Annotated in this window: 50 protein-coding genes and 5 tRNA genes (2 of these 55 cut by a window edge); 34 read left to right on the top strand and 21 right to left on the bottom strand. The window is 32.3% G+C overall.

Features of this window, described 5'->3' with window-relative positions; all coding sequences use genetic code 11:
• The 6 genes from IU405_RS05745 to IU405_RS05770 form a co-directional block, all read left to right on the top strand.
• Positions 1 to 843, top strand: the 3' portion of a protein-coding gene (locus IU405_RS05745; RefSeq protein WP_197437658.1) for an ABC transporter permease. Its footprint begins 483 nt before the window's first position; only the last 843 of its 1326 coding nucleotides appear in the window; its start codon lies beyond the left edge, outside the window; its stop codon occupies positions 841 to 843.
• A 45-nt stretch (positions 844 to 888) separates the two neighbouring features.
• On the top strand, positions 889 to 2052 hold the full coding sequence (locus IU405_RS05750) for a sigma-54-dependent transcriptional regulator (RefSeq protein WP_197437659.1): 1164 nt from the start codon (positions 889 to 891) through the stop codon (positions 2050 to 2052).
• A 20-nt stretch (positions 2053 to 2072) separates the two neighbouring features.
• Positions 2073 to 2927: a PPK2 family polyphosphate kinase gene (locus tag IU405_RS05755; RefSeq protein WP_197437660.1), complete on the top strand. Its 855-nt coding sequence runs from the start codon at positions 2073 to 2075 to the stop codon at positions 2925 to 2927.
• Positions 2928 to 3010: 83 nt separating this feature from the next.
• Positions 3011 to 3838, top strand: a complete 828-nt coding sequence (locus IU405_RS05760) for an exonuclease domain-containing protein (RefSeq protein WP_197437661.1) — start codon at positions 3011 to 3013, stop codon at positions 3836 to 3838.
• Positions 3839 to 3856: 18 nt separating this feature from the next.
• The gene (locus IU405_RS05765) at positions 3857 to 4342 is read left to right on the top strand and encodes an ABC transporter ATPase (RefSeq protein WP_197437662.1); all 486 of its coding nucleotides are present in this window, start codon (positions 3857 to 3859) and stop codon (positions 4340 to 4342) included.
• Positions 4343 to 4407: 65 nt separating this feature from the next.
• The gene (locus IU405_RS05770) at positions 4408 to 7326 is read left to right on the top strand and encodes a glycoside hydrolase family 3 N-terminal domain-containing protein (protein WP_197437663.1); all 2919 of its coding nucleotides are present in this window, start codon (positions 4408 to 4410) and stop codon (positions 7324 to 7326) included.
• 171 nt (positions 7327 to 7497) lie between these two features.
• Here IU405_RS05770 and IU405_RS05775 read toward each other — a convergent pair whose 3' ends face one another.
• From IU405_RS05775 to IU405_RS05800, 6 genes are all read right to left on the bottom strand, one after another.
• Positions 7498 to 8547, bottom strand: coding sequence for a 1-acyl-sn-glycerol-3-phosphate acyltransferase (locus IU405_RS05775; RefSeq protein WP_197437664.1), 1050 nt, complete (start codon positions 8545 to 8547; stop codon positions 7498 to 7500).
• Between the two features lie 175 nt (positions 8548 to 8722).
• Positions 8723 to 9628: a bile acid:sodium symporter family protein gene (locus IU405_RS05780; RefSeq protein ID WP_197437665.1), complete on the bottom strand. Its 906-nt coding sequence runs from the start codon at positions 9626 to 9628 to the stop codon at positions 8723 to 8725.
• A 77-nt stretch (positions 9629 to 9705) separates the two neighbouring features.
• Entirely contained in the window at positions 9706 to 10341 is a 636-nt protein-coding gene (locus IU405_RS05785; protein WP_197437666.1) for a DUF4159 domain-containing protein, read from the bottom strand.
• Between the two features lie 106 nt (positions 10342 to 10447).
• Positions 10448 to 11155, bottom strand: coding sequence for a 16S rRNA (uracil(1498)-N(3))-methyltransferase (locus IU405_RS05790; protein ID WP_197437667.1), 708 nt, complete (start codon positions 11153 to 11155; stop codon positions 10448 to 10450).
• Positions 11156 to 11270: 115 nt separating this feature from the next.
• Positions 11271 to 12401: a GTP cyclohydrolase gene (locus IU405_RS05795; RefSeq protein ID WP_197437668.1), complete on the bottom strand. Its 1131-nt coding sequence runs from the start codon at positions 12399 to 12401 to the stop codon at positions 11271 to 11273.
• A gap of 6 nt (positions 12402 to 12407) precedes the next feature.
• Entirely contained in the window at positions 12408 to 13418 is a 1011-nt protein-coding gene (locus IU405_RS05800; protein WP_197437669.1) for a transporter, read from the bottom strand.
• A 175-nt stretch (positions 13419 to 13593) separates the two neighbouring features.
• Between IU405_RS05800 and IU405_RS05805 the strand changes: the two genes are divergently transcribed.
• From IU405_RS05805 to IU405_RS05825, 5 genes are read left to right on the top strand one after another with little or no spacing between them, the layout of a single operon-like run.
• Positions 13594 to 13857: a DUF4834 family protein gene (locus IU405_RS05805; RefSeq protein ID WP_197437670.1), complete on the top strand. Its 264-nt coding sequence runs from the start codon at positions 13594 to 13596 to the stop codon at positions 13855 to 13857.
• A complete protein-coding gene (locus IU405_RS05810) occupies positions 13854 to 16271 on the top strand; it encodes a YfhO family protein (protein WP_197437671.1) in 2418 nt (805 codons plus the stop codon). The genes IU405_RS05805 and IU405_RS05810 overlap by 4 nt, the downstream gene beginning before the upstream one ends.
• A gap of 9 nt (positions 16272 to 16280) precedes the next feature.
• Positions 16281 to 17468, top strand: a complete 1188-nt coding sequence (locus tag IU405_RS05815; RefSeq protein WP_197437672.1) for a glycosyltransferase family 4 protein — start codon at positions 16281 to 16283, stop codon at positions 17466 to 17468.
• On the top strand, positions 17465 to 18724 hold the full coding sequence (locus IU405_RS05820) for a glycosyltransferase family 4 protein (RefSeq protein ID WP_197437673.1): 1260 nt from the start codon (positions 17465 to 17467) through the stop codon (positions 18722 to 18724). Before IU405_RS05815 ends, IU405_RS05820 begins: the two co-directional genes overlap by 4 nt.
• 7 nt (positions 18725 to 18731) lie before the next feature.
• The gene (locus IU405_RS05825) at positions 18732 to 20219 is read left to right on the top strand and encodes a lipopolysaccharide biosynthesis protein (RefSeq protein WP_197437674.1); all 1488 of its coding nucleotides are present in this window, start codon (positions 18732 to 18734) and stop codon (positions 20217 to 20219) included.
• Here the strand turns inward: IU405_RS05825 and IU405_RS05830 are convergent.
• From IU405_RS05830 to IU405_RS05870, 9 genes are all read right to left on the bottom strand, one after another.
• Positions 20210 to 20521: a DUF6122 family protein gene (locus IU405_RS05830; protein ID WP_197437675.1), complete on the bottom strand. Its 312-nt coding sequence runs from the start codon at positions 20519 to 20521 to the stop codon at positions 20210 to 20212. The two genes, IU405_RS05825 and IU405_RS05830, sit on opposite strands and share 10 nt — an antisense overlap.
• Positions 20521 to 21117 (bottom strand): WbqC family protein, encoded by a 597-nt coding sequence (locus IU405_RS05835; RefSeq protein WP_197437676.1) that lies wholly within the window; start codon positions 21115 to 21117, stop codon positions 20521 to 20523. The genes IU405_RS05830 and IU405_RS05835 overlap by 1 nt, the downstream gene beginning before the upstream one ends.
• 86 nt (positions 21118 to 21203) lie before the next feature.
• Entirely contained in the window at positions 21204 to 22904 is a 1701-nt protein-coding gene (lepB, locus tag IU405_RS05840) for a signal peptidase I (protein WP_197437677.1), read from the bottom strand.
• A 75-nt stretch (positions 22905 to 22979) separates the two neighbouring features.
• Complete coding sequence (gene dapB / locus IU405_RS05845) at positions 22980 to 23681, bottom strand: 4-hydroxy-tetrahydrodipicolinate reductase (protein ID WP_197437678.1); 702 nt, start codon at positions 23679 to 23681, stop codon at positions 22980 to 22982.
• 66 nt (positions 23682 to 23747) lie between these two features.
• Positions 23748 to 24254 carry a DUF5683 domain-containing protein gene (locus IU405_RS05850; protein ID WP_231749568.1) on the bottom strand — a complete coding sequence of 169 codons (507 nt, stop codon included), beginning with the start codon at positions 24252 to 24254 and terminating at the stop codon, positions 23748 to 23750.
• A gap of 90 nt (positions 24255 to 24344) precedes the next feature.
• Positions 24345 to 25229, bottom strand: coding sequence for a ParB/RepB/Spo0J family partition protein (locus IU405_RS05855; protein WP_197437680.1), 885 nt, complete (start codon positions 25227 to 25229; stop codon positions 24345 to 24347).
• Position 25230: 1 nt separating this feature from the next.
• Positions 25231 to 25995, bottom strand: coding sequence for a ParA family protein (locus tag IU405_RS05860; protein ID WP_197437681.1), 765 nt, complete (start codon positions 25993 to 25995; stop codon positions 25231 to 25233).
• A 182-nt stretch (positions 25996 to 26177) separates the two neighbouring features.
• The gene (locus IU405_RS05865) at positions 26178 to 27644 is read right to left on the bottom strand and encodes an aminoacyl-histidine dipeptidase (protein WP_197437682.1); all 1467 of its coding nucleotides are present in this window, start codon (positions 27642 to 27644) and stop codon (positions 26178 to 26180) included.
• Between the two features lie 93 nt (positions 27645 to 27737).
• On the bottom strand, positions 27738 to 28370 hold the full coding sequence (locus IU405_RS05870) for an NAD(P)H-dependent oxidoreductase (protein WP_197437683.1): 633 nt from the start codon (positions 28368 to 28370) through the stop codon (positions 27738 to 27740).
• Between the two features lie 109 nt (positions 28371 to 28479).
• Here IU405_RS05870 and IU405_RS05875 point away from each other — a divergent pair, with 109 nt between their 5' ends.
• A complete protein-coding gene (locus IU405_RS05875; protein ID WP_197437684.1) occupies positions 28480 to 29751 on the top strand; it encodes a DUF2851 family protein in 1272 nt (423 codons plus the stop codon).
• A gap of 204 nt (positions 29752 to 29955) precedes the next feature.
• On the opposite strand, the gene IU405_RS05880 is transcribed toward IU405_RS05875, so the two are convergent.
• The 6 genes from IU405_RS05880 to uvrA form a co-directional block, all read right to left on the bottom strand.
• The gene (locus IU405_RS05880; protein ID WP_197437685.1) at positions 29956 to 32376 is read right to left on the bottom strand and encodes a zinc-dependent metalloprotease; all 2421 of its coding nucleotides are present in this window, start codon (positions 32374 to 32376) and stop codon (positions 29956 to 29958) included.
• 126 nt (positions 32377 to 32502) lie between these two features.
• Complete coding sequence (locus IU405_RS05885; protein ID WP_197437686.1) at positions 32503 to 34956, bottom strand: thiamine pyrophosphate-dependent enzyme; 2454 nt, start codon at positions 34954 to 34956, stop codon at positions 32503 to 32505.
• Between the two features lie 143 nt (positions 34957 to 35099).
• Complete coding sequence (locus IU405_RS05890; RefSeq protein WP_231749570.1) at positions 35100 to 37889, bottom strand: aminopeptidase; 2790 nt, start codon at positions 37887 to 37889, stop codon at positions 35100 to 35102.
• 22 nt (positions 37890 to 37911) lie between these two features.
• Entirely contained in the window at positions 37912 to 39195 is a 1284-nt protein-coding gene (locus IU405_RS05895) for a T9SS type A sorting domain-containing protein (protein WP_197437687.1), read from the bottom strand.
• Positions 39195 to 39902, bottom strand: a complete 708-nt coding sequence (locus IU405_RS05900) for a TIGR00730 family Rossman fold protein (protein ID WP_197437688.1) — start codon at positions 39900 to 39902, stop codon at positions 39195 to 39197. The genes IU405_RS05895 and IU405_RS05900 overlap by 1 nt, the downstream gene beginning before the upstream one ends.
• Positions 39903 to 39922: 20 nt before the next feature.
• Complete coding sequence (gene uvrA / locus IU405_RS05905; protein ID WP_197437689.1) at positions 39923 to 42745, bottom strand: excinuclease ABC subunit UvrA; 2823 nt, start codon at positions 42743 to 42745, stop codon at positions 39923 to 39925.
• Between the two features lie 112 nt (positions 42746 to 42857).
• Here uvrA and IU405_RS05910 point away from each other — a divergent pair, with 112 nt between their 5' ends.
• The 22 genes from IU405_RS05910 to rpoB all read left to right on the top strand — a co-directional run.
• Positions 42858 to 43085, top strand: a complete 228-nt coding sequence (locus IU405_RS05910) for a PspC domain-containing protein (protein ID WP_410896743.1) — start codon at positions 42858 to 42860, stop codon at positions 43083 to 43085.
• 3 nt (positions 43086 to 43088) lie between these two features.
• Positions 43089 to 44087 (top strand): potassium channel family protein, encoded by a 999-nt coding sequence (locus tag IU405_RS05915; protein WP_197437691.1) that lies wholly within the window; start codon positions 43089 to 43091, stop codon positions 44085 to 44087.
• Between the two features lie 2 nt (positions 44088 to 44089).
• Positions 44090 to 44995 carry an SDR family oxidoreductase gene (locus IU405_RS05920; protein WP_197437692.1) on the top strand — a complete coding sequence of 302 codons (906 nt, stop codon included), beginning with the start codon at positions 44090 to 44092 and terminating at the stop codon, positions 44993 to 44995.
• A gap of 91 nt (positions 44996 to 45086) precedes the next feature.
• Positions 45087 to 46787, top strand: a complete 1701-nt coding sequence (locus IU405_RS05925; protein ID WP_197437693.1) for an alanine/glycine:cation symporter family protein — start codon at positions 45087 to 45089, stop codon at positions 46785 to 46787.
• A 13-nt stretch (positions 46788 to 46800) separates the two neighbouring features.
• Positions 46801 to 47703, top strand: a complete 903-nt coding sequence (locus IU405_RS05930; protein WP_197437694.1) for a helix-hairpin-helix domain-containing protein — start codon at positions 46801 to 46803, stop codon at positions 47701 to 47703.
• A gap of 17 nt (positions 47704 to 47720) precedes the next feature.
• Positions 47721 to 48887 (top strand): acyl-CoA dehydrogenase family protein, encoded by a 1167-nt coding sequence (locus IU405_RS05935; RefSeq protein WP_197437695.1) that lies wholly within the window; start codon positions 47721 to 47723, stop codon positions 48885 to 48887.
• 237 nt (positions 48888 to 49124) lie between these two features.
• The gene (gene rpsU, locus IU405_RS05940; protein ID WP_197437696.1) at positions 49125 to 49322 is read left to right on the top strand and encodes a 30S ribosomal protein S21; all 198 of its coding nucleotides are present in this window, start codon (positions 49125 to 49127) and stop codon (positions 49320 to 49322) included.
• Between the two features lie 103 nt (positions 49323 to 49425).
• Positions 49426 to 50310, top strand: a complete 885-nt coding sequence (locus IU405_RS05945; RefSeq protein ID WP_197437697.1) for a tyrosine-type recombinase/integrase — start codon at positions 49426 to 49428, stop codon at positions 50308 to 50310.
• A gap of 6 nt (positions 50311 to 50316) precedes the next feature.
• Complete coding sequence (gene hpf / locus IU405_RS05950; protein WP_197437698.1) at positions 50317 to 50625, top strand: ribosome hibernation-promoting factor, HPF/YfiA family; 309 nt, start codon at positions 50317 to 50319, stop codon at positions 50623 to 50625.
• Positions 50626 to 50718: 93 nt separating this feature from the next.
• Positions 50719 to 50792, top strand: a tRNA-Thr gene (locus tag IU405_RS05955).
• A gap of 44 nt (positions 50793 to 50836) precedes the next feature.
• Positions 50837 to 50919, top strand: a tRNA-Tyr gene (locus tag IU405_RS05960).
• Positions 50920 to 50995: 76 nt separating this feature from the next.
• Positions 50996 to 51068, top strand: a tRNA-Gly gene (locus IU405_RS05965).
• Positions 51069 to 51088: 20 nt separating this feature from the next.
• A tRNA-Thr gene (locus tag IU405_RS05970) sits at positions 51089 to 51161 on the top strand.
• A 64-nt stretch (positions 51162 to 51225) separates the two neighbouring features.
• Complete coding sequence (gene tuf / locus IU405_RS05975) at positions 51226 to 52413, top strand: elongation factor Tu (protein ID WP_197437699.1); 1188 nt, start codon at positions 51226 to 51228, stop codon at positions 52411 to 52413.
• Between the two features lie 76 nt (positions 52414 to 52489).
• A tRNA-Trp gene (locus IU405_RS05980) sits at positions 52490 to 52562 on the top strand.
• A 15-nt stretch (positions 52563 to 52577) separates the two neighbouring features.
• Entirely contained in the window at positions 52578 to 52766 is a 189-nt protein-coding gene (gene secE / locus IU405_RS05985) for a preprotein translocase subunit SecE (protein ID WP_114425156.1), read from the top strand.
• An 11-nt stretch (positions 52767 to 52777) separates the two neighbouring features.
• Positions 52778 to 53326, top strand: coding sequence for a transcription termination/antitermination protein NusG (nusG, locus tag IU405_RS05990; RefSeq protein ID WP_197437700.1), 549 nt, complete (start codon positions 52778 to 52780; stop codon positions 53324 to 53326).
• Between the two features lie 70 nt (positions 53327 to 53396).
• Positions 53397 to 53834, top strand: a complete 438-nt coding sequence (gene rplK / locus IU405_RS05995; RefSeq protein ID WP_197437701.1) for a 50S ribosomal protein L11 — start codon at positions 53397 to 53399, stop codon at positions 53832 to 53834.
• 20 nt (positions 53835 to 53854) lie between these two features.
• Positions 53855 to 54544, top strand: coding sequence for a 50S ribosomal protein L1 (rplA, locus tag IU405_RS06000; protein ID WP_197437702.1), 690 nt, complete (start codon positions 53855 to 53857; stop codon positions 54542 to 54544).
• A gap of 19 nt (positions 54545 to 54563) precedes the next feature.
• Positions 54564 to 55082, top strand: a complete 519-nt coding sequence (gene rplJ / locus IU405_RS06005; RefSeq protein ID WP_197437703.1) for a 50S ribosomal protein L10 — start codon at positions 54564 to 54566, stop codon at positions 55080 to 55082.
• Positions 55083 to 55134: 52 nt separating this feature from the next.
• Positions 55135 to 55518 carry a 50S ribosomal protein L7/L12 gene (gene rplL / locus IU405_RS06010; RefSeq protein WP_197437704.1) on the top strand — a complete coding sequence of 128 codons (384 nt, stop codon included), beginning with the start codon at positions 55135 to 55137 and terminating at the stop codon, positions 55516 to 55518.
• A 142-nt stretch (positions 55519 to 55660) separates the two neighbouring features.
• A protein-coding gene (gene rpoB, locus IU405_RS06015) for a DNA-directed RNA polymerase subunit beta (protein WP_197437705.1) crosses the window boundary here: on the top strand, positions 55661 to 57671 show its 5' portion. The gene runs 1799 nt beyond the window's last position; 2011 of the gene's 3810 nt are visible here — the first part of the coding sequence; it begins with the start codon at positions 55661 to 55663; its stop codon lies off the right edge, out of view.

Genomic DNA, 57671 nt, shown 5'->3' on the forward strand with positions numbered 1-57671 from the left:
ATCAAAATGTTTAATTTCTCTGGAGAAGAATCCTCGAAATTAATCAATGGGTTAAAAATTGGTTTTGGCGCACTTTCAGGATATTTATTGATGATGTTTGTCATTATTTATGGAAGTTCTGTCATGCGAAGTGTGATTGAAGAAAAAACGAGTAGAATTATAGAAATCATTGTTTCATCCGTAAAACCATTTCAATTGATGATGGGAAAAATCATTGGAAATGCTTCTGCAGGTTTGTTGCAATTTTTAATTTGGGGAATACTCATTTTTATTATTGGAACGATTACATCTTCCGTTTTTGGATTTACTATGACAGAAATGCAAACATCAGGAATTTCTGCTGAGCAATTAGAAGCTGCCAAACAAGCAGCTGGAGCTGATAAAATGCAATTGGTGCTACAAGAAATTATGCGTTTGCCATTGCTAAAAATGTTTGTGCTGTTCATCTTTTATTTTTTAGGTGGATACATGCTTTACAGTTCACTTTTTGCGGCAGTTGGAGCTGCTGTTGACAACGAAACTGATACGCAGCAATTCATGTTGCCCATCATGTTACCACTTATTTTGGGAGTTTATGTAGGTTTTGCTACGGTCATCAATGATCCTCATGGGCCCATTTCTGTGGCATTTTCTTACATTCCATTGACGAGTCCAATTGTGATGTTGATGCGTGTTCCTTTTGGAGTTTCTTGGATGGAATTGGCCATTTCCATGACGCTTTTAGTGGTTACTTTTGTGTTTATGGTTTGGTTTGCGGCTAAAATTTACAGAGTTGGAATTTTGATGTATGGAAAAAAACCAACCTACAAAGATTTGTATAAATGGTTGAAATACAAAGGATAAGCAACTAAATATAATTAATTACATATAAAATATATTTTAAAAATCATGTCAAAAATATTAATTATTGAAGATGAAGCTGCCATTCGTAGAGTGTTGAAAAAAATCATTTCCGAAGAAAATGAAACGTACATTGTAGAAGAAGCAGAAGATGGATTGGAAGGCTTAGAAATGCTTAAAAACAATGATTTTGATTTGATTTTGTGTGATATCAAAATGCCGAAAATGGATGGTGTTGAGGTGTTGGAAAAAGCAAAAAAATTAAAACCAGAAATTCCAATTGTGATGATTTCTGGACATGGAGATTTGGATACTGCTGTGAATACCATGCGTTTAGGAGCGTTTGATTACATTTCAAAACCACCAGATTTGAATAGATTGCTGAATACGGTACGAAATGCTTTAGAGCAAAAAGTATTGGTGGTTGAGAATAAATTATTGAAGAAAAAAATCAGTAAAAATTTTGAAATGGTTGGTGAAAGTGAGCCTATCAATCATATCAAAGAAATTATTGAAAAAGTAGCCAATACAGAAGCTAGAGTATTGATAACTGGCCCCAATGGAACTGGAAAAGAGTTGGTTGCACATTGGCTGCACGAAAAATCAAGCAGAGCTCAAGCGCCTTTAATTGAAGTAAATTGCGCTGCAATTCCATCAGAATTGATTGAAAGTGAGTTGTTTGGTCATGTAAAAGGATCTTTTACTGGAGCCAATAAAGACAGAGCAGGAAAATTTGAATCTGCAAACGGAGGAACCATTTTTTTAGATGAAATAGGAGACATGAGTTTATCTGCTCAAGCCAAAGTATTGCGTGCTTTGCAAGAAAATAAAGTAGCAAGAGTTGGTTCTGACAAAGATATCAATGTAAACGTAAGAGTAGTTGCTGCCACCAATAAAGATTTGCAAAAGGAGATTGCTGAAGGAAATTTCAGAGAAGATTTATATCACAGATTGGCTGTAATTTTAATAAAAGTTCCTGCTTTGAACGATCGTAGAGAAGATATTCCTTTATTGGTTAATTTTTTTGCTGATAAAATTTCGGAAGAACAAGGAACTGTTAAAAAACAGTTTTCAAAAGACGCCATTCAATTATTAAAAGAATATAATTGGACAGGAAATATCCGTGAATTGCGCAATGTTGTAGAGCGATTGATCATTTTAGGAGAAAAAGAAGTTTCTGCAAAAGATGTTCAACTATTTGCTCAGAAATAATTTAAAATAAATTTTGGAGTATGAATTTAGATAAATACAAAGTTTTTGCTGATATTCAATTGAAAGATTTGCCTACAAAAGAGGAGGTAAAAAACGCAAAAAAAGACATTGAGAAAATCAGAAAAAAACTGAGTGAACTCCAAGATGCTATGTATGCTGAAGGAAAATACAGTGTTTTAATTTGCCTTCAAGGAATGGATACTTCAGGAAAAGACAGTTTGATTCGTGAGGTTTTTAAAGATATCAACGCTCGTGGAGTGATGGTGTATAGTTTTAAAGTGCCAACGGAATTAGAGCTAAAACACGATTTTTTGTGGCGTCATTACATTGCGTTACCAGCCAAAGGAAAAATGGCCATTTTCAACAGGTCTCATTATGAAAATGTGTTGGTTACCAGAGTAAACCCTTCTTATATTTTTAGCGAAAATATTCCATCAATCAAAAGTGTAGAGGATGTAACTGATGCTTTTTTTCATGATAGAATGAACAGAATTAACGATTTTGAATATCATTTAGCAAAAAACGGAACCATTATTTTAAAGTTCTTTTTAAATATGTCAAAAGAAGAACAAAAAAATAGATTATTAAGAAGATTGGAATTGCCTCACAAAAATTGGAAGTTTTCAAAAGGAGACTTGAAAGAGCGAAAATTGTGGGATAAATATATGATTTGTTATGAAGATTTATTGCAAAAAACCTCTAAAGAAAACGCCCCTTGGTTTGTGATTCCTGCTGATGACAAAGAATCTGCACGAATTATTTTAGCCAAAATTTTGTTGAAAGAATTGCAAAAATATAATTTTACAGAACCCAAATTACCACCAGAAATTCATGCTCAAATTGGTGATTTTAAAGCAGCATTGAATAACGAATAACTAAAAAATGTTCAAAATTTTGAATTTGAAATTCAAAGTTGAACAAATATAAACACGATACATAGAATCTAAAATTTTAAATTTTGAACTTAAACCTTACAAAACCAATTATATTTTTCGATTTAGAAACCACAGGAGTCAATATTGCCAGTGACAGAATTGTAGAAATTTCCATTCTAAAAGTTTTTCCAAACGGAAACAAAGAAAGTAAAACCTGGCTGGTAAATCCGGAAATTGAAATTCCTGTAGAAGCATCTGCAATTCACGGAATTACCAACGAAAAAGTGGTGATGGAACCTACTTTTAAAGAATTGGCTCCAAAAATCAACGAATTGATTGCAGATTGTGATTTGGCGGGTTTTAATTCCAATCGTTTTGACATTCCTTTGTTGGCTGAAGAATTGATGCGCTCAGGAATTGACTTTGACATGAACAACCGAAAAGCGATAGATGTTCAGGTAATTTTTCATAAAAAAGAACAACGCACTTTAAGCGCAGGCTATCAATTTTACTGTGGTAAAAACTTGGAGGACGCTCATAGCGCAGAAGCTGATACCAATGCAACCTATGAAATTTTGTTAGCTCAACTGGAAAAATATGAAGATATTGGAAACACTGTTGATAGTCTGAGTGAATTTTCATCTCACAGAGATAGAGCAGATTTTGCAGGATTTGTATTGTATAATGAACAAGGAAATGAAATATTTTCATTCGGAAAATACAAAGGAAGGACTGTAGAAGAAGTGTTGATTGAAAACCCTGGCTATTTTGCTTGGATGCAAAATGCTGATTTTCCTTTATATACCAAAAAAGTGTTAAAAGATATCAAAGAACGCATGAATACTGCAAAAAATGAATTGTCTGATGCAGAAAAATTAAGAGCTTTGCAGTTAAAGTTTAACAATAAATAATTCCTCCTACAACCAATTATGTTCACAGCATACAACAATTTACCCAACAATTCCAGAGTTTGGATTTATCAATCTGATAGAGAATTTAGCCAAAATGAAGTGGATTTCATCACTGAAAAAGCAATCGAATTTATCAATAATTGGACACGTCATGGAGATGATTTGAAAGGGTCATTCACCATTAAATACCATCAGTTTTTGGTATTGGCAGTTGATGAAAACTTCAACAATGTTTCTGGCTGTTCTATTGATGCTTCTGTCAGATTTATCAAACAATTAGAAGCGGTTTTAAAAGTTGATTTGATGAACAAAATGAACGTCACTTTTAAACATGGTGAACATATCAATATGGTAAAATTAGCCGATTTTCAGCAGTTTGCTAAGGATAAAAAAATTACGGATGAAACCATTGTTTTTAACAATTTAGTGAGCACCAAAGAAGATTTTGAAACTAACTGGGAAATCCCTGCAAAGCAGAGTTGGCATCAAAGGTTTCTCATATAAAATTTTTCTAGTTTTCAATTTATAAAATCCATAATCCTACAAATTCTTTGAATACAATTTATCCAATGAAAAACTTACTAACGTTTATTTTTCTATTTTTTTTCCTTACTAATTTTCGTGCTCAAACAGTGGATCCTTTAAAAACAAAAGATGTTGAAGCACAAGAAATTTGGGTAGATAGTATTCTGAAAACCATGACCATTGATGAAAAAATTGGTCAATTATTCATGATGCAAGCCTATTCAAATTCCGATAAAAAACACGAGGATTTTATAAGCGAATTGATTGCAAAGTACCACATTGGAAATTTGATTTTCATGCAAGGAACTCCTGAAAAACAGGCAACATTGACCAATACCTATCAATCTATTTCGAAACTTCCTTTGATGATTGGTTTTGATGGAGAATGGGGTTTAGACATGCGTTTAAAAAACACATATAAGTTTCCTTGGAACATGACTTTAGGAGCCATTAAAGATGAAAATTTGATTCATAAATTTGGTGAACATTTAGGAAAACATTGCAAAAGATTGGGAATTCATATCAATTTTGCACCAGTTGTGGACATCAATACAAATCCCGAAAATCCAATTATTGGCAATCGTTCTTTTGGAGAAAACAAAGAAAATGTGACTCAAAAAGCCATTGCTTTTACACAAGGAATGCAAAAAATGGGCGTGTTAGCCAATGCCAAACATTTTCCTGGACATGGAGATACTTCAACAGATTCTCATTTGACTTTGCCAACCATTACTTTTGATAAAAATCGATTGGATTCTGTAGAAATTTATCCCTACAAACAATTATTTGATGTTGGAATTGCCAGTGTAATGACAGCACATTTGAGTGTCCCAAGTTTAGAATCGGATGCAAAATTACCCACGTCACTATCCAAAAATGTGATTACGAATTTGCTCAAACAAGAATTGGGTTTCAACGGATTGATTATTACTGATGGTTTGAATATGAAAGGCGCATCCAATTATGCCACTTCTGCAGAAATCAATTTGGCTGCAATTATGGCTGGAAACGATTTGCTATTGATTCCAAATGATGTTCCTGGAACTGTGCGACTCATCAAACAAGCATTAATGTTAAAAACCTTGACTGAAGAGCGCATCAATTTTTCTGTAAAAAAAATATTGAAAGCGAAATATTGGTTGGGATTACAAAATTACAAACCTATTGATGTAGTGAATCTTACTGAAGATTTAAACACCATTCAAGATGAATTGTTGCACAGAAAATTGGTAGAAAATTCGTTGACATTGATTAAAAACAATCAAAATCAATTGCCATTTACAGAGCTGCAAACCAAGAAATTTGCGTACGTAAAATTGGGTGATGACATTGGAAATGATTTTTTACAGATGCTAAAAAATTACAGCAAAGTTGATGAAATTACCGACCAAAATTTAGACGGTTTGATTACCAAATTAAAACCCTATTCTCATGTGATTATTGGTTTTCACAAATCCAATGCAAATCCATGGAAAACGTATAAATTTACAGATAAAGAATTGGTTTGGTTGCAAGAAATTGCCCGTTTGAAAAACGTAATTTTAGACGTTTTTACAAGTCCCTATAGTTTGTTGCAAATCAAGTCTTTTGCCAATATCGAAACCATTTTAGTTTCGTATCAAAACAGTAAAATTTCCCAAGAAATCTCTGCACAATTGTTGTTTGGTGTTTTCCAGGCAAAAGGAAAATTGCCAGTTTCTATTGGAGAAAATTTCAGTGTTGGAACTGGTTTATCAACACCAAATTTAAACAGATTGGGGTATTCAATTCCTGAAGAAGTAAACATGTCATCCAAAAAATTAGCTAAAATTGATGCTTTCGCAGATACTATTTTGAAGGAAAAAATGGCTCCAGGATTTCAGGTGTTGGTTGCCAGAAAAGGAAAAGTGATTTTTCATAAAAGCTATGGATATCACACAGATGAAAAAAAGATTCCTGTAAAAAATTCAGATGTATATGATTTGGCTTCTTTAACCAAAATTTTGGCTTCATTACCCATGATTATGAAAGCAGAACAGGAGCAAAAAATTCCCATCAATGCTAAATTATTTGAAATTTTACCGAGTTTCAAAAATTCCAATAAAGCCAATATTTCTGTAAAAGAATTGTTGTCTCATTATGGAAGATTACCAGCTTGGATTCCATTTTATCAAGGAACACAAGTCAAAAATACCAAAGCAAATTCACCCAAATTTTATAGTGCCACAAAAAGTGATTCTTATCCTTTAGAGGTTGCAGAAAATTTATACATCACAAAATCTTACACAGATAGTATTTATAAGTTCATCAAAAAATCAAATTTGATTGAAAATCAAGAATACTTATATAGCGATTTGGGTTATTATTTGTTCAAAGAAGCCTTAGAAAACAACTATAAAAAACCATTAAATACATTGGTTGATGAAGCTTTTTACCAATCTTTAGGTGCTGATAGAATGACCTATTTACCGTTAGAAAAGTTTGATAAATCGCAAATCGTTCCCACCGAAAAAGACGATTATTATCGCAATCAATTGGTGCATGGTTATGTACATGACATGGGTGCTGCTATGTTGGGTGGCGTTGGAGGACATGCAGGGTTGTTTTCAAATGCCAATGATGTTGCGAAAATGATGCAAATGTACTTGCAAAAAGGCTATTATGGTGGCAAACAATTGCTGAATCCAGAAACTGTTGACAAGTTTAACAAACGGTATTTTGCCAATAAAAAAGTACGTAGAGGTTTGGGTTTTGATAAACCTGAATTGACAAAAAATGCTGCTGCAACTTGTGGTTGTACCTCTGATGAGAGTTTTGGACACTCTGGTTTTACAGGCACATTTACGTGGGCTGATCCAAAATCTGAAATTGTGTATGTCTTTTTATCCAATAGAGTGTATCCAAATATGAACAATACAAAGTTGGTAAAATCAAGTGTGAGAACCAAAATTCAGCAAGCTATTCAAGATGCTATTATTGAGTAGGAGCTATTCCTGCTTTTCACTACAAGTCCTCGTTTAAAACATCATTTTTGTAAGGTTTTTTTAGGAGCTTCCTCTGGTCGCTCTAAAAAACCAACAAAAATTGGATGTTTTAAACTCCGGGCTTTTCGTTGCAATCAGGGCTAAGTTTCCTTGCCAACTTTCCGTTTTGTATCAATTTTCAGTATTTGTTGGCGCAGTTTTCGTGTAGAAAAAAATCATAAAAATCGACATCAAAAAATAAAACAATCCTGTTTTAAAATTTAAAAGGATGCCAATAATCAATGCTTGAAAACTATAAAAAAACAGACAGCTAAGCACGTTTATTGAAAATTTCAAAGTATCTACAAATTCAATTTCTTTAATTATTTTAGTGGTTCTTTTCCAAATCAAATAAGGGAAAATACTGTTTAGCAATATCAAATAGTACAAAGGTTTTAAATAATCAAAAGGTTTTCTTTTTGCCTCTGGAATGGTATTTTCTGCAATCATGTTGTTCACCAAATCAACATTGGTAAAATCAACATTGGCGTTGTTTAGCTTTGTCAATATTGTTGTATAATGTTCATCATTTGGAATGTGAACTGTCAATTTTTGAAGTTGAGTACTTACTTTTTCTTTCAGTAATACAATTGCTTTTGCAGGAATAGTTGACTCATAAATAGCTTTCGCATCAATCACTTCACCAAATTGAACACACACTTTGCTTGGATACACTGACGAATTTTGATACGTAATTCCCACAGGAATTACCGAAATTTCCAATTCAGGAAATCGTTCTAAAGCCCCAAAAACAATCCGCGTAAACCCTTTGCTCAAAGGTTGAATCGTTCGCATTCTTGAATGTCCTCCTTGTGGAAAAATAATCAAGGTTTGTTGCTTTTTCAGTATTTCAAAACACTTTTCAAATACTTCATCATTGTTGGATAATTGTTTGATGCCATCACGAATTCTGAAAATCGGCATTAGATTCAAACTGGATAAGAATTTTCGAATCAACGGTTTTTTAAACACATCAGCTCTCACTAAAAAGTGATTTTCTCTTGGATTAAAAGTAGTTACAAATAAAGGATCCATCAATGCATTTGGATGATTCACTGCAAACAGTACAGCCCCTTTTTTCGGGATATTTTTGCTGCCTTTTATGATGATTTTTTGCGCATAAAAATGCAAACTGATTTTTAAAAACAGCTTCACACTTTGGTACCAAATTTTTTGAATCATCCTATTTTTTTTAGCCACTGATATCACGAATTTTAATTTGTTTCATTTTCAACGTACTTAAAAACCATTTTTGATTATTTTTCAATTCAACATTAAATCAAATTTTTTATCATACCCAATATAAATTTTAAAAATCAATTTTTAAATTAGTGACATTCGTGGCAAAAAATCAAATTTATTGTTTTTTTCTTCCCCAAAAAGCTGCCAAAGCCATTCCTGAAAAAACATCCCAAATTCCCCAAAAGGCCGCCAACAAAGCCATGCCACCCAATCCATCAAAAAAACCAAAAATCAATAACAATCCCAAACCTCCATTTTGAATGCCAGTTTCTATTGAAATTGTTTTGGTGTCTTGTTCATTCAATCCAAACGTTTTTGCTGTATAAAATCCAATAACAAACGCAAAAATATTATGAAAAATAACCAAGTAAATGACATGATGTATGTGATTTACAAATACGTCTAGATTTTGAGAAAAAGCAATAAAAATCAAGGCAATAAACACGAGCATTGATAATGGTTTTAATAATTTTTCAATTTTATCAGCCATTTCTGAATGGTAATGTTTAATCAGCATTCCAAAAAACAAGGGAATTCCCAAAATCAACGAAACCAATTTCAATAAATCCACCCAATTCAATTCCACTGTTTTTAAAATTTCATGAGTTGGTTCGTATAAACTTCCCCAAAATTGCAAATTGAATGGCGTCATTACAATGCAAATCAGCGTTGAAAAAGCAGTCAAACTCACAGATAAAGCCGCATTTCCTCCAGCCATTTTACTGAAAAAATTGGAAACATTTCCACCAGGACAAGCTGCAATAAGCATCATTCCCAAAGCAAAACTTGGATGAGGTTTTATGACTAATATCGCCAAAAACGTCAATGCTGGCAACAAAAAAAATTGCGATAAAACACCCACAAAAACAATTTTTGGATTTTGAAACAAGCGTTTAAAATCATCCAGAGTAATTCCTAAAGCAACACCAAACATGATAATTGCAATGGCAATATTTAGTACCCACAAACCACTGCTATCGAAGTTGATTTTTATGGAGTCAATGTCTATTTCTGTTTGCATTTTTTTTAATTAGTTTCAAAGTTTCAAAGCAAGAGATTTTTTTTAATGACTAAAAGCTAAAAGCTAATAGCTAGCAGTTAATTCCTAAAAGCATATTCAATAATATTCGCGCCCATTTTCAATGCTTTTTCACGCACTTCTTTTGGATTGTTGTGTATAATTTCATCTTCCCAACCATCACTCAAATCCGTTTCAAAGTCATAAAAAACGACCAATCTTCCTTCGTAAAAAATACCAAAAGCTTGCGCTGGTTTTTTGTCATGTTCGTGGATTTTCGGAATTCCATTTGGAAATGAAAATGTTTGATTAAAAATAGGATGTGAACTCGGAATTTCTTGCATTTCACTTGTTGGAAACACTTTTTTCAATTCTCTTCGGATAAATGTATCCAACCCATAATTGTCTGAAATATGCAAAAATCCACCAGAAATCAAGTATTTACGAAGGTTTTCAATTTCTTGATCAGAAAAAAGTACATTTCCATGACCCGTCATAAAAACCATGGGAAAGTTAAACAAATCTTCACTGCCCACAGCCACTGAAGTTGGATTTTTTGAGATATTGGTTTTGATATTTTTATTCGTAAAATCAATCAAATTGGGCAATGCAGTTGGATTTGCATACCAATCTCCACCACCATTATATTTCAAAATGGCTACTTCTTGGGCTGAAATGGTGAAAGAAATAAAAAATAGAATAAATAATTTTTTCATATGTAAAAGAGTTCTCGATACTATTTTTAAAATTTCGTTTCACTACATTTTAAAAATCACTCGAACTGACATTTTGTAAATTTAAAGCAAGATAGTGAAAATGATTTTACTGATTGATAAACGAAACCAAATTCACAGCAACCAAGGCAGCAGTTTCTGTGCGCAACCTGCTTTCGCCCAAAGAAATGGGAAGGTAGTTTTTAGCCAACGCTTTTTTGATTTCTTCGGATGAAAAATCACCTTCAGGACCAATTAATATCGTTACTTTTTCTGAAGGTTTTATGATTGATTTTAAAATATTTTTTTCTTGTTCCTCACAATGTGCAATACAAATTTTCCCATCCATTTTTTGGTTGATAAATGCACTGAAGGTTTGTGCTTCATTCAATTTTGGTAGTGTATATTTCAATGATTGTTTCATGGCTGATTGCATAATTTTTTCAAATCGGTCCAATTTTATAACACGTCTTTCTGAATTGGAGCAAATGATGGGCGTGATTTCGTCAATGCCAATTTCGGTGGCTTTTTCTATAAACCATTCCATTCTGTCGTTCATTTTTGTAGGAGCAATGGCAATATGCAAGTAATAATTCCAAGGTTTTGGTTTGATGTCAGTTTTGATGATGCTTGCCAAACATTTTTTATCATTTGCAATTACAATTTTAGCATCAAACAACCATCCTTTTCCATTGGTGATGTGTAAAATATCACCTTCTTTTTTCCGTAAAACTTTTACAATATGCGCACTTTCTATTTTATCAAAAATAATTTCTTTGGTGGTTTCAAGAATTTCAGGATTGTAGAATAGTTGCATTTTTTTTAGTTTCAAAGTTTCAGAGTTTCAGAGTTTCAAAGTTACAAAGTTACAAAGTTACAAAGTTTCAGAGTTTATAGTTTTAAGCCAAAAGCTAAAAGCCAATTGCCAACAACTAATAGCCAATCGCTTTTTTATACGTTCTTCGTCTTTTATGAGTCATTGGATTGAAATCTTCCCAAATCTTTTTGATGGCCAAATTGTCCTCCAACTCTGGAGTTCTGATACAATTTACAATGCCTTTTTGGGTAAATGTTTTTTGATATTGCTCAAAAATAATGGCATGAACCCCTTTATTTTGATATTCAGGATGCACACCAATCAAATAAAAAGTCACGTCTTTGGCATGTTTTCTAGCGTTTAGTAAATGAAAAATTCCGAAAGGAAATAATGTCCCTTTTGCTTTTTGTAAGGCTTCAGAAAAAGAAGGCATTACAATGGCAAATGCTACTATTTTATGATGTTCATCAACCACAAATTTGATGTATTCAGGATTGATAAAGGAGATGTATTTTTTCTTAAAAAAGGCAATTTGTGCATCAGAAATGGGCACATAACTGGATAATTTTGAATAGGATTTGTCAAAAACTTCAAACATTTCATCCACATAAGGTAAAATGTCTTTGGTTTTGGTAAAATCTAGTGCTGTTAATTTAAAACGTCTTTTGATGATGTTGCTAATTCTATCAAAATAAACACCGTCCACATTTTTGAATAAGAACTTATTTTCGAGATATTCTTTCTCTTTTACAAATCCCAATTGCTCTAAATGTTCTTTATAATACGGATGATTGTACCACGTAATCATGGTGCCAATATGATCAAAACCTTCAATTAAAACACCAGTTTTGTCCAAATTATTGAAACCAATAGGACCTTCTATATATTCCAATTGATGCGCTTTTCCAATTTCTTCAACCTTATGTAACAAAGCTTTTGTCACCTCCAAATCATCAATCATATCAAACCAACCAAAACGCATTTTTTTAATTTGCTGTTGATTGACCTCAAACCAATTGATAATCGCAGCAACTCTTCCAACAATAACATTGTTTTTATATGCTAAAAAAAATTGCGCTTCTGCATTTTGAAAAACTGGATTTATCTTCGGGTCAAAATTGTCAATTTCATCTTTAATAATAGGAGGAACCCAGTATGTATTGTCTTTATATAACGAAAAAGGAAAAAGCACAAACGCTTTTAGTTCCTTTTTGGATGTTACTTTTTTTAGTGTAATGGCACTCATAAATCATCAATTATTGCGTCTTTTTTTGGTTCTTTTTCGAGTTGATTTCTTTTTGTTTTTAGATCCAAAAATTCTACTAAAAAAATTACCTTGTTTTTTGTTGTAACGACTAATAGGAGTATCTGAAATTTCATTTCCATTGTCATCAACGTTTACAAAAGAGTCTTTGTGTTTGTCAATTCGATATGAAACTCCCAAACTTCCATAGAAACCATTGGCACTTCCTTCTGCCAAAAATCTTGCAGAAGCATTGAACTGCATGTTTTTTTTAAACAAATAAGCAAGTCCACCACCCAAATTGGTATGATTAAAATTTTCCTGAAAAATGGTTTGGTTTTCTATAAATCCAGACCAACGTTGATTGAAGTTTTGAGTAGCTGTTATGATGTATGAAAATTCAGGAAAATCAGTCCCCACTTTATCATAAAAAATATTGGTGATTAGGTTAAACTCATTGGATAAATCATTTTGTAATAAAATTCCGAATTTTGGTGACATACTGCCTGTTTTGTAATTTTCGGATACAAAATCAGTATTGATTCCTGCATAAACTGCCACAGATGGAATCAGTCTTTTTTTGTCAAAAGCATTTCTACGAACCCAACTTCGTACTTCCTTGCTTTTATCCTCATATTTTTGTTCAAAAATCAGGAATTTTGCACCAATCACAAATCGTCCAAAACCAGTAATATTTATTTTTTCTGTCGGATTTATAGTTGAGAAAATTTGGTCATTTTGCAATGACATTTGGGCATTCAATTCTAATCGCTCAAGAAAAAAACTGGTTCTAAACAACATATCAAATCCAAAAGATTTTGGAACAGAAAATGAATTTTCGGTATTTAAATTCCTCAAAAATAAGCTGTTTTCAAATTGATAAACACCTGTCCCAACACTGTAAGGACTTTCAGAAAAGCCTGGTTTGTTGGAGTTGATAACATCTGTATACTGAGAGAAAACACTTTCAAAACCAAAAAAAAGAATCACAAAAGCAAAAAGTATTTTTGGTTTTTTCATATTGAAAAAGGTGTTTTTAAATTAAAAAAAGATGCTACAACAAACTTACCATAAAAAAGCTATTTTTTAAAAGCTTTGCATACTTTTTTACTTTTGTCAAAGTTTTATCCTTTGTAAACGCTTCAATTGTTCTCAAATTGTTACTTTTGATTGATTTTTTAAAAATAAATACAACATGCTTATAGGTTTATTAAGAACAATCCTTTTCATCATTCTTTTTTATTACATTATTAAATTTTTGATGCGATTATTTGCGCCTTTTTTAATTAAAAAAGTAGCAGAAAAAATGCAAGAACAAGCAAAACAACAGTATGGAAATCAACAACAATCTACTGTAAAAGAAGGAGAAACTGTGATTGATAAAGCACCCAGAAATCAGCGTCAATCAAAAGATGATGTGGGTGAATATGTTGATTTTGAAGAAATAGACAAACCATGAATATAAAGAAATTGATACCTGCCATAGTTGCCATTATTATTTTTATTGTGGCATCTGTGATGTATTTTCATCCTGTTTTAAAAGGACAAAAAATTCCACAATCAGACATCACTCAGTTTCAAGGAATGGCAAAAGAAATCAACGATTTCAGAGCCGAAAATGACGCAGAACCTTATTGGACAGGAGCTTCTTTTAGTGGCATGCCTGCATACCAAATTAGCGCCTATTATCCCTATGATTTTGTAAGAAGTCTGGACAACATCATTCGTTTTTTGCCAAGACCTGCTGATTATACATTTTTGTATTTTTTAAGCTTTTTTGTGCTGATGTTGGCTTTAAAAGTGGAATGGAGGTTAGGAATTTTAGGAGCACTTGCTTTCGGATTTTCAACCTATTTGATCATTATTTTTATTCCTGGTCACAATGCAAAAGCACATGCAATTGGCTATATGCCTTTGGTTTTAGCAGGAATTTTATGGGTTTTTCAGAAAAAATATGTCTTGGGATTTTTGGTTACGGGAGTTGGCATGGCACTAGAAATTTTTGCCAATCATATTCAAATGACCTATTATTTAGGTTTTTGTTTACTGATTTTAGGAATTGTAGAGGGAATTCATGCCATCAAACAAAAAGTACTTCCTGAGTTTTTAAAACAAGTTTCAATCATTTTAGTGGCTGTAATTTTAGGAGTGGGTGCAAATTCCTCCAGATTATTGGCGATGAAAGAATATGCGGATGCAAGTACCAGAGGAAAATCGGAATTAATCATCAATCCTGATGGAAGCCCAAAAGAGGCCACAAAAGGATTGGATAAAGACTATATTACGCAATTTAGTTATGCAAAATTAGAAACGTTCAATTTGTTCATTCCACGTTTTATGGGTGGAGGAACTGTGGAGAAATTAGATAAGAATTCTGAATTTTATCAATTGATTGAAGAAAAAGCAGGTAAAAAAGTAGCTGATGATTATTCAAAACAAGTGTTAACGTATTGGGGAGATCAGCCCATTGTGGAAGCGCCTGCGTATATTGGAGTGGTGATTTTCTTTTTATTTTTCCTTGGAATTTTTTTGGTAAAAGGACGATTAAAACAATGGTTGGTTGCTGCCACAGTATTTTCAATTTTGTTAAGTTGGGGACGCAATTTGGAGTTTTTGACCAACTTTTTCATTGATTATGTTCCTTTGTACAACAAGTTTAGAGCGGTTTCTTCGATTCAAGTCATTGCAGAATTGTGCGTTCCTATTTTAGGAATTTTAGGGTTAAAAGAATTTTTTTCCAACGAAATTTCTACAGATGAAAAGAAAAATGCTTTGAAAAAAGCAGTGTATGTATTTGGAGGATTGATTGTTGTTGGATTTTTAGCAGCTCATATTTCATCCTCCTTTGAAGGTTTGAGAGATGAAAATTATAAAGATTTACCAGGATTGATAGATGCTGTCATTGCTGATAGAAAAGCCTTATTATTCTCAGATTCAATCCGTTCCATCGTTTTTATGTTGATTGCTGGAGCACTTTTATGGTTTACACTTCAAAATAAATTAAAACAAATTCTTGTTTTTGTTGGATTAGGATTGTTGATTTTAGTAGATCAAATTTCAGTAAACAAAAGATATTTGAATGCTGATGATTTTGTGTCAGCAAGAAAAGTAGAAAAACCATTCACAGCTTCTGAAGCTGATAAATTGATTTTGGAAGATAAATCGCATTTTAGAGTGGCAAATTTCGCTTCAAACCTGATGGAAGATGGCACCACTTCGTATTTTCATCAATCCATTGGAGGCTATCATGCTGCCAAAATGAGACGTTATCAAGAGTTGTTTGAGTATCAAATTGCCAAGCAAAATATGCAGGTTTTGAATATGTTGAACACCAAATATTTTATAGTTCCTGATCAATCAGGAGTTTTACAAGTGCAACAAAATCCAGATGCTAATGGCAATGTTTGGTTTGTAAATACGTTGAAAAAAGTTCAAAATGCAACTCAAGAAATGAATGCTTTGGATTCTTTAGACACTAAAACAACCACAATTGTTGATGTGAATATGTTTTCAGCACTTGAAAATTTCAGCATACAAAAAGATAGCACAGCAAGCATTTCTTTAGAAAAATATGCGGTTACAAGCTTAACGTATCAATCAACATCTCAAAAAGAACAATTTGCCGTTTTTTCAGAAATCTATTATGATAAAGGTTGGAATGCCTATATTGACGGAAAATTAGTTCCTCATTACAGCGTGAATTATGTGTTGAGAGGAATGAAAATTCCAGCTGGAAATCACAGAATTGAATTCAAATTTGAACCAAAAGTAATCCAACAAGGTAGTTTGATTTCTTTATTTTCTTATGGGTTATTGATTTTTATTTCCCTTTTTTGGTTTGTATACGAAACTAAAAAAACAATCAAGAAGTAATTATTTTTTATGAACATAGGAATGATTCTTGACGCCACTTTTCCTCCAGATCCAAGAGTGGAAAATGAAGCAATTTCTTTAATTGCTGCTGGTCACGAAGTGTTTCTTTTTTGTTTAAAATACGATGAAAATCAATCCGACGAAATGATTAATGGAATTCAGGTTAAAAGGTTTTTATCCAACAAATTTGAATACAAAAATTCTGCTTTAGCGTACACAATTCCAGTGTATTCTTTTTTGATGAAAAAGAAGATTGTACGATTTTTAACTTCCACCAACATTGATGTGTTGCACATTCACGATATTAAAATTGCAGGAGCTGCTTTTTGGGCAAACAAATCGTTTCAACTTCCTGTGGTTTTGGATTTGCACGACAATCTTCCTGAAGTGATGAAATTGTATCCTCACCTTCAAAAGTTTCCTGGGAAATACATTATTTCACCAAAAAAATGGAAACAAAAAGAGTCCGCATTTATTAAAAAAGCAGATAAAGTGATTACTGTTTCTCCTCATTTTATTCAATCTTTACAAGTACGATTTCCCTTTGAAAATAAGTATGTTTTAGTTCCAAATACCATTCGGAAATCATTTTTTGAGGACTATACTGTTGATAATTCAATTATCGAAAAATACAAAAATTACTTTGTGATCTTGTATTTGGGTGATACACATATTAGAAGAGGTTTGCAAACTGCCATTGCAAGTATACCACAATTGAAAGTTGCCATTCCCAATATCAAACTAGTAATTGTAGGAAAAAACACGACAGATACTATTTTAAAATCCCAAGTTGCTGATTTAGGAATGGAAGATTTTGTTGATTTTGAAGGATGGCAAAATGTGAGTTTATTTCAGTCATATATTATCAGTAGTGCTATTTGTATTTCGCCATTGCATAGAAATTTGCAACATGATGTTGCGTATGCCAATAAAATTTTTCAATACATGAGTTTTGGAAAACCTTTGTTGGTGAGTGATGCCACTGCTCAAAAAGAGTTGATTGAAAAGGTACATTCAGGATTGGTGCATCAAGAAAAAAATGTAGATGATTTTCAACATAAACTCTTGGAATTGTATCATGATGAAAATTTGCGAGCAACTTTGGGAAAAAATGGGCAAGATTTTGTTCGAAATGAATTTTCTTGGGAACAAACTTCCAAAAACTTAGTACATTTATACGAAACTATACTTCATTGAAAGTCCTAATTATCACATATTATTGGCCACCTGCAGGTGGAAGTGGCGTTCAACGTTGGTTGAAATTTGTAAAATATTTACAAGATTTTGGGATTGAACCTATTGTCTATACAGTTGATAATGCCAACTATCCAAAGGAAGATGATAGTTTGATTTCTGAAATACCAAAAAATATAACGGTGTTGAAAAATCCGATTTTCGAGCCTACAGATGTATTTTTTTGGAAGCAAAAAGGGGTTAAAAAAGAAGATGTTGCTAACAGTACCAATAACGGATTATTGTCATTTATGAGAGGGAATTTTTTTATTCCTGATCCAAAGATTTTTTGGGTAACACCTTCTGTGAAATTTTTACAAAAATATTTGCTTGAAAATCCAATTGATGTCATTATTTCAACAGGACCACCTCATAGTATGCATTTGATAGCTCAAAAAATTAGCAAAAGAAATAACATCAAATGGATTGCAGATTTTAGAGATCCTTGGACAGATTTGTATTACAATCAATCATTCAAACAACTTTCTTTTGCTAAAAAACGGAATCAAAAGTTAGAGAAAAAAGTACTTGAAAATGCAGATTGTATTTTGACAGTTAGTAATTCTCTAAAAAAAGATTTTTTAAAAACTGCCAAAAATGTTGTTGTCATTACCAATGGTTTTGATTCCGAAGTTTTGCTAGATGAACACCTAGTTTTAGACTCAAAATTTACGATTTCGTATATTGGTTTATTGCCCAAACAAAGCAATCCAGTTGCATTTTTTAAGGTTATCAAAAAGCTGTGTGATGCAAATGAAGCATTTAAAAATGATGTTCAGTTGCTTTTTGTGGGTGATATTTCATCGGAAGTTCGTAATGAAATTGAAAAAAACAATTTGATTGAAATTACTGAAATTAAAGGATATGTTTCTCATTCAGAAGCGATTGAATATCAGAAAAAGGCACAGGTTTTATTATTATTGATTCCAAAAGTGCCAAAATCTGCTGGAATTTTAACCGGAAAACTTTTTGAATATTTGACAGCAAAAAGACCTATTTTAGCATTGGGTCCTGAAGAAGGTGATTTATCAGAAATTTTAGAACACACCCATTCAGGAATTGTTATAGCACATGAAAATGAAGCAAAGTTATCCACCGAAATTTTGAGACTTTATCAACAATTTAAGGAAGGAAATTTGAGTGTAGCATCAAAAAATATTGAACAATATCATCGCAAAAATTTGACATCAAAATTGGCGAAATTGATAAAATCTTTATAAAATTACCATGGGCATTGTTTTAAAACAATCTTTTAAAAATACGATATTTATTTATCTCGGTTTTGTTATTGGAGGTATCAATACCCTTTTTTTATATACCCATTTTTTAGGAGGCAAATATTTTGGGTTAGCAACTTTCTTATTATCAACCTCTAATATTTTGATGCCATTAATTGCTTTGGGAGTTCATCATACAATTATCAAATTTTATTCAAGTTATTTTACGAAGGTTGAACAAGATAAATTTCTTACGTCTGTGTTGTTTTTACCTTTATTGGTGGCTATTCCAATGGGATATGTTGGGAATTTGTTTTACGAGGAAATTAGCAATTATTTGTCTATAAATAACCCAATTATCAAAAACTATACGTTTGTCATCTATTTAATTGCGTTTACATGTGCTTATTTTGAGGTGTTTTATGCATGGGCAAGAGTCCAATTTCATTCTGTTTTTGGGAATGTTTTGAAAGAATTATGGAATAGAGTTGTAGTGATGTTATTGCTTTTTGCAGTGTATTTTCAATGGATTTCAAAAGAAGATTTTATTTATTATTTGACAGGATTCTACTTTTTGAGAATGTTTGTGATGATGTCTTATGCGTTTTATTTGTATTTTCCCAAATTTACTTTTTCAAAACCTGAAAATTTTTCGGAGATTTTACGATATTCTCTGTACATCATCATGGCAGGAAGTGCAGGAGCCATCATTTTGGATATTGATAAATTTATGATTCCTGGTAAAGAGGCTATTGAGCAAGCGGCTTATTATTCTGTGGCTGTGTTTATTGGTTCCTTTATTGAAGCGCCCAGTAGAGCAATGATGAATATTTTACAACCCTTGACATCCAAAACATTGAATGAAGAAAATACTAAAGAAGTTGCTTCTTTGTATAAAAAAAGTTCTATTAATCTGCTATTAATCAGTGGTTTGTTTTTTGTTTTAATCAATGCAAATGTCAATCAATTGTTCAATTTATTGCCACAACAATATGCAGGAGGTGAATTAGTAGTTTTTATGATTTCGTTTGTAAAAATGTACAACGGATTTTTAGGGAATAATGGCGCAATTATCAATAATTCTAAATACTATAAAATCACGTTGCCCTATAGTTTTATGATGGCTATTTCTGTGTATGCTTTGAATACCCTTTTTTATTATCAACTGAATATGGGCACAGATGGTTTGGCATTAGCCACATTGATTGTCATTTTCTTTGCCAATACAGGAAAACTACTATTTGTAAAAAGAAAGTTTGCGATGACACCTTTTACAGATAAATCATGGAGTATGATTGGAGTTATTGCCATTTTGTATGTAGTTTTTAATTTCTGGGATTTTCCGTTACATGATATCTATCTCTGGAAAATTCCAATCCATCAAACCATCAATATTCTTTTAAAGAGTATTTTAATTACAGGAATTTATTTCTATTTGGTGATCAAATTGCAAATTTCAGATGAAATTTCGCGTCTTTCTAAACGATTTCAGAGATAACAATCCATAAAATCGGTCAATAAGTGAAAAAGTAACGCAAACGCAAGGATGTGTGTTTTTCTGAAAAACAATCCAATAACATATATTCCTGCTGCATAATACGTGTGTAAAGGATGAAAATTGATGCTACATCTGCTGCTGTCAAAAATTGGAGTTGCCAATAAATGATCCAAATCAATCAACATAGAAGCTAAGAAAATTAAGTATATTTTTTTCCAATTCTCTCTGAAAAAAAAGTAAGAAATTAAAAAAGGAACTACAATGTGAAGTCCGTAATGAATGATGAATTTTGCAGAAAACATCAGAAAAAACTTACGGCATTTGGACCTTCCATAAACAGCAAATCCAAGATGGATAAGTTTGGGATAAATCCATGTTTGTCATCAAACATTTGCGTGTATTTTTTGAATTCTCTCTCTGGCTGTAAATTTTTTTCTGCTAAAAATCGAAAATCATTTTCTGAAGTTTCTAAAGTGTAACTTTCTGTTTTTGAAATGGTTGTTTCAATTTGTAACGCATCAGCTATGAATAAAAAAGTATCCATATTGATGTCATGCAAAAATTTATATTTTTTATGAAAAAGTGGTGCAATGTCATCCTCAAAAAATTCAAAATAAGGAGAAACTCTGTAGGAAGCTTGTAAAGATTTAAAATGTTGATCTTGCCATGGAAAATCATTTTCAATAAGCGTATCTTTTGTTTTTTTTCTACCTTCTTTTTCGGAATGTTTTACAGGAATACTTAACAACTGTTTTCCATTGCTATTATAAATATAGCAACGATTTCGAAAGCTTTGTTTCTGGAAATTATCTTCCATTTCAAAAGTAATTTCATCAGATTTTACAATTTCTGCGTATTGAGAAATGGGCGAAAAATAGGTTGGAATAAATAATGACATTCTTTGAGTATTCAGTTTTCAGTATCAGTAAACAGTGTTAGTCTGCAATTAAGATGCTAACTGAAAACTGTGACTGTAACTGAAAACTATTTTTTAACTTTCTTTTTTCCTCTAAAATAACTCCATCCAATATACATTGCAATCAATGCAAAAACAACATATCTATAAGAAACGGGTTCTCCATCTCCATGAACTGTGGTAAATAGTCTGTCCCAACGAATTGATTTTAGTTTTGCACCAAAACTTGGAGCGTTTGCATCCCAACTAAACCAAACCATTACAGGCTTTCCAAGTACGTGGTCAAAAGGCACATACCCCCAATAACGCGCGTCTAAAGAATTGTGTCTATTGTCTCCAACCAACCAAAAATAATCTTGTTTAAAAGTGTAGGAATCCGCTTTTTTGCCATTGATAAAAATATCTTCACCATTTATTACCAAATCGTTATTTTCATAATTTTTGATAATTTGCGCATAAAAAGGCAATGATTCTGAGTCTAATTTTACAGTAGCTCCTGCTTTTGGGATGTAAATTGGTCCAAAATTATCTTGACTCCATTGCAATTTTTCAACATGAGGAAAAATGGCGTTGTCTGGGGCGTGATTTATTTTTGTAACGGAAACTGCCAAAGGATATTTTTTCAATCGATCAACTTCTTCTTGTGTTAAATTGATATTGATTTTTGTACTTACAGAACTCATTTTCAGACGCTCAGCTAAATCAGGGTTGATGCCACCAGCAACTTCTGTATATAAAGAATCTTGCCCGATTTTTGTCAAACTACCATTCTTTTTGATAGCCTCTTGTACTTTGTCATTTTCCCAATATTCAGACAAAATTCGGTAAACTCCTGTGCGTTCTTTTTCAAGTAAAAAAGCAGGAAATGTATTGGCATCAATAGGCGATTTTGATTCATAGGTATAATAAAACTGCAATTTTGCTCTGTAAGGCAATTCATTCTTTTTTCCATTGATATAGAAATATCCATCAATCATTTGCAAGGTATCACCAGCAATTCCCACACAACGTTTTACATAATTTGTCTTTTTATCAACAGGTTTGTAGGTAAATTTTCCTGAAGTATCTCCCCACATTGTTGCCAAAGAATCAGCAGGCCAATTGAAACAAACAATGTCATTGTTTTTGATTTTTTGCAATCCTGGCAAACGTAAATAAGGCAATTGTGGACTTTTTAAATACGATGCAGTTCCTGTAAACGGCAATGAATCATGAACCATAGGAGCTCCAATTACGGTAGATGGAACTCTTGCGCCATAATGAAATTTGCTTACAAACAAATAATCTCCCACCAATAACGATTTTTCAAGCGATGATGTTGGAATGGTAAATGGTTGCATAAAGTAGGTATGAACTAGTGTTGCAGCTATAATTGCAAAAGTGATGGAGCTAACCCATTCACCCAATTCAGATTGAGGTTTTAAACTTCTATCAGGATTGAATGTGGGATTTGTTCCATAATTGATGTAAAAAATATACAGTCCTAATGTTACAATGACCAACAATGAATCTATTTTTTTATAAAAACCAAAAGTTCTGATGGTTTCAATCCAAATAACGGGAAACATCAATAAATTGATAATTGGAATAAAAAGTAGGATAATCCACCATTTTGGACGCTTGATAATTTGCATTAAAACAATCCCATTATAAATAGGAATTGCTGCTTCCCAAGCTTTTCTACCTGCTTTTTGATACAGTTTCCATGTACCCAAAAAATGAATAATTTGAATCGCTAAAAAAAAGAGAAACCACTGAATAAAAGTCATAATCTATATTTTTGTTCCTAAAAAGGAAAATTTTACATTGTAATAAGGCGCAAAATAGCAAAAAAGTTACAGTTCTTAGCGAATGTTTAACACATCTTTCATAGAAAATACGCCCGTTTTTCCAACAATCCATTCTGCTGCAATGACAGCGCCCAAAGCAAATCCTTTTCTACTGTGTGCTGTATGTTTAATTTCGATAGTATCTACTTCAGATTTGTACCAAACAGTATGCGTTCCAGGCACATCAGGAATTCGTTTTGCGACAATTGGAATATTTTCAGCACTTGTTTTTTCTCCTAATTCCCAATTATTTTTTGAAGTATTTTGAATGATACCTTCAGCCAATGTAATGGCTGTTCCACTTGGCGCATCTAATTTTTGTGTGTGATGAATTTCTTCCATTGAAATTTGATACTCTTCCAAAGAACTCATCATTTTTGCCAATTGTTTGTTGAGTTCAAAAAAGATATTGACACCAACACTAAAATTGGATGCATATAAAAAAGCGCCCTTTTTTTTATGGCAAATTGCTACAGCTTCCTCATATTTCTCTAACCAACCTGTAGTTCCTGCAATGACAGGAACATTGTTTTCAATACAATTGGTAATATTATGAAATGCAGCATTTGGAACACTAAAATCAATAGCAACATCTGCTAAAGTGATGTCAATACTATCTTCCACATCTTTACTGATGACGATTTCGTGACCACGAGAAATGGCGATTTTTTCAATCTCTTTTCCCATTCTTCCATAGCCTAACAGTGCGATTTTCATACGTGTGAATTTTATTTCTTTGTAAACTTATTTTGGAAATCACCTTTTTTTAGTGATGATTTCATATCAAAAATTATATTTAAAAGTGAATCCAATACTAGGCGTTTCAATTCTGATTGGATCCATGATTAATTGTGGTTTTATAGTTAAGTTATCATCGGTGTTGAATTGTATTAGATGGGCATTTACACTTGCTTCCACAATTTGTAAAATGTATAAAATAACACCAGTCAACAATGACATATCTCTATTTTCGCGTAATTGTTCTTGGGCAGTTTCTAAAGTTTGTGTAGAAACAATTTCAACCCCATCAACTATAAATTCGTCTGGCAATCCATTTTTTCTAAGTCTGTAAGCATTTCTATAGCGTTTATAATCACTATTGTTGATTTGATAATAATACACTGGCAATGCCAAAGCTCCCCAAACAATGGGCGCTTTCCAATACTTTTTATTATAAATTTGCCCCATTCCAGGGAAAATTGCGGAATAAAATGCTGCTTTTGAAGGCGCTAGTGGATTGTAAACGTACGGTTTTTCTAATTTTTTTTTGGCGATTTTTTCCGTTTTCAAGGTGTCAATTCGCAGGGAATCAATTTGCGCAAAAAGACTTTCAGAAAAAATACTGAGAGAAAAAATAAGTATGAATGATTTTAAATTCACCTATTTTAATAAGTTTTTAATGCGATTAAAATCTTCTTCAGAATTGAAAGGAATATTGATTTTTCCTTTGCCATTAGCACTCATTACTACAGAAATTTTTTGACCAAAAAACTCACTCAAAGGTTTGATATTGTACTTTACAAAATCTGGAATTTGTTTCGTTTTTGGTTTTGAAACAGGTCCTGATTTTAAGTTTTTTACCAAATCTTCAGTTTGTCTTACAGAAAGTTCTTCTCTTAAAATGCGTTCATAAATTGCCAATTGGTCTTCTGTATTTTCAACATTGATCATGGCACGTCCATGTCCCATAGATATAAATCCATCACGCATTCCTGTTTGTAGAATGGGATCCAATTTCAACAATCGCAAATAATTGGTTACTGTGGATCTTTTTTTTCCAACTCTAGTGCTCAATTCTTCTTGAGTCAATTTGATTTCATCAATCAAACGTTGGTAAGAAAGTGCTACTTCAATGGGGTCTAAATTTTTTCTTTGAATATTTTCAACCAATGCCATTTCTAGCATTTCTTGGTCATTTGCAATTCGGATATAGGCTGGAATAGTGGTATTTCCAATTAATTTTGAAGCTCTAAAACGACGCTCTCCAGAAACCAATTGAAACTGATTTCCTTCCATTTTTCTGACAGTAATTGGTTGAATAACCCCTAATTCTTTAATAGAATTTCCTAATTCAATCAGCGATTCTTCATCAAAATACGTTCTTGGCTGAAAAGGATTTACATCAATCATACTCAATTCAATTTCAATAATTGAACCAATTAATTTGTCAGCATTTTTATCAGAAGCACTATTGATATTCGGTGTTTCTTGCAATAATGCTGATAATCCTCTTCCTAAAGCTTGTCTTTTGGTTGCTTTTGCCATTTTATGAATTCTTTTTTAAGATTTCTTGTGCCAAATTTAAATAATTTACTGCACCTTTACTAGTTGCATCAAATGCAATAATGGTTTCTCCATAACTTGGAGCTTCTCCTAAACGGGTATTTCTACTAATAATAGTGTCAAAAACCATACTCGAAAAATGTTTACGAACTTCATCAACTACTTGATTTGAAAGTCTTAAACGCGAATCAAACATCGTCAATAATAGCCCTTCAATATCTAATTGAGGATTGTGAATTTTTTGAACACTTTTAATAGTATTCAATAATTTCCCTAAACCTTCTAATGCGAAATATTCACACTGAATTGGAATCATCACTGAATCTGCAGCAACTAAGGCATTTAAAGTTGTCAAACCTAGAGAAGGAGCACAGTCTATCAAGATGTAATCATACTCTTTTTTGATGTCCATCAACGCTTTTTTTAGCATGTATTCACGATCTTCTTTGTCCACCAATTCAATTTCGATGGCAACCAAATCAATGTGTGCAGGAATTAAATCAACATTGGGCGAAGTTGTGGGTATTAAAGCATCTTTTGCGTCGCAAGTAAGTTCTAAAACTTGATAGGTGCCAATTTCAATAGTATCCACTTGAACACCCATTCCTGAAGTTGCATTTGCTTGAGGATCAGCATCAATCAAGAGCACTTTTTTTTCTAAAACACCCAAAGAAGCTGCCAGATTAACACAGGTTGTTGTTTTACCTACACCTCCTTTTTGATTTGCAATAGCAATTATTTTTCCCATAGAAATAATCTAATTATGAGTTGTAAAATTACAATTTATTCTGTTTTATTATCATGAAAGATGTTAATAAATAAATAAAAGCATAATGTATTGATTTTTTGTAATTTATACTTGAATAATAAAAGTTTCTGCATAATTAGGTTAACGAAAAAAAGAATTTTTTTAAACTTATTTGGGTGAGATTATATCTTTTTTTCAGGAATATTTTTCAAAACTTCTTGCAATAATTTCCAAAACTTTTGGGTGGATGAAATTTGTGCTCTTTCATCTGGGGAATGAGCTCCTTTGATATTGGGACCAAAGGAAATCATATCCATTTTTGGATAATTCTGCCCTAAAATGCCACATTCCAAACCTGCATGACAAGCCATTATTTTGGGTTCTTTTTCGAATAATTTGCAATACGTATTTGAAACGATTTGCAGTATTTCCGAATTCATATTTGGCAACCAGCCAGGATAGGCTCCTGAAAACTCTACTTCAAAACCCGCCAATTCAAAGGCAGCGCGAATAGAATTTGCCAAATCTAATTTGCTACTTTCCGAAGAAGAACGAGTCAAACAGCCCACTAAAATTTTTCCATTTTTTAGGTCAACTTTGGCAATATTATTAGAAGTTTCAACCAAACCCTCAACATCTGGACTCATTTTATACACGCCATTCAAAGCAGCATACATTGCTCTCAAAAAACCTTCCTGAACACCCAAATCAATAACACTTTTTGGTTGTGAAATTTCTTCAATTTGAATGGATAAATGGGGTTCAATTGTTGAAAACTCTTGTTTTATTTGGTTGATAAGTGTATTGGTCTCCGATAGAAAAAATGCTTTTGAACTCGAATTTACAACCACTTTCGCAAAACTTTCTCTAGGAATGGCATTGCGCAAACTACCTCCATTTATTGCTGAAATACGCAATCCAAAATTGGTAAAACCATCAAATAACAAGCGATTCATGATTTTGTTGGCATTTCCCAATCCTTTGTGAATATCCATTCCTGAATGACCTCCTGTTAAACCAGTTATTGAAATGGAAAATGAATTTGTGTTTTCGGGAATTTCTTCTTCTTCATAAATTCTTGTAGCTGTGACATCCAAACCTCCTGCACAACCAATTCCAATTTCATCATCTTCCTCCGTATCTAAATTCAATAAAATATCTCCTGCTAAAGTATTGGCATTCAAATTCATAGCACCTGTCATTCCTGTTTCTTCGTCAATCGTAAACAACGCTTCAATTGTTGGGTGAATGATTGTTTTTGAAGATAAAATTGCCATAATTGCAGCAACTCCCAAACCATTGTCTGCCCCTAACGTGGTGCCTTTTGCTTTCACCCAATCACCCTCCACAAACATATTGATTCCTTGTTCTTCAAAATTAAATTCAGTAGTGGCATTTTTTTGATGCACCATGTCTAAATGTCCTTGCAAAACAACCGTTTTCTTGTCTTCCATTCCATGTGATGCTGGTTTTTTGATGATGACATTTCCAACAGCATCAACAATTGTTTCAAGTTGTTGTTTTTTGCCAAAATCCACCATAAATTGAATGATTTTTTCTTCTTTTTTTGATGGACGAGGAACTGCATTCAAATCAGCAAAATGAGACCAAACTTCTGTTGGTTCACTATTTTTTATATCTTGATTCATGGAAAAATGGTGTTTTTTTAATTGTCAAAAATACGACTATTATGAACTAAAAAAAAGCCTTCATATAGAAGGCTTTTCAAATTAATAGAGGATTTACTTGAAGTAGATAATCACTTCATCTATATTTTTTCGAACCTTTTTGAGGTCTTTCATATAATCTTCTTGAGCTCTAAAACCAACAGGCAATACCAATACTGATGTTAAATTTAGTTCATTCAATTGTAAAACTTCATCATATTTTTCAGGAACAAAACCTTCCATTGGACAAGAATCTATTTGTTCAAGTGCGCAAACAGTCAATAAATTTCCTAACGCCAAATAGGCTTGATTTTTGTTCCAAATAAGCAATTCTTCTTGTGTTTTTTTTGCTATTTCAGCAGTTAAAAATTGTTTAAATGGATGGGTAATTTCATCAGGAGTATTTCTGATTTTTTGAACCAATTCAAAATAATTTTCTACCTCTTTAGAAGTGTAACTTTTTGGTACACAAATAACGAATACATGAGAAGCGTCCAACACTTGTTTTTGATTCCAAGAATATGCAACCAACTCTTCTTGGATTTTTTTATTACTGATGATTGCCAATTTTACAGGTTGTAATCCATACGAAGTGGCTGTTAAATTGAAGGCATTTTTTAAAGTTTCAATTTGTTTTTCTGATAAAAATTTCTCTTTATCAAACTTTTTAACGGCATAACGCCATTCTAAACTTTCTATAATGTTCATTTTCTTTATTTTTTCGCAAAAGTATACCAATCTTTTCCTTCATTTTTTTGAATTCTATTGGTAAAATTGATGAGTGAATAAATTTTTCAGTATCTTCATGCAAAAAAAAATGAAAGAGGAATTTTTATACTACGTTTGGCAATATCAGTTGTTTTATACATCGACTTTAAAATCAGTACATCATCAAGAAATAAATGTCCTCAAGTTTGGAGTTCAAAATAAAAATTCAGGCCCAGATTTTTTAAATGCACATATTAAAATGGGTGATGAAACTTGGGTTGGCAATGTTGAAATGCACGTAAAATCTTCAGATTGGTATGTGCACAATCATGAAAATGATTCCAATTATGATGCTGTAATTTTGCATGTAGTTTGGGAACATGATGTGGAGGTATTTACGAAAAACAATCAACCAATTCCTACGTTAGAATTGAAAAATTATATTGATAAAGAATTGATTATCAACTATAATGGACTTATAAATGATTCTAAAAGATGGATTCCTTGCGAACAACAAATTCATCAAATGGAACCATTTTTAGTACATAATTGGTTGGAAAGATTGTATTTTGAGCGATTAGAACATAAGTCTGAATTTATAAAAGAATTGTTGCAAGAAATAAATTTTGATTTTGAATCCGTTCTTTTTAGGTTGCTTGCCAAAAACTTTGGATTGAAAATAAATGGAGAAGGATTTTTCAAACTGGCAAGTTCTTTAGATTTTTCAATCATTCAAAAAGTTCGTTTTGATGAAATTCAATTGTCAGCCTTACTTTTTGGACAAGCTGGTTTTTTAGAGGATGAACTTGAAATTCCTTTTCACAAACAATTGCGAACAGAATATCAGTATTTGAAACACAAATATCAATTGCAATCCATTCATAAAAATAATTTTCAGTTTTTTAGGATGCGTCCTCCCAATTTTCCTACAATCCGTTTGGCACAATTGATAAATTTGATTTTTCAACAGCAGCATTTGTTTTCTAAAATCATCGAAATTGATCAAAAAGAGGATTTTTACAAACTATTTAATGTGGAGGTTTTGGACTTTTGGAAAACACATTTTACATTTGAAACAACCTCAAAAAAAAGCCCCAAAAAACTCACAAAATCTTTTGTGGATTTGTTATTGATAAACACCATTATTCCATTAAAATTTATCTATTTACAAACCAAAACGGACTTTGACGAAGAAACAATTTTGCGATTGATACAACAAATTACTCCTGAAAAAAATGCTATTATTGAAGGCTTTGAAGGTTTACACATCACTGCAAAAAATGCCATGGAAAGTCAGGCTTTGATTGAGTTAAAAAACAACTATTGCACAAAGAAACGCTGTTTACAATGTGCAATAGGGATTAAATTGGTAAGAAATTAATCGATTAACTTTTTGGGTGAAATTATTTTAGTCAATATACATAAAGCTTTTTTTGCCACGAATTCACTAATTTTTACTAATTCATCATCACAATTTTTTTCATCTTTGATGAAAAATTTGAATTTATTAGATTTTATAGACTCAATAAATTCGTGAATTCGTGGCAAACTATTTTTAATATTCAATCACATCCAACAGATTCGATTATTTTGGATCTAAAATTTTGTTGATTTTCTCTAAGCAATCTGCATAATGATATTTAGATATTTTGTTGATATACCTACTTTTAGCAATCGTTAATTGAATTTTCATGGTGTCCAATTCTCCTCTTACAATTGATGGAATATCCGTGTTTTGTAAGTTTTTATTTGACATTAAAACACCCATTTTTTCAATGAATGCTTTTTGTAAATTTCTTCTAAAAAGGTCTACATTACTGGTATAATTAGCTTCTGAGAAAATACCATTTTTTAATTCTCTAAACATATCTTCCACTGGATAAAAATCTTTTTGAATGACGGAAGCATCTAACATTCTTTTCAATCGTGATTCATTTAAAAGTGCATTCAATTGTCGGTTTTGTAAATTCAGCATATTTGTAGTGTAGCCACTTTCGTTGATATTGGCTAAAATATTTTTATCTAGTAACCAATCTTGCGTTTCAAATACATTTTTCAGCAGCCATTGCAACGATTCTTGTTGTTTTGCTTTAGTAACATACTCGTAAACAACTCCAGATTCCATCGGTTTTTTATTGAATTCATACACACCTCCAATATTTCCAGCAACATGACCTGCATATCTGCTCCAAACTCCCAGTAATTCATCATACAATTCTGATAAATCTTCGTAATTATTGGTTTTGTCAGAAGTCCATTTTGATAAATTCTGAGCTACGATTTTCAGGTTTTTTATTCCGTAAGTGGAGGCTTTCACTTGGTCATTTCCTACACTTTCTGTTTGAGCTGATGGGTCAAATGATTCACCTCCAAATCTGTAAATTGGATTATTTGCTTTGTCTGAAATCCATGTATCTAGGGTTTTTACTTCCTCTTCAGGGTTTTTTACATTCGGAATTTTACGATAACCCCAATTGATGGCATAGTGGTCATAAGGCCCCATTTGTCTGATAAAACGAATATTTTTATCTCCAGGTTGTGCCACATAATTGTAACGAGCATAATCCATAATGGTTGCAGCAATGCCATATTTTTGAGTGAAATTTCCTGAACGCAAAGAATCAACAGGATATGCATAGCTAGCAGCCATATTGTGAGGCAATCCCAAAGCATGACCAATTTCATGTGCGATGACCATACGCATCATTTCACCAATTTCTTCATCAGGAGTATCTAAAGTTCTTGCTGATGGATTTGCAGCGCCTGTTTCTAACAAATAACGATTTCTATACGAACGCAAATGATTGTGATACCAAATAATATCGCTTTCTATAATTTCGCCTGAACGTGGGTCAGAAACACTTGGTCCAACTGCATTTCTTGTGGTGCTTGCTACATATCTGATGGACGAATAACGAATATCTTCCATGCTAAATTCGGGATCTTCTTCTTTTGTTGGAGGCATTTTTGCGACAATCGCATTTTTAAATCCAGCAGTTTCAAAGACTTTTTGCCAATCATCCACACCTTGTTTGATGTATTTTCTCAATTTTATTGGAGTTGCTGGGTCTAAATAATACACAATTTGTTTTTTAGGTTCCACCAATTCTCCACGATTGTAAGCGGCTTCGTCTTTGGGTTCCAAACGCCAACGTCTGATGTATCTTTTTTCATCCGCTTTCAACGCTTCTGAACTATAATCAACATTTCCAATGGAAAAATAACCAACTCTTTTGTCATAAATTCTAGGCATCATCGGTTTTTCGGGCAATAAAATCATGGATTGATTTACGCTCATTGTGATGGTTCCTGCAGCAGCATTGCTTGGAGGAGCATCAGCTTCAAACGTAAAATCTTGCACAACTTCAATATTCTCAGGATAACTTTTGATACTGTTGATAAAACTTCTGGATGGATCTAATCTTCTGACTTTGTATTGAGTTCTGAATGAGGTTGACAAAGCTGAAATTGCTTTTACATCTGTTGAAAAAAACGAAGTTACATCCACCAAAACTGCTGTAGAATCGTTGTTTTGACTTTTGATGTCAAACGCATAAATAATCGGTTCTAAATTATTGGCTTTTACGGATTTGTAAATAGGCAAGGAGTCATTGGCAATGGCATTGTATGATTTTACTTTCAATAAAATCTTATTTTTATAGTGTTCCCAAACAACCACTTGCGTGTTGGTTTTTGAGCCAGCGTTTACATATCCACCACCCAAACCAGAAGGCAATTCTCTGATACGCGTAACTAACAACATTTCTTTGCCAAAATACGATGTTGGAATTTCGTATAAATAGGAATCTTTATTTTCATGAACAGTGAATAATCCTTTGTCAGAAATTGTATTTTTGGTGACAAAATCACTGTAACTTGGGGATTTCTTTTTAGGAGGAGTTGAAATTACCTCTTGGTTTTTGTCTTTTGATTTTTTTCTTTGGGCGTTTATTTCAGAGTTAAAAATAGCTCCTAAAATAAACAAAAAGAGTAGAATATTTTTCATGTTTGATTTGATTAGAAAATTAAAACGTCTAAAATAAGAAAAACTACTTCTAGTTTTAATAATTGACTTGTTAAAAAAAATCCCAATCAATTTTGATTGGGATTTAGTCATTTATGAATTGCTATTTTAATACAAACTCTTAAATTTTTCAGGATTTGCCTCATGCATTATTTCATACACTTTTTCAAAAATATCCTCTGTAGAAGGTTTTGAAAAATAGTCACCATCAGTGCCATAAGCAGGTCTGTGTGCTTTTGCAGAAAGTGTAGCTGGTTTACTATCTAAATACAAATACCCATTTTGAGTTTCTACAATTTCCTGTAAAATATAGGCAGTTGCTCCTCCAGGAACATCTTCATCAACGACTAATAGCTTATTGGTTTTCATCAAACTTTTTACACAATCGTGATTCAAATCAAAAGGCAATAAACTCTGAGCATCTATAATTTCTACATCAATACCCACTTGTTGCAATTCTTTGGCAGCTTCTTCCACCAAACGTAATGTTGAACCATAAGAAACAATGGTCATATCTGATCCTTTTTTGATGGTTTCAACAACACCAATAGGCGTTTTAAATTCACCAAGATTAGTGGGTAATTCTTCTTTCAAACGATACCCATTCAAACATTCAATGACCAAAGCAGGATCATCACCTTCTAACAACGTGTTGTAAAATCCGGCAGCTTTTGTCATGTTTCTTGGAACCAAAACATGAATACCTCGTAAACTATTGATAATTGCTCCTAAAGGTGACCCTGCATGCCAAATTCCTTCCAATCTGTGCCCACGAGTTCTTACAATTAAAGGCGCTTTTTGTTTGCCAAAAGTTCGATAACGCAAGGTTGCCAAATCATCACTCATGATTTGAAGCGCATATAACAAATAATCCAAGTATTGAACTTCAGCAATTGGACGCAAACCACGCATTGCCAAGCCAATTCCTTGACCAATAATAGTTGCTTCTCTAATACCAGTATCCGAAATTCGGAGTTTTCCAAATTTTTCTTGCAATCCTTCTAAACCTTGATTTACATCGCCAATAAAACCTGCATCTTCGCCAAAAATCAATACTTCTGGATGTTTTTCAAGTAGGGCATCAAAATTATCTCTCATGACAATTCTACCATCCACACTATTTTTTTCTTGAGAAAACGTAGGAAGAGTTTCAGCAATTTTTAAAACGCTATTTTCTTCATTATTTGTTAGATGAGAAGAATATTTATCAAAAGCAGTTGCTATGGATGATTTTATAAATTGTTTTAATGCTGATTTTTCAGCAAAATCTTCGTCTTTTAAATAGCGTAAACATTTTCTAGAAATAGACAGCACATCTTTTCTGGTAGGCTCTACAAGTGCTTCTAAATCAGTTTTATATTTATTGATAAATGCGCTATTTTTACTTTTTTTAGCTGCATTTTCTAATAATTTTACAGCTTGAGAAAGTTCTGCTTTTATTTCGTTTAAATAAGCATTCCAAGCATCTCTTTTAGCGTTGGCTACTTCTTTTTTCGCATCTTTTTCAATAAGAATCAATTCTTCTTCAGAATCTACAAAACGTAAAACTTCCCCATTTTCTGTTTCCAACTCAAAATCTAAAATCCACTCACGCATTTTGGTGATACAATCATGGTCTTTTTCCCATTCCAAACGCTCTTTTTCTTTGTATCGTTCATGAGAACCAGAGGTTGAATGCCCTTGAGGTTGCGTCAATTCTTTTACATGAATCAATACAGGAACGTGTTCTTCACGAGCTATTTTAGCCGCTTTTTGATACACATCCATCAATTGCACATAATCCCAACCATTCACCACAATGATTTCATACCCTTTGTGTGTTGAATCTCGTTGAAATCCTTTTAAAATTTCTGAAATACTTTCTTTGGTAGTTTGATATTTTGCATGAACAGAAATTCCATATTCATCATCCCAAACACTCATTACCATGGGAACTTGTAGCACTCCTGCAGCATTGATGGTTTCAAAAAATAAACCTTCACTTGTACTTGCGTTTCCAATAGTTCCCCAAGCAACTTCATTTCCATTGATGGAGAAATGGGTGTTTTTTTGAACACTTTTTTCGTTTCTATATATTTTGGATGCTTGCGCTAATCCTAACAAACGCGGCATTTGACCTGCAGTTGGTGAAATATCAGCACTTGAATTGTATTGTTTTGTCAGGTTTTTCCAACTTCCATCTTCATGTAAACTATGCGTTGCAAAATGGCCTCCCATTTGTCTTCCTGCGGACATTGGATCTGCATTGATATCTGCGTGAGCGTATAAACCTGCAAAAAATTGTTGTGCAGTCAATTCACCAAGTGCCATCATAAAGGTTTGATCTCGGTAATATCCTGATCTAAAATCTCCTTTTTTAAACGCTTTTGCCATGGCTAATTGTGGCACTTCTTTTCCATCACCAAAAATTCCAAACTTGGCTTTTCCTGTTAAAACTTCACGTCTGCCTAACAAACTGCATTCTCTGCTAATCTTTGCGATTTTATAATCGTTCAAAACTTCTTTTTTAAAATCATTGAATGATATTTCTTTGGAAGTAGCAGTATTTGTTTCTTGCAACATATATTTTAATTTTAACAGCAACAAATATAAAATTTTTTAATCGATATTTAAAAATATATGCAAAAATTAAGAATTTGATAATATTTATAACAAATTTTAAATTATTGTTGTAAAATATATAATAAAAACCGATTTGTTTGAATTTACAGAATTCCTCTCCTTATAAAGTTAAAAATAGCATTTAAATCAGCAGTGAACGTAAATCGAATTTTTTCTTGATAATTTCCTTGTGAAATTTCCCAACCATTATTGGAGTATAAAGGAAAATAAACTTCCAAGATTTGATGCACAAAATTCAAACGGATTCCGTTGTTGTAAGCAAAATAAACAGGAGAATTTCTACTTTTTAAAAAGGCAACATCGTTATAAAATTCAACCCATTTCCACAATCCAAAACTGGAATTGAATGACGCCATAAATTGATTGGCAAATCTTGTTGGCAATACTGATTTGAATCCTCCTTCAGCAATGATAAATTGTTGACTAAATATTCCTGAATCTTCAGAACGCCCAAAATAATTGAGTTGAAATAAGTAGTCATTGGCTCTGTCTAAACCAAAACTAAAATAGTCTCCAGTCGTTTTATTGCTTAAAAAAGTACCCACAAAAAGTCTGAAATCAAGCTGAGTGTCTGAAGTTGTTAATGAACGAAAGCGAATATCTGCTGCAATTTTTGAGAAATTCTGAGCAATTTCTGCACTGAAATTATATCGAAATTCTTTGATAATATCAGGATTGATAAAACTGTAATTGATGCTTAACACATTGTAATTATCTTGATCTGTTTTGATAGTATTTGGCGAAACTTCTTTATCAATATGAACCATTCGTGCACTTAAAATTTCGGAAGTAGCATCTCTTAAATCTTTTCTTTTAAATTCCATGTTTACAAATGGCATTAAAGATTTATAAGATAAATTTGGTGCATAATCCAAAGTCAATCCAGCAATACCATAACGAATTCTGTAAATGGAAGTTTCTTCAAAATATTGATTTAATAATACTGAAAATTGACCAATTACAGTTCCGCTATTTGTAGCATAAGCAGGCGCAATTGAAGCTTCTAAATTTCTTTTTATTAGAGGTTTGTTATGTAATCTAACACCCAATATTATTCCATTGTAAAAGTTATAACTGATATTTGGTTGGTAAAAAAGTTGATTGTAGTATGGGTCATCAATATCTTTAATCAAGTTGAATTTTAAGGGTTTATTGAATATTTTTTTCTCTAAACTTTTCCAATTATCAAGTGTATTCAGCTCTGGATAGGTATTTTCATAATTCAATGCAACTTTGTTGATGTTTTGATTGGGAATATTTACTGTTGTTGTGTCATCAATATTTGTAAACCATTTTTTAAAGATAATTTCTTTATCGTTCAAACCATACAATAATACTGGAGTTGTGATATTCCGTTTGTTTCTAATAGTTACTTTTAAACTGTCTTTTTCAACAAAAACATCGTCAATTGTGTAGTCGATTTTTTTATTGGTTTTTATGAAATCTTCAAAAAACCAATCTAAATTTTTGGTCGTTTTTTTTGTAATAATTTCCTTAAAATCAGCAGTAGAAATTAGTTTTGTACTTTTCTCTTGATACAATTCTTTGATACTGCTATTCAAAATAGAATCTCCCAAATAATTCTTTAAATACTTTATCGCCAAACCAGCTTTGTATTTATTCGCAATTTTTCGATTGAAATTTGACAAAGAATCTACAGGGGTATCTAAAGCTTGATCTAAAAATTGTCTGGAAACAAATTGATAAATTAATGGATATTTTTCATTGAATTTCAATTTAGAAATATTGAAATTTTTCAAATACCATTTCTCCGAAATTTTCCCCAATAATTTCATTTCTGGATAATACGTTTCAATATATTCAATAATCAAATAGTTTTGAATTCCATCCATAAGCCAATATTCTTCTCTTAAATTTAGAAACATTCTATTCTCTAAATAAGCTATTGACAAGGCTTTGAAAAGCGTAATATCCCATTTGAATTCCTCAGAAAATGGACGAATAAAACTTGGCAGTTGACTCAATCCAACTATTGGATTTTTATCTTGAGTAATTTTATCGATGTAAATTTCTTTATGTGGATATTTTCCTAAATATTTTTCAATGAAAAGAAGCTCCCGACTTAAAATATCAACACATTTTGTGTCTTCAATTTTATCATTTAAAACATCCGTATAAATGGCTACATCATTGACTTGATAGGTTTTCAGTTGCGCAGTTTTATTGAAAGATAAAATGACATTCGTTTTGTTTTTTCCAACCAAATAATAATCGGTTTTATGCTCATTTTTGGTTTCGTATTGATACAAATTGCTTTCTAAAACATAGGGTTTTGGAACCTGAATTTCGATGGTAAAATCGGTAGTATTTTCAAATAAATCATCTGTATTTAGATTGCTCATCAATTTCCATTCATTTTGAAAAATGGCTGGAGTCATATACCAAAATCGAAGGTGATATCCTGTTTTTGTTTTGCCATAATTGGTAAACTTTGCATCTGGAATTTTTAAACTATAAGTAATAGTAATGATTCTTTTTTCAGATGGCTTTAAGGGTGTATTTAATTGAATATCAATAATATCAGCTTGTTTTGGAACTTCATTAAAAACAACATTTTCAAAATCAACCGTTAAATTTTTAATGGTTGTAAAGCCAATTTCTTCTGGTTTTGCAAAGTATAATTCTTTTTTAAAATCTTTAATCAGTCTTTTTGATAAAGGTGTTTTTCGGCTGCTAAAACTATTTCCCCAATTGTGTAAATATATATGAGTAAAAATAGAATCTGATTGATTGTGGAATACAATTTCTTGTTGAATTTGCAATTCATCTTTTTCGGGATTAAAAATGCCTTTTATAGCAATTGAGTTATTTTGAGCTAGTGAAATTACTGAGCACAAAAAGCACAAAATCAATATGTTATAACGATTTTTCAAATTATATTTTCACGAATTTTAAAGGCTTAAAACCATTGATTTTTAAATAATAAATTCCTTTTGCATAAGAATTTATTGCTATTTTAAACGTTGATTTAGAACTGTTTTTAAGTTCAAAAACAATTTGCCCTAATTGATTATAAATTACAAATGATTGTATTTCTTCGGCTAAATGTAAACTTAAATAATCAGAAACCAAATTTGAACCCAAAATTTTAACAGGATTGCTATTTTTTGAAATTGACAATACATTTTGAGGTGTTTCTAATTCTAACGAAATGGGCAAATGATCACTAAAATTATACAAAGCTTCTCTTAAATTTTGAGAATATTCTCCAGAACAATTTGGATTGCTAACAAACGAATTGTAGCAATTTCCATTATTTCCAATAGTTTTATAACTGTTTTCAACAAAATACAATTCAGGATTTGAAGTCAAATTTTCAGAAATCATAATGAAATCAAATCGATCATCCATACCACCTCCAGCACCATCACCATTTAGTTGCGAAGTTCTAGTAGATTGAGAATGGATATCAGAAAATGAAGAATTATTCCAGAAATAGGTGCTATTGAAATTGTTTTCATCAAAATAATCAATACCATTTTCGGGAAAAGTGGGGCAAAGTCTGTTGATTGGATCCATCATTTTAATCGGATTTGAAGCATCAATCAATTGTAAAAATCCTTCTTCATTGCTGGTGTAAAAGTTAAAATCACCTGCAAATAAAATGGGTGTATTACTTGGAAATCTGTTCAATACATGTACAAATTTTTTCACTGATTCTAATCTACTCATTCTGTTTTCAAATCCTTGAGATGCTTTTAAGTGAGTAACAAAAACTTCTATTTTGATAGGATTTGTTTCGCTATTTTCAGTATTGATTTTAAACGTATAATGATTGATATCTCTCACGTTTGTTGTGATGACTTCATCTGCTTCTAATATAAGTTTGTCTGCATTATAATACACTGTTTGCACCAAATCTTTTGCTGGAGATTGTACATTTTTGAAAGGTGCTTTTTTAAAATTGGAATTGAAAGAAAGAATCGCATTTTCAAAAAGATACTCAGAAGCTGGCTCATTTTTGATTTCACAAATCATCAATACATCTGGCTGAGTTGCCTCTAAAATTGTTTTTAGATAAGGTGTTTTTTCTTGACTTACAATGTCAATTGTATAATTTAAGGTGTTGTAAAATAACGTTTTTATTCTTGTTTGAGAAATCAAACAAGAACTCAACATCACTAAAAAAACAACGAGCTGTTTTCTTAAAAAGTGCATTAAAAGTTTGGTTTTAACTTGTACTTCTCGTAGAATTTATTAAAATGTTCTACAGCTTCATCAGCAGTATCCACCAATCTAAAAAAATTTAAATCTTCTTCTTTGATATTTCCTTCAGCAATGAGCGTTTCATGCAACCAATCAATTAATCCACCCCAAAATTTCTTTCCAACCAAAACAATTGGAAAACGCCCAATTTTTTTTGTTTGAATTAAGGTAATTGCTTCAAAAAGTTCGTCCATAGTTCCAAATCCTCCAGGCATGACTACAAATCCTTGAGAATATTTGACGAACATCACTTTTCGAACAAAGAAATAATCAAAATCCAAACTTTTTCCACGATCAATCCAAGGATTGTCATGCTGCTCAAAAGGCAATTCAATATTTAAACCAACAGATAATCCTTTTCCTCTGTTGGCACCTTTATTTCCAGCTTCCATAATTCCTGGACCACCACCAGTAATGACTCCAAAACCACTTTGAGTTAGTTTGAACGCAATTTCTTCTGCCAAAATATAATATGGATTTTCAGGTTTTGTTCTTGCGGAACCAAAAATGGAGACACAAGGACCAATTTTACTCAACGTTTCATATCCAGCTACAAACTCAGCCATGATTTTAAAAATGGCCCACGAATCGTTTGTTTTTATTTCATTCCAGGTTTTTTGTTGGAGTCTTTCTCTTATTTTTCTATCTTCATTTGTCATATATCGTTGTTTTTTAAACTCTAAATTAACTCTTTTTTCAAAAACTGTGCAGTGTAACTCATTTTATTTTCAGCAACTTCTTCAGGAGTTCCTGTGCATAAAATAGTTCCGCCTTTTTTTCCACCCTCTAAACCTACATCAATAATATGGTCTGCGAGTTTGATGACATCCAAATTGTGTTCTATAATCAAAACTGTATTTCCTTTGTTAGCGAGTTTGTTCAACACGTCCATCAACACACGAATATCTTCAAAATGCAATCCTGTGGTAGGTTCATCTAAAATATAAAATGTATTTCCTGTATCTTTTTTTGACAATTCTGATGCCAATTTAATACGTTGCGCTTCTCCACCAGAAAGTGTGGTAGATTGTTGACCAAGCGTGATATAACCCAAACCAACATCTTTTATTGTTTTGAGTTTTCGATGAATTTTCGGAATATTTTCAAAAAAATCAGTGGCATCTTCAATTGTCATATTCAAAATATCTGCAATTGATTTTCCTTTAAAACGAACTTCTAAAGTCTCTCTGTTGAAACGCATTCCTTGACAAGTTTCACATTCTACATGGACATCTGGCAAAAAATTCATTTCTATAATTCGAACTCCTGCACCTTCGCAAGTTTCACAACGTCCGCCTTTTACATTGAATGAAAAACGACCAGGTTTGTAGCCACGAATGGCAGCTTCAGGAGTTTGCGCAAATAAAGTTCTTATTTCATCAAAAGTTTTGGTGTATGTTGCAGGATTTGAACGAGGTGTTCTTCCAATAGGCGATTGATCAATATCGATGACTTTGTCAATATGTTCCAAACCTTCAATTTTTTTATACGGCATTGGTTTTTTTACCCCTCTATAAATGTGAGCATTTAAAATTGGGTATAATGTTTCATTGATTAAAGTCGATTTTCCGCTTCCAGAAACACCAGTTACGCAAATCATTTTTCCCAAAGGAAATTCAACAGAAACATTTTTTAAATTATTTCCTGAGGCACCTTTTAGTTTGATGAATTTTCCATTTCCTTCACGCCTTGTTTTTGGAACTTCAATTTTTCTTCTTTCTGTCAAATAATCTGCAGTTAAGGTATCATGAGTTTTTAGTTCAGCAAACGTTCCCTCACTTACAATTTGACCTCCATGTCTTCCAGCTCCAGGACCAATATCGATCACATAATCAGCATGTTCAATCATGTCTTTGTCATGTTCAACAACCAAAACGGAGTTGCCAATATCTCTTAATTTTACCAAAGAATCAATCAATTTTTGATTGTCACGTTGATGCAAACCAATACTTGGTTCATCCAAAATGTATAAAACGCCTACTAATTGCGATCCAATTTGTGTTGCCAATCGAATTCTTTGGGCTTCACCACCAGAAAGAGATTTTGAGGTTCTGTCAAGGGTTAAATATTCCAATCCAACATCTACTAAAAACTGAATTCTTGTGCGAATTTCCTTCAAAATTTCTGAAGCAATTTGCTGTTGTTTTTTTGACAATTTTGATTCAATTTTTTCAAACCAATTTGCCAGTTCTGTGATGTCCATTTGCACTAAATCACTGATATTTTTGTCAGTAATTTTAAAATGAAGTGCTTCTTTTTTAAGTCGTTTTCCTTCGCAAGTTTTACAGGTGATTTCATCCATAAAACTGTTTGCCCAACGTTTTATACTAGTGCTTTCTGCGTTATTGTGCTGATTTTCAATAAATGAAATGATTCCTTCAAAATCAATTTTGTAATTTCTAGTAACACCAGCTGCTTTAGATGCAATTTGAAAAGATTCGTTTCCACCATGTAAAATCATTTCCATAGCTTCTTTTGGAATGTCTTTGATGACATCTGTCAATTTGAAATTGAAACGCTCTGCAATATGCTCAATTTGCTTAAAAATCCAACTGTTTTTTTGGTCTCCCAAAGGTATAATTCCGCCGTTTTTTATGGAAATAGTATCATCAGGAATTATTTTTTGCAAGTTGATTTCATTCGTAATTCCCAATCCATTACAGGTTTCGCAAGCACCTTTTGGTGAATTGAATGAAAACGTATTGGGTTCAGGATTTGGGTAGGCAATTCCGGTTTCAGGGCACATCAATTCTCTACTGAAATAACGAGGTTGATTTTCATCAACATCAATCACCATCAAGATATTATCTCCAGCGTAAAGTGCCGTTTTTATAGTTTCTTCCAATCTTTTTTCTGAAGAAGTATTGACTAATAATCGATCAATAACTACCTCAATATCATGCATTTTATAACGATCCAAACGCATGTCTTTTTCAATATCTCTGATTTCACCGTCAACACGAACTTTTAAGAAACCTTGTTTGGATATTTGCTCAAAAAGCTCTCTATAATGTCCTTTTCTTGATTTAATTAAAGGTGCTAAAACAGCGATTTTTTTATCAGAAAAATCTGATAAAATCAACTCTTTAATTTGTTCATCAGAATAGCTAACCATTTTTTTTCCAGTGTTATAGGAGTATGCATCAGCAGCTCTTGCAAACAACAAACGTAGAAAATCGTAAATTTCGGTAATGGTTCCAACAGTAGATCTTGGACTTTTATTGGTCGTTTTTTGTTCGATAGAAATCACTGGCGAAAGTCCATCAATTTTATCAACATCAGGTCTTTCTAATCCACCTAAAAACTGTCTTGCATAAGCGGAAAAAGTCTCGATATAACGTCTTTGACCTTCAGCATAAATCGTATCAAAAGCCAAAGATGATTTTCCACTTCCGCTCAAACCTGTAATTACTACTAGTTTTTCGCGCGGTATTTTTACATCAATGTTTTTTAAGTTATGGACTCTTGCTCCGTAAACTTCTATGTATTCTTGATTTTTCAAAAATGTATTTTTTTATGGAAAAGTGCAAAGTTACTCAATATTCTATCAATTTTAAATGAAATGTAAATAACAAATACAAGGAAAATAGTATCTTGCAGCCAAAATAAATATGATGAAATTTATACATTCGGTTCGCTATTTTTTTGAACGTCATGGATTTGGCGTTTTTACAAGATTGGCTGATAGATTGGGAATGAGAGCGAAAAATGTTCGTATTTATTTTATTTACATTACTTTTTTTACAGTTGGTTTGTCTTTCGGATTTTATTTAACATTTGCTTTTTTAATAAAATTGAAAGATTTGATTTATACCAAAAGGAGTTCGGTTTTTGATTTATAAACTATGAGAATTTTAAATTCAAAATTGAATATAATAGCGCTGTTGGTTTTTTCCATTTTAACAGTGGGTACAGTTGGTTATATGTTGCTCTCAAATTACACATTTATTGATGCTATTTACATGACTGTAATTACAGTAACAACAGTTGGTTTTGGTGAAGTTAGGCCTTTTTCGGCTGAAGAAAAAATATTTACAATTTTTTTGATTTTAACTAGCATTACTATTTTTGGGTATGCTATTTCATCATTTTCTGAATATTTAGTGAGTGGAAAATTATTTAATCATTTTAAACATAAAAAAGTGGAGAAAAAAATTGGTAATTTAAAAGGTCATACCATTATTTGTGGTTATGGTAGAAATGGAAAGCAAGCAATTGCTAAATTAAAAAGTTATCAAAGAGATTATGTAGTGATTGAACAAGATAAAGATTTGATTGAAAAACTCGATTTAGAAGGTGTTTTAAATATTATGGGAGATGGCACTACAGATGAAGTTTTACTAAAAGCAGGAATCACCAATGCCAAAAATTTAATCACAGCTTTACCTTCGGATGCTGATAATTTATTTGTAGTGTTAAGTGCTAGACAGTTAAATAAAGAGTGTAAAATTATAAGTAGAGCTGGTAATGAAAGTTCGTACAGTAAATTAAAAATTGCAGGTGCAGATAATGTAATTATGCCAGATAAATTGGGTGGTGAGCACATGGCCTCATTAGTAGTTACGCCTGATGTTATCGAATTTGTGGATAGATTAACGCTTGAAGGAGAAACTACTGCAAATTTAGAAGAAATATCTGTTGATGATTTACCTGAAATTTATAAAAATAAAACCATTTTAGATTTAGATTTACGGAAAAAAACAGGTTGTACTGTAATTGGATATAGAAATCCGGATAAAGATTATATCATAAATCCTGATGCAAATTTAACGTTGGTTGAAGGTTCGCATTTAATCGTTTTAGGAAGGCCAGAACAAATTAAAAAATTAAGAGAATTATTTTAAGAATGAAAAAAATTATCATCACTGGAAGTAATGGATTATTAGGGCAGTCATTAGTAAATTTACTTCTAAAGTACAAAGATGATTATCAAGTAATAGGATTTTCGAAAGGAGAAAATAGAAGCGGAAGAAAAGATTTTGAATACATTTCAATTGATATTACAGAAAGAGAAAATCTTAAAAAAACACTTTTAAAAATAAAACCTGACGTTATTGTAAATACTGCTGCAATGACACAAGTTGATGATTGTGAGGTATTTAAAAAGGAATGTGATGTGCTCAATGTTGAGGTTGTAGTTTGGTTAAAAGAAGTGGCTGAAGTTATAAATTGCCATCTTATTCATTTGTCAACAGATTTTATTTTTGATGGAGAAAATGGTTACTATAAAGAAACAGATCAGCCAAATCCATTGAGTTATTATGGGAATTCAAAAGTAAAATCAGAAGAAATTTTACTCAATTCCAATATTGATTTTGCTATTATAAGAACTATTCTAGTATATGGAAAAGTATTTCACATGAGCAGAACCAATATCGTTCTATGGGTGAAAGAAATGCTTGAAAACGGTAAAGAAATTACCATAGTTAATGATCAATACAGAATGCCAACTTTTGTGGATGATTTAGCGCTTTCTTGCAAATTAGCGATTGATCAAAGAGCGACAGGAATTTTCCATATATCATCCAAAGAATTGTTGAGTGTATTCGAAATTACTCAAAAAATAGCCACTGTTTTTGGTTTAAATCAATCATTGATTAAACCAACCACATCTACAGTTTTAAATCAAAAAGCCAAAAGACCTCCTAAAACGGGATTTGATTTGACAAAATCGAGTGAAGTTTTAGGAATGAAGTTTCATTCATTTGAAGAAGATTTACAAAGATTTAAAGAAATCTTAGCAAAAAATTGATATTTCATAATAAAAAGTTGCGATAAGGGCTTTTTTTTAAGATATTGCGTGCTCAAATAAGAATCAAAAAATTAATTTAGAATATAGTATTATGAAGAAAAAACTTCTTTCGTTATTATTTTTAGTAGTTCCATTTTTTATTTTCTCACAAGAAAAAGGTTTAGATCAAAAGATTGATGAGGGTTTTAAGCCAATTTCAGATTTTTTTAGCAACATTATTTTCTTCCCAGTTTGGAAAGATCCAGATATCCCTTTTGTACTTTTATTGTTGGTAGGAAGTGCTGCATTTTTTACCATTTATTTTTCTTTTCCAAATATTAGACATTTCTGGACAGCAATCAATGTTGTAAGAGGGAAATACGAAGATATTGAAAAGCATGGAGCATCAATTTTATATGGAGAAAACGGAATTGCTCAAGGTGTTGATTTAAATAAAGTAGATGATATTGAAGATCACATAAATAATTTAGAAAGTATTCATAGCGATTTAGAAATTGATGGTGATATCAAAGAAACAATTAGAGATGAATCAAGTGCAGGTGAAGTTTCTCATTTTCAAGCATTAGCAACAGCAGTTTCAGGAACTGTTGGGAATGGAAATATAGCAGGAGTTGCATTGGCAATTGCTTTGGGTGGTCCTGGAGCTACATTTTGGATGGTTGTTTGTGGTTTTTTAGGAATGTCAACAAAATTTGTAGAGTGTACATTAGGAGTTCATTACAGAGATATAGGAAAAGACGGAACTGTTTTTGGCGGTCCAATGTATTATTTGAGTAAAGGATTGAAAGAAAAAGGGATGAAGAATCTTGGAAAAATAAGTGCTGTTATTTTTGCAATTTTTTGTATTGGTGGATCTTTTGGAGGTGGGAATGCTGCTCAATCAAACCAAGCAACTGTTGTAATTAAAGATTTATTAGGATTGCAAAGTTCAAGTGCTGGAGCAATAATAGGATTAGTTTTGGCAATCGTTGTTGGGATCATTATTATTGGAGGAATTAAAAGAATTGCAACAGTGACTGAAAAAGTAGTTCCTTTCATGGCAATATTTTACATATTTGCTTGTGTGTATATTATTTTAGCAAATTTCTCATTTTTAGATGATGCAATAAGTTTGATATTTTCAGAAGCCTTTAATCCAACTGCTATTGGCGTGGGTAGCGTTATTGGTGTACTTTTAGTTGGGTTTAAGAGAGCTGCTTTTTCTAATGAAGCAGGAGCTGGTTCAGCATCTATTGCACATTCAGCTGTAAAAACAAAATATTCTGCTTCTGAAGGTTTAGTAGCATTGTTAGAGCCATTTATTGATACTGTAGTAATTTGTACAATGACGGCTATCGTAATTATAATTTTTAACATGGGTGGTGCATTTCAATATGGTGGTGATGGTTCTGGAATTGTTTATATTGACGGAATGCCATTTGAAGGTGCAGGAATTACCTCAAAAGCATTCGCACAATACATTCCTTACTCAGATATTTTCTTAACAATTTGCGTAGTTCTATTTGCTGTTTCTACAATGATTTCTTGGTCTTATTATGGTTTACAATCTTGGAAGTATTTGTTTGGAAGAGGTCCAAAAGCGGATTTAATGTACAAATTTTTATTTTGTACTTTTATCATAATTGGTGCTGCAGCAAGTATGAATTCAATTTGGGCATTCTCTGATGCAATGATTTTTGCAATGGTTTTCCCAAATATGATTGGATTATTTCTTTTAACGCCAGTTGTAAAAAAACAATTGAATCGTTATTTAGATGCCATAAAAATGAAAAAAGAGGCCATAGAGTCATAAAACTTTTATTTTTATGAAAATTTTTACATCCCATTTCTGGTACAATAAAAGCCAACGAAATGGGATTTTTTTATTGGGATTGATCATCATTGTTTTGCAAGTGTTGATTTTTATGGACGTTTTTTCTTCTGATGAAAAAATAGCCACTGAAAATCCTGAAATTTTGGCATTTCAAAATCAAATTGACAGTTTGAAAGCTGTTGAAATTGAATCCAGAAAACCTAAAATTTTTCCATTCAATCCAAATTATATAACCGATTTTAAAGGCGAACAATTAGGAATGTCTTTAGAAGAAATTGACAGATTAGTAACTTTCAGAAAAACAGGGAAATTCGTAAATTCTAGAAAAGAATTTCAAAACGTGACAAAGATTTCAGATAGTTTATTGGCAAAAATTGCTCCTTTTTTCAAGTTTCCTGATTGGGTAGAAAAACAACATCAGTATCAAAAAGAAAATTCAATTTCTGACAAATTCACCTATCAAAACTATAAGAAAACTGCTAAAAATGATGTATCAACAAACGATTTAAACAAAGCAACTTCAGCAGATTTACAATATATAAGTGGCATTGGTGAAAAAACGGCAGAACGTATTATTCAGTATCGTTCTAAATTACAAGGATTTACTTTGAATGAGCAATTGTATGAAGTTTGGGGATTGCAAAAAGAAATTGCCGATAAAACACTTGAAACGTTTACCGTCAAACAAAAACCAATCATCAAAACAGTCAATATTAATTCATTATCTTTCAAAGAGTTATTGCGAATTCCTTACATGAATTATACTCTTTGCAAGAAAATTTTTGATTATAAAGACGAGGTTGCAGAAATTCAAAAAATATCAGAATTAAAAAATATCGAGGATTTTCCATTAGATATATACAATAGATTAGTCTTATATTTGCACGCTGAATAATTAACTCATTTTATCAAATGAATAGCATGTACTTTACAGAAGAGCATCACGCATTTCGTGCGAGTTTTAAAGATTTTTTACAGAAAGAAGTTGCACCACATATTGAAAAATGGGAGCAAACAGGAACAATTGAACGCTTTATTTGGAAGAAATTTGGAGAAATGGGCTATTTCGGATTGTCAACACCACATGAATATGGAGGGTTGGATTTAGACCTTTTTTATACCGTAATTTTCTTAGAAGAATTGCAAAAAATAAATTCTGGTGGATTTGCAGCAGCAATGTGGGCTCATGAATATTTGGCAATGACACATCTAAATAAAGAAGCAAGTGAAGCCATCAAACAAAAATATTTAGTACCAAGTGTTGAAGGTGAAATGATTGGTTGTTTATGTATTACTGAACCTTTTGGAGGAAGTGATGTTGCTGGAATGCGTTCAACAGCCATCAAAAATGGAGATCATTATATTTTGAATGGATCAAAAACATTTATTACAAATGGAGTCTATTCAGATTATTTGATAATAGCTGCAAAAACAGATACTTCAGATAAATATAAAGGTATAAGCATTTTTGTTGTGGATAGAAATACGAAAGGAATTTCATCAACAAAATTGAATAAATTGGGTTGGAAAGCTTCTGATACTGGCGAAATCGCTTTTGACAATGTAGTGATTCCTGCAGAAAATTTACTTGGAGAAGAAGGAAAAGGTTTTCCTTATATCATGCAACATTTCGCTTTAGAGCGTTTGATTATGGGAATTAATGCACATGCAAGAGCAGAATATGCGTTGGATTATGCTATAAATTATATGAAAGAACGTGTAGCTTTTGGTAAAACAATTGACCAATTTCAGGCTTTAAGACATAAAATTGCTGAAATGGCAAGTCAGGTTGATATGTGTAAAGAATACAATTATTCTATTGCAAAAAGATTGAATGACGGACAATATGTGGTGAAGGAAGCAAGTATGTCTAAATTATTATCAACGAAAATTGCAGATGAAGTCATTTATGATGCACTTCAATTGTTAGGAGGTTATGGTTATATGGAAGATTATCCAATGGCACGTTTATTTCGTGATAGCAGATTAGGCCCAATTGGAGGAGGAACTTCTGAAATCTTAAAAGAGATTATCGCAAAAATAGTCATCGATAGTAAAGAGTATAAACCAGCGACTTAGTTTTTTTGATGATTATTTTTGCGAAAATTGTTTTCCAATTTCAAAAATAGTCATCGATAGCAAAGAGTATAAACCAGCTACTTAGTTTTTAATTTAAAAAACAGTATTTAAATAATTTAAATTTCATAATTGCCAATTCATATTAAGTTAGTATCTTTGCAAACCGAAAAAATAGAAACCAAAACAGGTAACTGTTCAAAAAATATAAAAGATACGTATGAAGGGAGGTGCTAACTTATGTTAATTATACCAGTAAAAGAAGGAGAGAATATAGATAGAGCTTTAAAACGTTATAAGCGTAAATACGATCGTACAAAAACGATGAAACACTTACGTAATAATAAAAACTTTACAAAACCTTCAGTAGCAAAGAGAGCTCAAAAAATCAAAGCTTCTTACGTTCAAAGATTAAGAACACAAGAAGAAGTAGGTTAGTAGCTTATTCTGATAAGATAAAAATCTCGTATCAATTATTGATACGAGATTTTTTTTTGAATGAATTTTCGTAAATTTACAGAAACAAAATCCAATTCTCACTTTGATAGATTCTTTTCTTGATTATTTATCCTACGAAAAAAAATATTCTCCAAATACGATTTGTGCTTATCAGAATGATTTGGTATCCTTCAAAGATTTCTGTGAAACAGATTTCCATTTAGATGATTTATTACAAGTTGAATACCCAATCATTAGAAGTTGGATTGTGAATTTGGTAAACCAAAAAATATCCAATAGAAGTATCAATCGAAAAATCACCTCTCTAAATTCTTTCTATAAGTTTTTGCAAAAAACCCATCAAATAGAAATAAATCCACTTGCTAAACACAAATCTCTTAAAACAGTTAACAAACTTCAAATCCCTTTTACTGTAAAAGAAATAGATGAAGCTATTAGCAATATAAAAGAAAATACTGATTTTAAAACTACTAGAAATAAGCTGATAATAGAATTATTGTATTCAACAGGAATCAGAAAAGCAGAGTTGATTAATATAAATGACAGTGATGTTGATTTTAGTAATAAAACAATAAAAGTTTTAGGGAAAAGAAATAAAGAGAGGTATGTTCCGTTGTTAGATACAGTAATTATGATGATAAAACAATATCTTGAATTAAAAGAAGATTTTACAAAAGGAAACGTTGCGTTATTGATTACTGAAAAAGGAAATAAATTGAGTAAATCTCTTGTTTACACAATTATAAATTCGTACTTTAGTAATGTCTCAACGAAGGTAAAAAAAAGCCCTCATATCTTGAGACATTCGTTTGCAACTCACCTATTAAATGAAGGTGCAAATTTAAATTCGGTTAAGGAATTACTAGGGCATTCAAGTTTAGTCTCTACTCAAGTCTACACGCACAATAGTCTTGAAGCAATTAAAAAAGTGTATAATCAAGCTCACCCTAGGAGTTTTAAAAAATAATAACTTATGAAAGTATTCACTCAATCAGTAAACTTCAATGCAGACAAAGATTTAATCAAGTATGTTGAAAAAAAGGCAAATCAATTGGTAAAATTTCACGATAAAATTGTAGATGCCGAAGTATTTTTGAAAGTTCAAAACACAAGTGATAAAGAAAATAAAATTATCGAAATAAAATTAAATATTCCAGGAAGTGAATTAATCGTAAAAAGAGAAACGAAAACTTTTGAAGAAGGAGTAAATTTAGCTGTAGATTCATTGAAAAGACAGCTAAAAAAATCGAAAGAAAAATCAAGAGATTCATTGATTCCATAAAAAAATAAAAATTATCACAAAAAGTTTCTCGAAATAAAAAAAACTTTATACATTTGCAATCCGTTAGAAATAGCGGATTGTTTTTTTGTAAAAGCCGATGTAGCTCAGCTGGCTAGAGCAGCTGATTTGTAATCAGCAGGTCGTGGGTTCGAGTCCCTCTATCGGCTCAAAAAAAATAAGTTCATTTACATAGTGAAATTTATCTTTTGTAGGGGAGATTCCAGAGCGGCCAAATGGGACGGACTGTAACTCCGTTGTTTTACGACTTCGCAGGTTCGAATCCTGCTCTCCCCACAATTTGAGCGTAAGCTAAAAGAGAATCTTTGCAGGTTCTCCCGAAGCATCGGGACTGCTCTCCCCACAAAAAAATGCGAGAGTAGCTCAGTTGGTAGAGCTTCAGCCTTCCAAGCTGAATGTCGCCGGTTCGAACCCGGTCTCTCGCTCAAAATTATATCCAACAAAAGCCGGTGTAGCTCAGTTGGTAGAGCGCATCCTTGGTAGGGATGAGGTCACGGGTTCAAATCCCGTCATTGGCTCATAGAGCATTTATAAGAGTATTATTAGACACTAAATATAACTTAAGAATTAAAATTAAATATTATGGCAAAAGGAACTTTTGACCGTTCGAAACCACACTTAAACATTGGTACAATCGGACACGTAGATCATGGTAAAACTACTTTAACTGCTGCTATCACTAAGGTAATGGCTGATAAAGGTTTTTCTGAAGCGAAATCTTTCGACCAGATTGATAACGCTCCTGAGGAAAAAGAAAGAGGTATTACAATCAATACTTCTCACGTTGAATATCAAACTGCAAATCGTCACTATGCTCACGTTGACTGTCCAGGTCACGCGGATTACGTTAAAAACATGGTAACTGGTGCTGCTCAAATGGATGGTGCTATTTTAGTAGTTGCTGCAACTGATGGTCCTATGCCACAAACAAGAGAGCATATCTTATTAGGACGCCAAGTTGGTATTCCTCGTATGGTTGTTTTCTTGAATAAAGTTGACATGGTTGATGATGAGGAGTTATTAGAGTTAGTTGACATGGAAGTAAGAGAATTATTATCTTTCTATGAATATGATGGAGATAATGGTCCTGTTATCCAAGGTTCTGCTTTAGGAGCTTTAAATGGTGAAGAGAAATGGGTAAATACTGTTATAGAATTAATGGATGCTTGTGATTCTTGGATCGAAGAGCCAGTTCGTGATATGGATAAGCCATTCTTAATGCCAATCGAAGATGTATTTTCAATTACTGGTCGTGGAACTGTAGCTACAGGTCGTATCGAAACAGGAATTGCTAAAACTGGTGAGCCAGTAGAAATTATCGGTATGGGTGCTGAGAAATTAACATCTACTATTACTGGTATTGAAATGTTCCGTCAAATTCTTGATAGAGGAGAAGCTGGAGATAATGCAGGTATCTTGTTAAGAGGAATTGCAAAAGAAGATATCAAAAGAGGAATGGTTATCTGTAAGCCAGGTTCAGTAAAACCTCATGCTAAATTCAAAGCTGAAGTTTACGTTCTTAAAAAAGAAGAAGGTGGACGTCACACTCCATTCCACAATAACTATCGTCCACAGTTTTATGTAAGAACTACAGACGTTACAGGTACTATTACTTTACCAGCAGGTGTTGAGATGGTAATGCCTGGAGATAACTTAACAATTAATGTAGATCTTCTTCAGCCAATCGCTTTAAACGTTGGTTTACGTTTTGCTATCCGTGAAGGTGGTAGAACTGTTGGAGCTGGTCAGGTAACTGAGATTTTAGACTAATAATTTTTTAGTTTCCTAATTTAAAAATATGAAGGTGTTCCGTTTTATACGGAACACCTCTATTAATGATTAAGAAACGGGTTTAGCTCAGTTGGTAGAGCACTGGTCTCCAAAACCAGGTGTCGAGAGTTCGAGTCCCTCAACCCGTGCAAAATAAAAGTAAAATGAACTTTATACAATATATCAAAGATTCTTTTGACGAATTGAATAACCACATGACGTGGATATCAAAAGAAGATGCTCAAAAAACAACTGTAACTGTTGCTGTTTTTACTATTTTATTTGCATTAGCAGTTGCTGGTATTGATTATGTTTTTCAAACTGGATTAGATAACTTTTTCAAATTATTTTAAGAAAATAAATTATGACTGATTCTGTAATGAAATGGTATGTTGTTAGAGCTATTGGCGGACAAGAAAACAAAGTAAAATCATATATTGAAACTGAAATTTCAAGAGTTGGTTTATCTGATTTTGTAAGTCAAGTAATTGTTCCTACAGAAAAAGTTGTTCAAATAAGAAATGGAAAAAAAGTAAACAGAGAAAAAGTTTATTTTCCTGGTTACATTATGATTGAAGCAAATCTATCTGGAGAAGTTCCTCACGTGATTAGATCAATCACAGGTGTAATCGGATTTCTTGGAGAAACTAAAGGAGGTGATCCTGTGCCAATGAGAAGATCTGAGGTAAACAGAATGCTAGGTAAAGTTGATGAACTTTCTGTTCAGGATGAAAATATTGCAATTCCTTTTAACATAGGAGAAACAGTAAAAGTAATTGACGGTCCGTTTAACGGATTTGATGGTACTATAGAAAAAGTAAACGAAGAAAAGCGTAAACTTGAAGTAATGGTGAAAATTTTTGGAAGAAAAACACCATTAGAATTGAGTTATATGCAAGTAGAAAAGATATAAGTGTTACATATTATATATCGATTTGTTTTTTAGCTTCCAATTTTAAAACGAATCACTAAACATTTTTATAATGGCAAAGGAAATTAGTAAATTAGTTAGATTACAAGTAAAGGGAGGTGCAGCGAATCCATCGCCACCGGTTGGACCTGCTTTAGGATCTGCTGGAGTAAACATTATGGAATTCTGTAAACAGTTCAACGCAAGAACGCAAGACAAACAAGGAAAAGTTGTTCCTGTTGTGATTACTGTTTATAAAGACAAATCTTTTGAATTTGTTACGAAAACCGCTCCTGCAGCATTACAATTACTAGAAGCAGCCAAAATCAAAAGTGGTTCAGGTGAACCAAACAGAAAGAAAGTAGCATCTGTTACTTGGGATCAAATCAAAGTAATTGCAGAAGACAAAATGGTAGATTTAAATGCCTTTGAATTGACTTCAGCAATGAAAATGATCGCTGGTACAGCTCGTTCTATGGGATTAACAGTAACTGGTGTTGCACCAAATTAATCTTTATAAAAAGTAGTCACATGGCAAAATTAACAAAAAAGCAAAAAGAAGCACACGCAAAATTAGACAAGTCAAAATCATATGATTTGGCTGCAGCTTCATCGCTAGTCAAAGAAATTACGAATGTAAAGTTTGATGCATCAGTGGATATTGCAATTCGTTTAGGAGTTGATCCAAGAAAAGCAAATCAGATGGTTAGAGGTGTTGTAACACTTCCTCATGGAACTGGAAAAGACGTAAAAGTTTTAGCGTTAGTAACTCCAGATAAAGAAGCAGAAGCTAAAGAAGCTGGTGCAGATTATGTTGGATTGGATGAATATCTTCAAAAAATTAAAAACGGTTGGACAGATGTTGATGTTATCATTACATTACCAAGTGTTATGGGTAAATTAGGCCCTTTAGGAAGAATTTTAGGTCCTAGAGGTTTAATGCCAAACCCAAAAACAGGTACTGTAACAATGGACGTAGCAAAAGCTGTTCAAGAGGTGAAAGCTGGTAAAATCGATTTTAAAGTTGATAAAACAGGGATTGTTCATGCTGCAATAGGAAAAGTATCTTTTGATGCTGAGAAAATCGCAGAAAACGCAAAAGAAATATTACAAACTGTTATTAAATTAAAACCTACAACTGCAAAAGGTACTTACTTAAGAAGTATTCATATTTCTAGTACAATGAGTCCTGCTGTAATTGTTGATGTTAAAACTGTTTAATACGTTAAAACTTAGAATTATGACTAGAGAAGAGAAATCACAAGTAATACAAGATTTAACTACAACATTAGCAGATACAAATACAATTTATCTAGCAGATATTTCTGGAATGGATGCATTAACAACCTCTAATTTACGTAGAGCTTGTTTCAAAGCAGGAATTCAGTTATCAGTTGTAAAAAATACATTACTAGCAAAAGCAATGGAAGCTTCAGACAAGGATTTTGGAGCATTACCATCAGTATTAAAAGGAAATACATCCATTATGATTGCAGAGTCTTCAAACGCTCCTGCAAAATTAATCAAGGAATTCAGAAAGAAAACGAAGAACAAACCTATTTTAAAAGGAGCGTTTGCAGAAGAATCTGTTTACATTGGTGATGATCAACTAGATGCTCTTATTGATATCAAATCAAAAGAACAACTACTTGGAGAACTTATTGGATTATTACAATCGCCAGCTAAAAACGTAGTTTCTGCGTTGCAATCTGGTGGACAAAAACTTTCAGGAATTGTAAAAACTTTATCTGAAAAATAATTTAGCGCACAAATAAACTATAATAAACAAAAAATTTTTAAAAACAATTAAAATGGCAGATTTGAAAGATTTCGCAGAGCAATTAGTTAACTTAACAGTAAAAGAGGTTAATGAATTAGCTAAGATTTTAAAAGACGAGTATGGTATTGAGCCAGCAGCAGCAGCAGTAGCAGTAGCAGCAGGTCCAGTAGCAGGTGGAGGTGATGCAGCAGAAGCTGAAGAGCAAACAGAATTTACAGTAATCTTAAAAGATGCTGGAGCTTCTAAATTAGCAGTTGTTAAATTAGTGAAAGAATTAACTGGTTTAGGATTGAAAGAAGCTAAAGGTGTTGTAGATAGTGCTCCTGCACCAGTAAAAGAAGGCGTTTCTAAAGACGAGGCTAACAGCCTTAAAGCAGCTTTAGAAGAAGCTGGAGCTGTAGTAGAGCTTAAGTAAATACTTATCCCGTTTTAATTATTTAAGACGGGAAAACAAATTTAGGTTTAGGTACTAAAACGCAGGTTTTAGTCCTAAACCATTTTGTGTATATATTCGTTCTTTATTTTAATTCAGATTTTAATCAAAAATATATTCTCTTTTGGCAACGAAAAACACTACTGAAAGAATCAACTTCGCAACTTCTCAAATGATTAAAGAGTATCCTGACTTTTTGGATATTCAGGTAAAATCTTTCCAAGATTTTTTCCAACTTCAAACAAAAGCAGAAGAAAGAGGTGAAGAGGGTTTGTACAAAACCTTCATGGATAACTTTCCAATTACAGACACAAGAAATCAATTTGTACTCGAATTTTTAGATTATTTCGTTGATCCTCCTAGATACAGCATTCAAGAATGTATTGAAAGAGGTTTAACGTATAGTGTACCTTTAAAAGCACGTCTAAAATTATTCTGTACAGACCCAGAGCACGAAGATTTCGAAACAATTGTTCAAGATGTGTATCTTGGAACAATTCCTTATATGACTAACTCAGGTACCTTTGTAATCAATGGTGCTGAGCGTGTTGTTGTTTCACAATTACACAGATCTCCTGGTGTATTTTTTGGTCAATCTTTCCATGCAAATGGAACTAAGTTGTACTCAGCAAGAGTAATTCCTTTCAAGGGTTCTTGGATCGAGTTTGCAACAGATATCAATCAAGTAATGTATGCTTACATTGATAGAAAGAAAAAATTACCAGTAACCACATTATTCAGAGCCATAGGTTTTGAAAGAGATAAAGATATTTTAGAAATTTTTGATCTTGCAGAAGAAGTAAAAGTTTCTAAAGCTGGATTGAAAAAAGTATTAGGACGCAAATTGGCTGCCAGAGTTTTAAAAACGTGGCATGAAGATTTCGTAGACGAAGACACAGGCGAAGTAGTATCAATCGAAAGAAATGAAATCATTTTTGATCGTGATACAATTTTAGATAAAGACCACGTAGATGAAATCATTGAATCTAGTGCTAAAACTATCTTATTGCATAAAGAAGATAATCAGCAAGCAGATTACGCGATCATTCATAATACATTACAAAAAGATCCAACAAACTCAGAAAAAGAGGCTGTTGAACATATTTATAGACAATTACGTAATGCAGAGCCACCAGATGAGGAAACTGCAAGAGGTATTATTGATAAATTATTTTTCTCTGAACAACGTTATAATTTAGGCGAAGTTGGTCGTTTTAGAATGAACACCAAATTGGGTCTAGATATTAACATGGATGAGAAAGTATTAACAAGAGTTGATATTATCACCATCATCAAGTATTTAATTGAGTTAATCAATTCAAAAGCTGAGGTAGATGATATTGACCACTTATCAAACAGACGTGTAAGAACAGTTGGAGAGCAATTAGCAGGACAGTTTGGGGTTGGTTTAGCACGTATGGCAAGAACCATTCGCGAGCGTATGAACGTTCGTGATAATGAAGTTTTTACACCTATTGATTTGATCAATGCGAAAACATTATCATCTGTAATCAATTCTTTCTTCGGAACAAACCAGTTATCTCAGTTCATGGATCAAACAAATCCATTAGCTGAAATTACACACAAACGTAGATTATCTGCATTAGGACCTGGAGGTTTATCAAGAGAAAGAGCAGGATTTGAGGTTCGTGACGTTCACTATACACATTATGGTCGTTTATGTCCAATCGAAACTCCTGAGGGACCAAACATTGGTTTGATTTCTTCGCTTGCTGTTTTTGCAAAAGTGAACAATTTAGGTTTTATTGAAACTCCTTATCGTAAAGTTGAAAACGGAGCTGTAGTTGGAAATGATTTGATTTATTTAAGTGCAGAGGAAGAAGAAGGAAAGAAAATAGCACAATCAAATTTAGAGTTGAATCCTGATGGAAGTTTTGTTTCTGATAGAGTTATTGCTCGTGAAGAAGGAGATTTTCCTGTAGTTTCGCCAGATGTAATTGATTATATGGACGTTGCTCCAAATCAAATTGCTTCGATTTCTGCATCGTTAATTCCTTTCTTAGAACATGATGATGCAAACCGTGCTTTGATGGGATCAAACATGATGCGTCAAGCAGTTCCATTATTACGTCCTGAAGCTCCAATTGTGGGTACAGGTTTAGAAAGAAGAGTTG

This window comes from Polaribacter sp. BAL334 (assembly GCF_015767435.1).
Lineage (GTDB): Bacteria > Bacteroidota > Bacteroidia > Flavobacteriales > Flavobacteriaceae > Polaribacter.

Bases quoted from the DNA above. Each gene is read 5' to 3' on its own strand.
- IU405_RS05750 (WP_197437659.1), top strand. From the start codon at position 889: ATGTCAAAAATATTAATTATTGAAGATGAAGCTGCCATTCGTAGAGTG.
- IU405_RS05755 (WP_197437660.1), top strand. From the start codon at position 2,073: ATGAATTTAGATAAATACAAAGTTTTTGCTGATATTCAATTGAAAGAT.
- IU405_RS05765 (WP_197437662.1), top strand. From the start codon at position 3,857: ATGTTCACAGCATACAACAATTTACCCAACAATTCCAGAGTTTGGATT.
- IU405_RS05770 (WP_197437663.1), top strand. From the start codon at position 4,408: ATGAAAAACTTACTAACGTTTATTTTTCTATTTTTTTTCCTTACTAAT.
- IU405_RS05775 (WP_197437664.1), bottom strand. From the start codon at position 8,547: ATGATTCAAAAAATTTGGTACCAAAGTGTGAAGCTGTTTTTAAAAATC.
- IU405_RS05780 (WP_197437665.1), bottom strand. From the start codon at position 9,628: ATGCAAACAGAAATAGACATTGACTCCATAAAAATCAACTTCGATAGC.
- IU405_RS05785 (WP_197437666.1), bottom strand. From the start codon at position 10,341: ATGAAAAAATTATTTATTCTATTTTTTATTTCTTTCACCATTTCAGCC.
- IU405_RS05790 (WP_197437667.1), bottom strand. From the start codon at position 11,155: ATGCAACTATTCTACAATCCTGAAATTCTTGAAACCACCAAAGAAATT.
- IU405_RS05795 (WP_197437668.1), bottom strand. From the start codon at position 12,401: ATGAGTGCCATTACACTAAAAAAAGTAACATCCAAAAAGGAACTAAAA.
- IU405_RS05800 (WP_197437669.1), bottom strand. From the start codon at position 13,418: ATGAAAAAACCAAAAATACTTTTTGCTTTTGTGATTCTTTTTTTTGGT.
- IU405_RS05805 (WP_197437670.1), top strand. From the start codon at position 13,594: ATGCTTATAGGTTTATTAAGAACAATCCTTTTCATCATTCTTTTTTAT.
- IU405_RS05810 (WP_197437671.1), top strand. From the start codon at position 13,854: ATGAATATAAAGAAATTGATACCTGCCATAGTTGCCATTATTATTTTT.
- IU405_RS05815 (WP_197437672.1), top strand. From the start codon at position 16,281: ATGAACATAGGAATGATTCTTGACGCCACTTTTCCTCCAGATCCAAGA.
- IU405_RS05825 (WP_197437674.1), top strand. From the start codon at position 18,732: ATGGGCATTGTTTTAAAACAATCTTTTAAAAATACGATATTTATTTAT.
- IU405_RS05830 (WP_197437675.1), bottom strand. From the start codon at position 20,521: ATGTTTTCTGCAAAATTCATCATTCATTACGGACTTCACATTGTAGTT.
- IU405_RS05835 (WP_197437676.1), bottom strand. From the start codon at position 21,117: ATGTCATTATTTATTCCAACCTATTTTTCGCCCATTTCTCAATACGCA.
- lepB (WP_197437677.1), bottom strand. From the start codon at position 22,904: ATGACTTTTATTCAGTGGTTTCTCTTTTTTTTAGCGATTCAAATTATT.
- dapB (WP_197437678.1), bottom strand. From the start codon at position 23,681: ATGAAAATCGCACTGTTAGGCTATGGAAGAATGGGAAAAGAGATTGAA.
- IU405_RS05855 (WP_197437680.1), bottom strand. From the start codon at position 25,229: ATGGCAAAAGCAACCAAAAGACAAGCTTTAGGAAGAGGATTATCAGCA.
- IU405_RS05860 (WP_197437681.1), bottom strand. From the start codon at position 25,995: ATGGGAAAAATAATTGCTATTGCAAATCAAAAAGGAGGTGTAGGTAAA.
- IU405_RS05865 (WP_197437682.1), bottom strand. From the start codon at position 27,644: ATGAATCAAGATATAAAAAATAGTGAACCAACAGAAGTTTGGTCTCAT.
- IU405_RS05870 (WP_197437683.1), bottom strand. From the start codon at position 28,370: ATGAACATTATAGAAAGTTTAGAATGGCGTTATGCCGTTAAAAAGTTT.
- IU405_RS05875 (WP_197437684.1), top strand. From the start codon at position 28,480: ATGAAAGAGGAATTTTTATACTACGTTTGGCAATATCAGTTGTTTTAT.
- IU405_RS05880 (WP_197437685.1), bottom strand. From the start codon at position 32,376: ATGAAAAATATTCTACTCTTTTTGTTTATTTTAGGAGCTATTTTTAAC.
- IU405_RS05885 (WP_197437686.1), bottom strand. From the start codon at position 34,956: ATGTTGCAAGAAACAAATACTGCTACTTCCAAAGAAATATCATTCAAT.
- IU405_RS05895 (WP_197437687.1), bottom strand. From the start codon at position 39,195: ATGCACTTTTTAAGAAAACAGCTCGTTGTTTTTTTAGTGATGTTGAGT.
- IU405_RS05900 (WP_197437688.1), bottom strand. From the start codon at position 39,902: ATGACAAATGAAGATAGAAAAATAAGAGAAAGACTCCAACAAAAAACC.
- IU405_RS05910 (WP_410896743.1), top strand. From the start codon at position 42,858: ATGAAATTTATACATTCGGTTCGCTATTTTTTTGAACGTCATGGATTT.
- IU405_RS05915 (WP_197437691.1), top strand. From the start codon at position 43,089: ATGAGAATTTTAAATTCAAAATTGAATATAATAGCGCTGTTGGTTTTT.
- IU405_RS05920 (WP_197437692.1), top strand. From the start codon at position 44,090: ATGAAAAAAATTATCATCACTGGAAGTAATGGATTATTAGGGCAGTCA.
- IU405_RS05925 (WP_197437693.1), top strand. From the start codon at position 45,087: ATGAAGAAAAAACTTCTTTCGTTATTATTTTTAGTAGTTCCATTTTTT.
- IU405_RS05930 (WP_197437694.1), top strand. From the start codon at position 46,801: ATGAAAATTTTTACATCCCATTTCTGGTACAATAAAAGCCAACGAAAT.
- IU405_RS05935 (WP_197437695.1), top strand. From the start codon at position 47,721: ATGAATAGCATGTACTTTACAGAAGAGCATCACGCATTTCGTGCGAGT.
- rpsU (WP_197437696.1), top strand. From the start codon at position 49,125: ATGTTAATTATACCAGTAAAAGAAGGAGAGAATATAGATAGAGCTTTA.
- hpf (WP_197437698.1), top strand. From the start codon at position 50,317: ATGAAAGTATTCACTCAATCAGTAAACTTCAATGCAGACAAAGATTTA.
- tuf (WP_197437699.1), top strand. From the start codon at position 51,226: ATGGCAAAAGGAACTTTTGACCGTTCGAAACCACACTTAAACATTGGT.
- secE (WP_114425156.1), top strand. From the start codon at position 52,578: ATGAACTTTATACAATATATCAAAGATTCTTTTGACGAATTGAATAAC.
- nusG (WP_197437700.1), top strand. From the start codon at position 52,778: ATGACTGATTCTGTAATGAAATGGTATGTTGTTAGAGCTATTGGCGGA.
- rplK (WP_197437701.1), top strand. From the start codon at position 53,397: ATGGCAAAGGAAATTAGTAAATTAGTTAGATTACAAGTAAAGGGAGGT.
- rplA (WP_197437702.1), top strand. From the start codon at position 53,855: ATGGCAAAATTAACAAAAAAGCAAAAAGAAGCACACGCAAAATTAGAC.
- rplJ (WP_197437703.1), top strand. From the start codon at position 54,564: ATGACTAGAGAAGAGAAATCACAAGTAATACAAGATTTAACTACAACA.
- rplL (WP_197437704.1), top strand. From the start codon at position 55,135: ATGGCAGATTTGAAAGATTTCGCAGAGCAATTAGTTAACTTAACAGTA.